Source organism: Bacteroides finegoldii DSM 17565 (assembly GCF_000156195.1).
Classification (GTDB): Bacteria; Bacteroidota; Bacteroidia; order Bacteroidales; family Bacteroidaceae; genus Bacteroides; species Bacteroides finegoldii.
This window is the reverse complement of sequence record NZ_GG688329.1, coordinates 1-44,306: the sequence shown is the minus strand read 5'-3', so window position 1 is coordinate 44,306 and position 44,306 is coordinate 1. Positions and strand designations below refer to the sequence as shown.

At 42.6% G+C, this 44,306-nt stretch carries 33 protein-coding genes and 1 pseudogene; 16 read left to right on the top strand and 18 right to left on the bottom strand.

Annotated features, from left to right (window positions below; translation table 11 throughout):
- The 10 genes from BACFIN_RS04955 to BACFIN_RS05000 form a co-directional block, all read right to left on the bottom strand.
- A partial coding sequence (locus tag BACFIN_RS04955) for an adenylyltransferase/cytidyltransferase family protein (RefSeq protein ID WP_007756373.1) occupies positions 1-387 on the bottom strand: 387 nt, incomplete at its 3' end.
- A gap of 12 nt (positions 388-399) precedes the next feature.
- Positions 400-1,437 (bottom strand): pyridoxal-phosphate-dependent aminotransferase family protein, encoded by a 1,038-nt coding sequence (locus tag BACFIN_RS04960; protein ID WP_007756372.1) that lies wholly within the window; start codon positions 1,435-1,437, stop codon positions 400-402.
- 33 nt (positions 1,438-1,470) lie between these two features.
- On the bottom strand, positions 1,471-2,523 hold the full coding sequence (locus BACFIN_RS04965) for a CDP-glycerol glycerophosphotransferase family protein (RefSeq protein WP_007756371.1): 1,053 nt from the start codon (positions 2,521-2,523) through the stop codon (positions 1,471-1,473).
- A gap of 4 nt (positions 2,524-2,527) precedes the next feature.
- Positions 2,528-3,271, bottom strand: a complete 744-nt coding sequence (locus BACFIN_RS04970; protein ID WP_007756370.1) for a lipopolysaccharide kinase InaA family protein — start codon at positions 3,269-3,271, stop codon at positions 2,528-2,530.
- 10 nt (positions 3,272-3,281) lie between these two features.
- Positions 3,282-5,066, bottom strand: coding sequence for an LTA synthase family protein (locus BACFIN_RS04975; RefSeq protein ID WP_007756369.1), 1,785 nt, complete (start codon positions 5,064-5,066; stop codon positions 3,282-3,284).
- A gap of 27 nt (positions 5,067-5,093) precedes the next feature.
- Positions 5,094-6,152: a glycosyltransferase gene (locus tag BACFIN_RS04980; protein WP_007756366.1), complete on the bottom strand. Its 1,059-nt coding sequence runs from the start codon at positions 6,150-6,152 to the stop codon at positions 5,094-5,096.
- 106 nt (positions 6,153-6,258) lie between these two features.
- Complete coding sequence (locus BACFIN_RS04985; RefSeq protein WP_007756363.1) at positions 6,259-7,290, bottom strand: galactofuranosyltransferase; 1,032 nt, start codon at positions 7,288-7,290, stop codon at positions 6,259-6,261.
- Positions 7,287-8,402: a UDP-galactopyranose mutase gene (gene glf / locus BACFIN_RS04990; RefSeq protein WP_007756360.1), complete on the bottom strand. Its 1,116-nt coding sequence runs from the start codon at positions 8,400-8,402 to the stop codon at positions 7,287-7,289. Before glf ends, BACFIN_RS04985 begins: the two co-directional genes overlap by 4 nt.
- A gap of 20 nt (positions 8,403-8,422) precedes the next feature.
- A complete protein-coding gene (locus tag BACFIN_RS04995) occupies positions 8,423-9,454 on the bottom strand; it encodes a glycosyltransferase family 9 protein (RefSeq protein WP_007756358.1) in 1,032 nt (343 codons plus the stop codon).
- 3 nt (positions 9,455-9,457) lie between these two features.
- The gene (locus BACFIN_RS05000; protein WP_007756356.1) at positions 9,458-10,063 is read right to left on the bottom strand and encodes a DUF4254 domain-containing protein; all 606 of its coding nucleotides are present in this window, start codon (positions 10,061-10,063) and stop codon (positions 9,458-9,460) included.
- A gap of 118 nt (positions 10,064-10,181) precedes the next feature.
- On the opposite strand from BACFIN_RS05000, the gene pdxB reads away from it, so the two are divergent.
- Positions 10,182-11,228: a 4-phosphoerythronate dehydrogenase PdxB gene (gene pdxB / locus BACFIN_RS05005; protein WP_032839847.1), complete on the top strand. Its 1,047-nt coding sequence runs from the start codon at positions 10,182-10,184 to the stop codon at positions 11,226-11,228.
- 20 nt (positions 11,229-11,248) lie between these two features.
- Here pdxB and purN read toward each other — a convergent pair whose 3' ends face one another.
- Positions 11,249-11,872: a phosphoribosylglycinamide formyltransferase gene (gene purN / locus BACFIN_RS05010; protein ID WP_007756353.1), complete on the bottom strand. Its 624-nt coding sequence runs from the start codon at positions 11,870-11,872 to the stop codon at positions 11,249-11,251.
- Positions 11,873-11,970: 98 nt separating this feature from the next.
- Between purN and BACFIN_RS05015 the strand changes: the two genes are divergently transcribed.
- Genes BACFIN_RS05015 through rnc form a run of 3 tightly spaced genes read left to right on the top strand, consistent with a single transcriptional unit; the run spans position 11,971 to position 14,302 of the window.
- On the top strand, positions 11,971-12,207 hold the full coding sequence (locus BACFIN_RS05015; RefSeq protein WP_004291965.1) for an acyl carrier protein: 237 nt from the start codon (positions 11,971-11,973) through the stop codon (positions 12,205-12,207).
- Positions 12,208-12,222: 15 nt separating this feature from the next.
- Complete coding sequence (fabF, locus tag BACFIN_RS05020; protein WP_007756352.1) at positions 12,223-13,485, top strand: beta-ketoacyl-ACP synthase II; 1,263 nt, start codon at positions 12,223-12,225, stop codon at positions 13,483-13,485.
- Positions 13,451-14,302 carry a ribonuclease III gene (gene rnc / locus BACFIN_RS05025; RefSeq protein ID WP_032839843.1) on the top strand — a complete coding sequence of 284 codons (852 nt, stop codon included), beginning with the start codon at positions 13,451-13,453 and terminating at the stop codon, positions 14,300-14,302. The genes fabF and rnc overlap by 35 nt, the downstream gene beginning before the upstream one ends.
- On the opposite strand, the gene BACFIN_RS05030 is transcribed toward rnc, so the two are convergent.
- Positions 14,244-15,254 carry an ATP-dependent 6-phosphofructokinase gene (locus BACFIN_RS05030; protein ID WP_007756350.1) on the bottom strand — a complete coding sequence of 337 codons (1,011 nt, stop codon included), beginning with the start codon at positions 15,252-15,254 and terminating at the stop codon, positions 14,244-14,246. The two genes, rnc and BACFIN_RS05030, sit on opposite strands and share 59 nt — an antisense overlap.
- Positions 15,255-15,391: 137 nt before the next feature.
- Here BACFIN_RS05030 and BACFIN_RS05035 point away from each other — a divergent pair, with 137 nt between their 5' ends.
- Complete coding sequence (locus tag BACFIN_RS05035; protein WP_007756346.1) at positions 15,392-16,900, top strand: GH3 auxin-responsive promoter family protein; 1,509 nt, start codon at positions 15,392-15,394, stop codon at positions 16,898-16,900.
- Between the two features lie 99 nt (positions 16,901-16,999).
- On the opposite strand, the gene mnmA is transcribed toward BACFIN_RS05035, so the two are convergent.
- The gene (gene mnmA, locus BACFIN_RS05040) at positions 17,000-18,097 is read right to left on the bottom strand and encodes a tRNA 2-thiouridine(34) synthase MnmA (protein ID WP_007756343.1); all 1,098 of its coding nucleotides are present in this window, start codon (positions 18,095-18,097) and stop codon (positions 17,000-17,002) included.
- Positions 18,098-18,149: 52 nt separating this feature from the next.
- On the opposite strand from mnmA, the gene BACFIN_RS05045 reads away from it, so the two are divergent.
- Genes BACFIN_RS05045 through cysS form a run of 3 tightly spaced genes read left to right on the top strand, consistent with a single transcriptional unit; the run spans position 18,150 to position 23,572 of the window.
- The gene (locus tag BACFIN_RS05045) at positions 18,150-21,182 is read left to right on the top strand and encodes a DEAD/DEAH box helicase (protein ID WP_007756340.1); all 3,033 of its coding nucleotides are present in this window, start codon (positions 18,150-18,152) and stop codon (positions 21,180-21,182) included.
- A 36-nt stretch (positions 21,183-21,218) separates the two neighbouring features.
- Positions 21,219-22,031 carry a Cof-type HAD-IIB family hydrolase gene (locus BACFIN_RS05050; RefSeq protein ID WP_007756337.1) on the top strand — a complete coding sequence of 271 codons (813 nt, stop codon included), beginning with the start codon at positions 21,219-21,221 and terminating at the stop codon, positions 22,029-22,031.
- A 59-nt stretch (positions 22,032-22,090) separates the two neighbouring features.
- Complete coding sequence (gene cysS, locus BACFIN_RS05055; RefSeq protein ID WP_007756334.1) at positions 22,091-23,572, top strand: cysteine--tRNA ligase; 1,482 nt, start codon at positions 22,091-22,093, stop codon at positions 23,570-23,572.
- A gap of 89 nt (positions 23,573-23,661) precedes the next feature.
- On the opposite strand, the gene BACFIN_RS05060 is transcribed toward cysS, so the two are convergent.
- From BACFIN_RS05060 to BACFIN_RS05070, 3 genes are all read right to left on the bottom strand, one after another.
- Positions 23,662-26,523: a chondroitinase family polysaccharide lyase gene (locus tag BACFIN_RS05060; protein WP_007756332.1), complete on the bottom strand. Its 2,862-nt coding sequence runs from the start codon at positions 26,521-26,523 to the stop codon at positions 23,662-23,664.
- Positions 26,524-26,627: 104 nt separating this feature from the next.
- Complete coding sequence (locus BACFIN_RS05065; protein WP_032839846.1) at positions 26,628-28,178, bottom strand: sulfatase family protein; 1,551 nt, start codon at positions 28,176-28,178, stop codon at positions 26,628-26,630.
- A 2-nt stretch (positions 28,179-28,180) separates the two neighbouring features.
- On the bottom strand, positions 28,181-29,380 hold the full coding sequence (locus BACFIN_RS05070) for a glycoside hydrolase family 88 protein (protein WP_007756326.1): 1,200 nt from the start codon (positions 29,378-29,380) through the stop codon (positions 28,181-28,183).
- 153 nt (positions 29,381-29,533) lie between these two features.
- Here BACFIN_RS05070 and BACFIN_RS05075 point away from each other — a divergent pair, with 153 nt between their 5' ends.
- Positions 29,534-29,950, top strand: coding sequence for a PaaI family thioesterase (locus tag BACFIN_RS05075; RefSeq protein WP_007756322.1), 417 nt, complete (start codon positions 29,534-29,536; stop codon positions 29,948-29,950).
- Between the two features lie 34 nt (positions 29,951-29,984).
- Here the strand turns inward: BACFIN_RS05075 and BACFIN_RS05080 are convergent, their stop codons facing one another.
- Together BACFIN_RS05080 and BACFIN_RS05085 are read right to left on the bottom strand one after the other, a co-directional pair.
- The gene (locus BACFIN_RS05080) at positions 29,985-30,854 is read right to left on the bottom strand and encodes a DUF3108 domain-containing protein (RefSeq protein ID WP_007756319.1); all 870 of its coding nucleotides are present in this window, start codon (positions 30,852-30,854) and stop codon (positions 29,985-29,987) included.
- Complete coding sequence (locus BACFIN_RS05085; RefSeq protein ID WP_007756317.1) at positions 30,805-32,715, bottom strand: Ig-like domain-containing protein; 1,911 nt, start codon at positions 32,713-32,715, stop codon at positions 30,805-30,807. The genes BACFIN_RS05080 and BACFIN_RS05085 overlap by 50 nt, the downstream gene beginning before the upstream one ends.
- Before the next feature lie 315 nt (positions 32,716-33,030).
- Here BACFIN_RS05085 and BACFIN_RS05090 point away from each other — a divergent pair, with 315 nt between their 5' ends.
- The 7 genes and pseudogenes from BACFIN_RS05090 to BACFIN_RS23740 all read left to right on the top strand — a co-directional run.
- Positions 33,031-33,648 carry an HU family DNA-binding protein gene (locus tag BACFIN_RS05090; RefSeq protein WP_007756315.1) on the top strand — a complete coding sequence of 206 codons (618 nt, stop codon included), beginning with the start codon at positions 33,031-33,033 and terminating at the stop codon, positions 33,646-33,648.
- Between the two features lie 152 nt (positions 33,649-33,800).
- Complete coding sequence (locus tag BACFIN_RS05095; RefSeq protein WP_007756313.1) at positions 33,801-36,908, top strand: glycoside hydrolase family 2 TIM barrel-domain containing protein; 3,108 nt, start codon at positions 33,801-33,803, stop codon at positions 36,906-36,908.
- A 182-nt stretch (positions 36,909-37,090) separates the two neighbouring features.
- A complete protein-coding gene (locus BACFIN_RS05100) occupies positions 37,091-38,266 on the top strand; it encodes an efflux RND transporter periplasmic adaptor subunit (RefSeq protein WP_007756311.1) in 1,176 nt (391 codons plus the stop codon).
- A 16-nt stretch (positions 38,267-38,282) separates the two neighbouring features.
- Positions 38,283-41,711, top strand: a complete 3,429-nt coding sequence (locus BACFIN_RS05105; RefSeq protein ID WP_007756309.1) for an efflux RND transporter permease subunit — start codon at positions 38,283-38,285, stop codon at positions 41,709-41,711.
- Positions 41,712-41,722: 11 nt separating this feature from the next.
- Positions 41,723-43,108 carry a TolC family protein gene (locus BACFIN_RS05110; RefSeq protein WP_032839845.1) on the top strand — a complete coding sequence of 462 codons (1,386 nt, stop codon included), beginning with the start codon at positions 41,723-41,725 and terminating at the stop codon, positions 43,106-43,108.
- Between the two features lie 27 nt (positions 43,109-43,135).
- Positions 43,136-43,906 carry an acyl-ACP--UDP-N-acetylglucosamine O-acyltransferase gene (lpxA, locus tag BACFIN_RS05115; RefSeq protein WP_007756305.1) on the top strand — a complete coding sequence of 257 codons (771 nt, stop codon included), beginning with the start codon at positions 43,136-43,138 and terminating at the stop codon, positions 43,904-43,906.
- A gap of 261 nt (positions 43,907-44,167) precedes the next feature.
- Positions 44,168-44,306 (top strand): annotated as a pseudogene (locus BACFIN_RS23740) (DDE transposase); the annotation flags it as partial.

The following is a 44,306-nucleotide window of genomic DNA, read 5'->3' as shown; positions in this document are numbered from 1 at the left end:
TGTACTAACACCGGGAGTATACGGAAAATATACTACTCTCTTTCCGGGTTGCTGCTTTATCCATTCCAATCCTTCCAAATATTTGTCTTTCCAATCATCTCCTATAGTTACAATATCAATATTTTCTCTCTCTAATTGAGCAATCTCTGTCAATTTCACCTGCTTCACCACTTTTGTCACGCATTTGATAGAGGAAACAATCCGCATACGTTGCTCAAAAGGAATAATCGGCGGCATTCCTTTATAGTGTTGTATCAGTTCATCCGTACTTACCCCTACTATCAATTCATCACCCAATAAGGCTGACTTCTCCAAGATATTCAAATGACCAATATGGAACAAGTCAAAACTGCCGGATGTAAATACTCTAACTTTCTTTTCTTTCATAACTATATAGATTTATCGGTTTTCTATTTCTTTAATTCTCCTTGCCAAATCATCCAGATCTTCATTAGTCTGAACACCCAGATGGGACACACGGAAATAGTTCGGAGTTCCGCCGGGCATAATAAAAATCTCCTGTTTCAGCAATTCCTTAAAAAGAATATCACCATTTCTCCGAACAAAGAATCCTGTTATGCAATTTGAAGGAACTTCGGCCGGTACTTCCCAATTATTCTGTTTACATAGTTCACGAAAATAAAGAGCTTTCGCCCGTACGGATGCAATGATATTGTCCACACCTATCTTCATATCGCTCTGCAAACGTGCATGTAACTGAAGGAATAAGGTAGTAGCAGGACTATAAGGAGTTTGACCACGTTCTAAATTCTTCAGATTCTCTTCAAAATCAAAATAATAAGATTTATGCGAGAAAACTGTCTGAAGCACTCGGGGAGAAAGAAACAAGAATGACAATCCCGGAGCTATGTTCAAACCTTTCTGACTGCTTGTGATACAGATATCAATCCCCCAACCGGACATATCCAAGGTATCAGATAAGAAAGAACTGATGGCATCTACCACCAAAGATACCTCATACTTCTTACAGATAGCAGAAATCTTCTCCATATCATAAAGTTGTCCGGTAGAGGTCTCGTGATGTTGACATAAAAAGACATCGGGACGAGATGTACGTACCCGCTCTTCCAATTGCACATAGTCTATATCACGGGCAAAAGGAACCTCAAATATTTCGTTCGGACAGTGATAATAATCACAAAGATTCTTCCAACGGTGTCCGAACGATCCGCCTACCAGAATAAAAGCTTTCTCACATTGAGAGACATAATTAGCCACCACAGCATCCATCGCTCCCGTTCCTGAGGCCGTATAAAATATCACACGTCCCTCCGGACAGTTTATCAAATGCAACAACATTCTCTCCGAGTCTTTCACAAGCTCAGAGAATTGCGCTGTGCGCATATAAGGAAAAGGCTTCCCTCCTATTTGGAGGATCGAGTCTTCTATATTTCCAGGAAAAACATATGACTTCATATTTCGCTCAATTAAAATTCAACATTTATTCTCTCACCTCTTCTTTATTCTCCCAAATTTCTTAATGCTTGTATACTTCCGCCACAAGTTAAGCTTACGCTTTTCGGGTACTCCATGACGATGAATATAATCGGCTACTGCATCCAGCATTCGCCTGCAAACTTTCCCATCCAAATAAGGATCGTAATTATCTACAATCCAACGACGTTTGGCGATGTCTTCTTCATTATATTGTGCTCTTTCAAACGCTTCCATCAACTGAGTGACATCGGTTATATCAGTCCAATAAATATCTTTTGCAATAGTACGATAGGTAATGACCGGTCGTCCTAGAAGAAGAAATTCATAAACGGTGGAAGAGGTGTCACTTATCATCACATCTGACATCAACTGATACTTCGTGACGTTAAAACCATCCACCCATACAATATGTTCTTCTTGTTCAGCCAGTTGCTTGTATTCATCAATCCATTCCTTCCGTGTCAACGGATGAAATTTCAGAAGCAATACAATATCCCTCATCTTTACTAAATGCAACAAAGCTTCTTTTAATGCAGGAAGAGATGTTAAAGATGGTGAAAACGTTGGTGCATACAACACTATCTGCTTTTTACCATGCTCTCTCAATAGCTTTTCCCGTTCCTGATCAAAATCATGCCAATGGGTTTTAATCCAATCCTGTTTGGGCCATCCTGTCTCCACCACTTCAAAATCACCATACTTTACCGCCAGTTCTTTAAACTTCTTAGTAAAGAAAGGACCTTGCGTAAAATAGGTATCAAAATACCGGCGGATCACCCAATGATCTTTCTTCTCTGCAGCATATCCGTGAAACACCTGCACCTTCACTCCAGGCAAATAATATGGAACAATATTGCCCGGAACAAATATTGCTTCCGGAGAGAAATCATAAACTTCCTGTATAGAATGCGTATAGGTAACTTCTTTCTGCAAAGGGAATACCGGAATCTTCGGAAGATGAATATACCACAACAGTTGGTTATCTTCTGATTTCAATGCTTCCTGATAAATGGGATACAATATATCAATAGCATATTTGTTTTCACAAAACAGAACAATACGCATAATTCTATAGTTCCAATTTATATTTTACCATGTGTTTCTTCGCAAAATAAGTCCAAAATTTCTTCCGACATGCCAAAACACGTTCCACACAATGAGCTTCGTCAGCATGACGGGCTTTCGCATATTCTTTGGCAAGCATTTCGAAAAAAGCTTTCTGTCCCCACAACCGAGCAAAATTAGCGCAACCCATATCGACACTGATCTCTCCAAAAGTCATTCTATTAATATCGACCAACATAAAATGGTATTCTCCATCGATCCGATCAAACAGGATGTTACCCGGTGAGTAATCGCGATGCATAATACCCGCCTGATGTAAATTGGCCGTGTATTGTGCAAATGCTATAATGAGATCTTTACAACGTTCGACATCTGCATTTCCAAATTCATAGAAATTCCTTTGATAGGGTGACTGCATACTAACAAAGTAAGAGTAATTTATCAACCCGCATTTCCGTTCTTCAATATAAGCAATTGGAGCCGGTGTTTCAACACCTTTCTGAAGCAGCATTTGAGGATATTCAAAAGCACGTTTCCCCTTTGGAGTACGAAAAAAAGAATAGACGATACGGTTAGCCAAAGCCGGAATTCCATAGCGTTTCACATTTATCTCTATCCCGTCGACTTCCATCACTTTTATCAGATTCCTTCCGGAGTAGATGATCCGTCCTTCCCGTTCAAAAGTATCAGGAACACTCTCTATAAACTTGCGCAAATGCTCGTATGTAGGATTCACTACTATTTTCATACCTCATCTTTTATTTTTTATCTCCTGTTCTACCATGAGCAAAGTAATCACAACTTATAATTAAATCTGAAACTCTCCATGCATCCTTTGCATGTTGAATCTCTGCCGTAGAAACACCGACTGTATCACCTATGATTTCCATTTGGGGAGAAATAGCAAAAGCTTTCTTCCCCGAAGACAGTATACTCTCTCCCAACCCTCTCCATGGATAATCATCTGCCCCAAGCAAATCCAACAAAGTAGGATACAAATCGACTTGTCCCATGACTTTCTCGTAACGTAAATGTACTGGGGAATTTAATACAATCAGTGGTGTGAAACGCTCAGGGGATATAATATCTTTTCCTAAAGCATGTTCATAAAGTGGTTTTCTGGTCAAACCAAATCCTTCATGATCACCGGTTATTACAATCATCGTGTTCTCAAATTTCTTCTGAGAACGCAAAAAAGTTATAAATTGACCTATTGCATAATCTGTATAGTTGGCCACAACCATATAATTCCTTAATCGTTCCGGCAGCTTATCCGAAAAACTTATCCGTTTGCTTTCTTCCGGAATAATAAACGGGGAATGGCCTGAGTAGGTAACACACTGCACCAACGTGTGACCACCGGTCGGGAACAATTCTTCCGTAGCTAGCTTTTCTCCGCACTGTCTAAGAAAAGAGACATCTCCCAAACGATGACGTGGTCCCGTCTTTTCATCCAGTACAAAATAGGGCTTGTCCAAAAGTTTATCGTAACCAAAGTCTTGTGCAACAATGGCAACATTCCATACAACTTTCTTATCTACCGTCATGCAGCAGGTTCCGCCTCCTTCATATTTTTCTTTAAAAGCTTTATCTATACTATAATAAGTATGATGAGGAAAGCGAGCACTATAAGCACCATAGTTTATGGGTAGAAGACCGGTATGCAACAGTAATTGCCCATCAATGGAACGACTTCCTTTGACCTGTGTCTGGACGTAAGGAGCATATAATACATTCTCTTCTTTCAGCATGCGATTCAGATTAGGAGTGATTTCTTTTCCTTCCACACTTTTCTCAAGCACCCAACTCTCAAAAGATTCCGCCAAAATAATAATACAATTATCGCGTGCTTCTATCTGAAAGGGAAGTGGCTGCCGTCGGGGATGTTTACTCAACCAATCTTCAATTTCTTTCTTTATCTGTGGGGTGTACTCTATTTTATCTTGTACATGTTCATAATAAAGAGAACCAAAAATAGTGTATATGGGAGTCCCGCATGTCTGATAATCAGTCAAAAGTGCTTCATAAGTTTTTTTGTACCCGCCATAATAAGCTATAATTCCGCCAAGAGCCAGCAATGGAACGCAGATACATCCCGCCAACAGTCTCAAGCTTTTTCTTCTCTGTTCCTTAAGAGTAACCTTTAGGTTTTGTTTGCGGGTTAAGACAAGGAACAGCACCGTCAATAGCGGAAAACCCAGATCTGACCAACGCAGAGAATCAAAAACACTTGCAGTAAAGTCGGAAAGATTGCCGGCAAGGAAATAGCTGTCCCAAGGAATAGAAGTATAATATGTACGGAAATACATCAGATTAACAATTAACAGAAGGTCAATCAATGTACCGACTGTAATCAGATACCATCTGGAGCGTATATAAAGAAATGGAACTGCCAACAGGGAAGCCAGCAGAAACTTCGTCAAGTAGGTTTGCGGAAAAGAAAATGATGAGAATGTGGTATTCAGGCTCCAGTCCAAGTCAAACAATATGAACTTAAAGAAAAGACAACCAATGAACAACCATAAGATTTTACGCGATTGCATATGTTTTTATCATTTATAGTGCAACATTTATGACAGACTGGCAAAAAGCTTATCGAAATAAGATACATAAGCTTCTACGCTAAATTCATTAATAATACGCTCACGGGATGCCTTAGCCAGTTTCTGCAATTTTGTACGATCATCCATCAATGAGCGCATGGCTTCAGCTATTTTCTCTGCAGAACCCGAAGGAACCAAGATACCTGATTCATTGTCTACTATTAAATCGCGAGCACCGGGTATATCAGTGACAATGCACGGTACTCCGCATGCCATTGCTTCTCGGACAACACGAGGAGAGGCGTCACGCAGAGCCGGTAGGATAAATAAATCCTGTTTAGGCAGAAAAGAAATCGCATCTTCGCGATTCCATAAGAAATGAATACGTTCTGCTCCCACCCCTTGCTGCGCCAGCTCGTAATCACTATTATCATAGTCACCGATAACAACAAGATGGGCCTCCGGAGCATTCAATATCTGAAAAGCTTTTATCAGATAAGTGAGCCCTTTAAACGGACGACCTTTGGTTGTACCGATATAAATGCATTTAAAAGCATTATCGGGCACTCCTTCCGCCTGCTTAGGATTCGCACAGGCATCAGCCACCCAGTCTATATCAAACGGCTTCACGCTGACAGACAGTTTATCCTTATCAATGTACCTCGTAAGATATTCTTGTATATCCGCAGTCTCACATACGATATGGTCAACACGAGGATTTAATATTCCCATATAATAGGTAGGATCAAGTTTTTTCACCTTAGCCTGAGTACCCCGATAACCTACATTCTTGACGGAAGTGCCTATTGTCGCAATCAAAGCATTGGATAGTCCGGATGTGCTCGGTGAGAAAATCAAATCTATATCATATTGCTTTACATATCTGCGAAGCGTCTTAATGACTTTCCAGGAAAATTTAGATGTAATAGGAGAAATTGGCAAAGGGATACATTTTCCCTCTACTTTTGCAGCTTCAGAAGCGGAAGGAACCGTTAAATAAATTGTATAAGACTCATTCTTTGACAATTCACCCAACATCTTATAAGTTGCCACATCCACCGCCTTGTGAGTTACCAATATATTCATACATTATCAATTAATATAAATAATCGTGTCTAGCCTCGTGCAAGCATTACAAAAGAAACACACCGCAAAGATAACTAAATCTTATTACATTCCGGCTGAAATAATCTCATTTTATTTCCGGAGATAATTTGGCATAAGCTTTCTGAATGGCTTCTTTGCAATAATATCCTTGAGAAATACGCTCATTCACTTTAGCAACATTCATTCTCAAAGCATTATAAGACTCTTTTGTCATCTGAGTGATGATAGCGTCCAGATCTAATAAAGAAGAGACACAAATACCGATACCATTTTCCTCTACAAATGAAGCCAAAGCTGCTTTTTTCCAAATGATAACGGGAAGTCCGCACCGAATATAGAGAGATAATTTATGTGGAGCATTATACTGAAGATATTCTCCTTCCGGACCGACACCCCCCTCTAGGGAGGAACCATACCACACCAATCCGTATTCCCCTTCGGCTGTGGCAATAAGATCATCCGACCGAGTATATCCCTTATGATCTACTTGCCCCTCAAACTTATCAGGTTCAAAGCCATTGCCATAAAGTACCATATCGAACGAACGTGGAGAACGTCCCAATTTATATAAAAAATCACTATGAAAAGTAGATAACGCTCCAACAAACAAAACACGAGGATGAGAAGCTGCTAAATTCTTCCCTGAAGACTGCCTATCTGACAAATAATCAAAGACCCCAAGAACTTCCAGATTTGCCTTTATACCATTCTCATGCAACCAATTCTTCATCCGTTCACTGTGCACAATAATGCTGTCTGAATGGTTCAATCTTGATATTTCGTGAGGTATAGTCAAGCGACGGCGACGAAAACTGTCCAAATCATGAATTAAAGTAATTATCTTACAACCACGCAGATGCGCCATACAGCAAACAAATGTATAGTATTTCTTTAACGGATATTGCAGTATCAACACATCACCTTTATGTAAACAGAATACGCTCTTCAACACACCCGACAGCGTCAAAATAAAAGCTATGACAGCATTTGTATAACGGGTCTGCTTAAGCCCGACATTACGATAGCCGCACTGCTCCATGATATATTCAATATCGGTTTTAGCCTTGTTGGCAGCATTATTAACACCCTTATAGTTCCTTGATAAATAGCAAATCATAATTCTTTTTTTAGTTCATTTTTAGCCAGGTTCAATGCAGCCTCCACCGTATCATCCATATCAAAATAAGCATATTGGGCCAAACGCCCACCAAACAAAACATTCGCCGTAGTATTCGCCAAATCTTTATACTTCTTTAAAAGCATCATATTAGTATCATCATTCACTGGATAATAGGGTTCGTTTTCAGCAGTAAAAGCCGCAGGATATTCACGGGTAATCACTGTACAAGGTTGTGTACCAAACTCAAAATGTTTGTGCTCAATAATACGAGTATAAGGAATCTCCCTTTCACAATAATTTACAACAGCATTACCCTGATAATTATCTATTTCAAGACGTTCATGTTCAAAACAAAGACTACGATACTCCAAACGCCCAAAACGATAATCGTAAAATTCATCTATACAACCGGTAAATAAGACTTTATCTGCCAATGCATCCAGCTCTTCACGCGCGGAAAAATAATTCGTATTCAAACGTACTTCGGCCTTCTCAAGCAACTTGTGTATCAGCTCATTATATCCTCCTTTGGGAATTCCCTGATACTCATCATTGAAGTAATTATTATCATAAGTAAAACGAAAAGGAAGCCTCTTGATGATAAAAGCAGGAAGTTCCGTTGCTGAACGTCCCCATTGTTTTTCTGTATAACCTTTTATCAATTTCTGATAAATATCTTTTCCACAAAGCGTCAAAGCTTGCTCTTCCAGATTGGCCGGAGACTTTATATATGCGTACTCTTTACGTTGCTCTTCAATCTTAGCTTTTGCCTCTTGAGGAGTATTAACGCCCCATAACTTATTAAAGGTATTCATATTAAAAGGCAGATTATATAATTTACCTTTATAATTTGCTAATGGAGAGTTTGTATAGCGATTAAAGGAAACAAAACGGTTTACATAATCCCAGACCTGCTTATTGTCTGTATGAAATATATGAGCTCCATATTGATGCACATGAATATCATCCACATTCTCGCAATAGATATTCCCACCTATATGACTACGTTTATCAATTACAAGACAACGCTTTCCTGCCTCAATCGCCTGCCGGACAAACACAGCAGCGAATAATCCTGCGCCAACCACCAAATAATCATATTCCTTCATACATACAAAGTTTTTTATAATCAACCTACAATCGCCTCTATTTTTTCTATCACCTGTTCAGGAGTAATATTTTTCAGACAAGCATAATCTCTCCTCCAACAAGGCTTCTGCCCGTAAACCGAACAAGGCCGACAAGGCAAATCCAGCTGTACCGTATTGATGGGTAACTGTTTCCACCCCATAAACCCGGCATATGGATGAGTAGCCCCCCAAATAGAGACGACAGGTATATTGACCAACGACGCCAGATGCATATTGGCAGAGTCCATTGAGAGCATTACATCCAAATGGCTCATCAGATTTAACTCGGTGCACATATTCAACTTACCTATCATAGATACGATGGAGGGATATTTGGCTATCCAGGTATCAAACACTTCCTGCTCTTTCTTGCCTCCTCCGAACAGAAAAACCTTCACCGTAGGATCTGCCGCAAAATGGGCAACGACCTGCTCCTGCAGTTCCAACGGATAAATCTTGCCGGTATGTTTGGCAAAAGGAGCAATGCCAATCCATTTTTGGCTCCCTTTTGGACCAGTTACAGGCTCTATCTCTGCAAAGTTCCCTTTTCCTTCACCATAAATAAAAGAAAAGTTTAGCAGAACCGGAAGTCCCAGCTTTTCCAACACATCCGCATAACGGCGAAAGGAACTTTTCTGGTTCTCCATCACCTTATGGTGGCGGCGAACCAGTTTCTGTTTACCAGCCCGCCCTTTACAGATAGAAGCCACCGGTACATTAGCAAGCCAAAAACGCAAACATAAATATCTGGAACGGAGCACATGATGAAAGTCCGCCACATAGTCAAACTGCATTGCTTTCAACTCCGAGTAAAGGCTGTTCAATCCCCAAAAGCCTTTATGCTTGCCTGTCAGATCTGCTCCTACAAAACTTACATTCTCCGGCAATTCCTGAAAAAGCGGTTGCCACACGGAACGGCTCAGTACAGTTATCTCATGCTGGGGATATTGTACTGCCAGAGAATGTATTACGGGCACTGTCATTGCGACATCACCAAGAGCTGAAAAACGGATAATGAGAATACGCGCCATTCGTTATTTCTTTGCATAAAGCACCGGATTCAATGCCGGGTCGTTATACATCTTCATCTGTTTATATACTTTCATATATTTCTTTCCGGCTTCGATGTCAGCCAATAACTGATCAATAGCCGACGAAAGATCCTTGCGTTGCTCTAACAAAACATTCAGTTTGGTCTGGCATTGTGTACGATGTTCTTCGCTGGTATCCGTACGTTCCACCTCTTGCTGCATATGGTAGATTTTCAAAGCAAGGATAGACAAGCGGTCTATAGCCCATGCCGGGCTTTCCGTATTGATTGTCGCATCGCCAAGGGGGATTACCTCTTTGTATTTGTCAAGGAAGTAACTATCAATCAGCTCTACCAGATCCGTACGATCCTGATTGGACTTATCGATTCTTCTCTTCAAAGTTAAAGCAGCCACCGGATCAATCTGGGGATCACGGATGATATCTTCGAAATGCCACTGAACGGCATCTATCCAATTTTTCAAATATAAATAATACTCAATCGACTTCAATTCGTAAGGATTGTTCATCTGAGCGTCTACACTATCCGTTACATGGTAATCATTAGTCGATTTCCAAAAAATCTCGTTGCAAAGGTTACTAAATGTCATAATCTTAACTAGCTATTAGATATTATAATAGGGCAAATCTATGTAATATTTCTCAGACAAGCAACCCTTTCTTACTTTTTTATTTAGTACCTTTGTGGATACCAAAGATAAATTGTATATGAAAATCATTATAGACAACAAGATACCTTATATAAAAGAGGCCGTCCAGAGTATAGCAGATGAAGCAATTTACGCTCCCGGAAAGGATTTTACACCAGAACTGGTACGGGATGCGGATGCGCTTATTATCCGCACCCGTACACACTGCAACCGTGAATTATTGGAAGGAAGCCGGGTAAAGTTCATAGCGACAGCTACGATTGGCTTCGACCATATCGACACGGAATATTGCAAACAAGCAGGCATAGAATGGACTAATGCGCCGGGATGCAACTCAGCTTCCGTCGCGCAATACGTACAAGCTTCGCTGCTGGTATGGAAAGCGATGAAGAACAAAAAACTGGAGGGACTGACTATAGGTATCATAGGTGTCGGGAATGTAGGAAGTAAGGTAGCAAAAGTAGCAAAAGGCTTTGGGATGCGGGTCCTATTGAACGACCTGCCTCGGGAAGAGAAAGAAGGGAATCGTTTCTTTACCTCTTTAAATGAAATAGCTGAAGAGTGCGACATCATCACCTTTCACGTACCTTTATATAAAGAAGGAAAATACAGAACCTTTCATCTGGCAGATACAAATTTCTTCCGCTCACTAAAACGCAAGCCCGTCATCATCAACACCTCTCGGGGAGAAGTCATTGAAACGGGAGCTCTTCTGGAAGCATTGGACAATAAATCGATTTCGGATGCCATCATTGATGTATGGGAACACGAACCGGAAATCAATCTCGAACTGCTCAGAAAGGTCATCATAGGCACTCCACACATTGCCGGATATTCTGCCGACGGGAAAGCAAATGCAACACGTATGTCTTTAGATGCTATCTGCAGATTCTTCCGGATAGAGAGGAATTATGAGATTCATGCACCGGTACCGAATTCTCCTGTCATTCATGCAGAAAACTACGAAAATGCACTTCTCCAAATATATAATCCGGCTGAAGACAGCGACCGGTTAAAAAATCAACCAGAGCTATTCGAAACCTTACGTGGAGACTATCCATTAAGAAGAGAAGAGCAAGCTTATATAATTAAATATAAAGAATAAGGCGTACCATCTCCTACGTCTTATTCTCCACACAATACTCTCTCTATAACACGGGGGAAATGTTCATACTCCAAAGCATGTACTTTTTTGGCTACATCCTCAGGTGAGTCGGTCGGAAGTACCGGACAAGCGGCTTGAAAAACAATGTTTCCTTCATCATAACGTTCATTTATATAATGTATAGTAATGCCGCTTTTTTTCTCGCCGGCAGCCACCACCGCTTCATGAACACGATCGCCATACATCCCCTTTCCTCCAAACTTAGGCAGAAGAGCCGGATGTATATTTATAATTTTATTGGGATAAGCATGCAAAAGTAAATCCGGAACCCGGACCAAGAAACCCGCCAACACCACAAAATCAATGTGATATTCCTGCAAAACAGCCAGAATCTCATCTCCAGCCATCCAATCTTCCTTTGGAAACACGTTACAAGGTACTCCCAGACGGTGTGCACGTTCCAAAACGTATGCATCACTTCTATTCGAAAGCACCAACGAAACCTGAATGGCTTCGTTTTCTCGGAAATACCGGATAATGTTCTCTGTATTAGAGCCGGAGCCGGAGGCAAAAATTGCGATGTTTTTCTTCATAACTCTCAAATTCAATGCACAAAACAGTGAAAAATGTGCAAAACTTTGCATTTATTTAGTCAAATATTTGCGCAAAACGATAAATATTCATTCCTTTGCACCGCAAATTTAAAGAAATAAAACTAATTATTAATTAAAAACTTAAAGTTATGTCTGAAATTGCATCAAGAGTAAAAGCGATTATCGTTGATAAATTAGGCGTAGAAGAATCAGAAGTTACTAACGAAGCAAGCTTCACTAACGACCTGGGAGCAGATTCTCTTGACACTGTAGAACTTATCATGGAATTCGAAAAAGAATTCGGTATCTCTATTCCTGATGACCAAGCAGAAAAAATTGGTACTGTAGGTGATGCTGTATCTTATATCGAAGAACACGCTAAGTAATCCGATTTCATCAATATGGAATTAAAAAGAGTGGTAGTAACAGGTCTTGGCGCCATTACTCCCGTTGGCAACAGCGTTCCTGAATTTTGGGAAAACATTGTGAACGGGGTTAGTGGAGCAGGACCTATTACTCATTTTGATGCGTCGCTATTCAAGACCCAATTCGCATGTGAAGTGAAAAACTTCGATGCAACAAAATACATCGACCGCAAGGAAGCAAGAAAGATGGATTTGTATACTCAATATGCCATCGTTGTAGCCAAAGAAGCGGTAGAAGATTCTGGTCTTGACATAGAAAAAGAAGACTTAAACAAAATCGGCGTTATCTTTGGTGCCGGTATTGGTGGTATACATACATTTGAAGAGGAAGTGGGCAACTACTATACCCGTCAGGAAATGGGTCCGAAATTCAATCCGTTCTTCATCCCCAAGATGATCTCGGATATTGCTGCCGGACAGATTTCCATCATGTATGGTTTCCATGGTCCTAACTATGCGACTTGTTCAGCATGCGCTACTTCTACCAATGCCATTGCAGATGCTTTCAATCTGATTCGTCTGGGCAAAGCAAATGTAATTGTATCCGGTGGTTCGGAAGCAGCTATCTTCCCGGCAGGCGTAGGCGGTTTTAACGCTATGCATGCATTGTCAACCCGCAACGACGAAGCTTCTAAAGCTTCACGTCCGTTTAGCGCAAGCCGTGACGGCTTCATCATGGGCGAAGGTGGGGGTTGCCTGATTCTGGAAGAACTGGAACACGCAAAGGCTCGCGGTGCAAAAATCTATGCAGAAGTTGCCGGTGTAGGTATGTCTGCAGATGCACATCACTTGACTGCTTCTCATCCGGAAGGTCTGGGAGCTAAACTGGTGATGAAGAATGCATTGGAAGATGCAGGAATGGATCCGAAAGAAGTAGACTATATTAATGTACATGGTACATCTACTCCGGTAGGTGATATTTCAGAAGCAAAAGCAATCAAGGAAGTATTCGGTGATCATGCCTTTGAATTGAACATCAGTTCAACGAAGTCAATGACAGGTCACTTGTTGGGTGCTGCCGGTGCGGTAGAATCTATTGCAAGTATTCTTGCCATCAAGAACGGCATTGTTCCTCCGACTATCAACCACGAAGAAGGTGACAACGACGAGAATATTGACTATAACCTTAATTTCACGTTCAATAAAGCACAAAAACGCGAAGTTAATGTTGCCTTGTCCAATACATTCGGATTTGGCGGTCATAATGCGTGCGTTATCTTCAAGAAATACGCTGAGTAATATCGTGTTACGTAACAAAATAGATAAGATAAGGCTCCTATTCCGCAAGGATAGAGAGTCTTATCTTTGTTTTTACCGGATACTCGGATTCTATCCACGCAATATTCAGCTTTATGAGCAGGCTCTCCTGCATAAATCAACCTCCCTCCGTTCGGAAAAAGGGCGTCCGTTGAATAATGAACGACTGGAGTTTCTGGGGGATGCCATCCTTGACGCTATCGTAGGCGACATCGTCTACAAACATTTTGAAGGAAAGCGGGAAGGATTCCTTACAAACACACGTTCCAAGATCGTGCAACGGGAAACCTTAAACAAGTTAGCCGTAGAAATCGGATTGGATAAACTCATAAAGTATTCCACCCGTTCGTCTTCTCACAACAGTTATATGTACGGAAATGCTTTCGAAGCATTTATCGGGGCTATCTATCTGGATCAAGGATATGAACGCTGCAAGCAGTTTATGGAGGAACGAATCATCAACCGTTACATTGACCTGGACATTTTATCCCGTAAAGAAGTAAACTTCAAATCCAAATTGATTGAGTGGAGCCAAAAGAACAAGATGGAAGTCTCTTTTGAACTAATCGAACAATTCCTTGACCGGGACAGTAATCCTGTATTTCAGACTGAGGTACGGATCGAAGGATTTCCTGCCGGAACCGGAACCGGATATTCCAAAAAAGAGTCTCAACAAAACGCCGCCCAAATGGCAATCAAAAAGGTAAAAGATCCTGTATTCATGGCAACAGTCGATGAAGCTATCCAAAGCAAATCCCCATGCGACGACCTTGAATCACCAAATCATGATCTTCTGTAACTAATTTTAATTTTCCGGCTACTTCAGCGAGAGGAACAGACGATATACCATTTCCTTTCAAAGCTACCATACGTCCGAATTCTCCATTGGCAATCAATTCTGTTGCATGACCACCCATCCGCGTAGAGAGATTACGGTCGAAAGGAGTAGGTGAACCACCACGCTGAATATACCCCAGTACCGTTTCACGGGTTTCGATACCTGTCTCATACTCAATTTCTTGAGCGATATATTCTGCGGCACGCTTACGGCCGTCTGTCTGAATCCCTTCGGCCACCACCACGATAGAATAAGGTTTTCCTTTTTTCAGCCTCTCTAAAATCGTATTGCCGATATTCTTAATACTATAAGGAATTTCGGGAACAAGAATCACATCTCCTCCACCTGCCATACCGGAATATAAAGCAATCCAACCTGCCTTATGCCCCATTACTTCAATAACCATCACTCTTTTGTGGGAGCTGGCAGTAGAATGCAGGCGGTCGATAGCGTCGGTAGCAATGCTTACGGCCGAATCGAACCCGAAGGAAATATCCGTTCCCCAAATGTCATTGTCAATCGTTTTAGGAACAGAAACAATATTTACCCCCATCGCAGCAAATTTGGCAGCAGTCTTTTGCGTTCCGTTTCCTCCGATGCAGACAACACAATCCAGCCCCATTTCACGAATATTCCGGAGAATCAGGGCAGGCTTGTCCACATCGGATACAACACCCCCTTTTTTGAATGGCTTTTCGCGGGAAGTACCCAGCATGGTTCCTCCAAGATTCAGTAACCCGGAGAGAGATTTATCCGTAAAAGATTCCACATCTTTAGTCAACAACCCTTGAAAACCACTATGAATACCTATCACTTCCATCCCATAATAATTGATGGCAGTCTTACATACGCCACGAATGGTGGCATTAATACCGGGACAGTCCCCACCGGAGGTTAAGATTCCAATTCTCATTGTCTTATTTATTAGTCAAAAACTCGGAGATTTAGTGAAACTCGAAGATTTTAACGATTATTTCCGTCGTAAAGATAGAAAAAAAAGATAAATAAGGTTACTTTTGCACGAATAAACATTATCATGTTAAAGCAGAAATGAATATTACAAAAATTATCAGCAAGACTTTCGACTCCCGTTTAAAACAAATAGATTTATATGCCAGTGAAGCCAGCGAGATACAACACCGCGTATTAAACCGCCTAGTGCAACAGGCTTCCCAGACTGAATGGGGGAAAAAGTACGACTACTCCTCCATCCGCAGCTATGAAGATTTCAGAAAACGTCTCCCCATTCAGACATACGAAGAAATAAAACCATATGTGGAGCGTTTACGAGCGGGAGAGCAGAACCTGCTTTGGCCATCGGAGATACGCTGGTTTGCCAAATCATCCGGAACGACGAATGACAAAAGTAAATTTCTTCCTGTCAGCCAAGAAGCATTGGAGGATATTCATTACAGGGGAGGAAAAGACGCGGTAGCTCTTTATTTCCGTATCAATCCGGACAGTCACTTTTTCTCCGGAAAAGGACTGATACTGGGAGGCAGCCACAGCCCGAATCTGAACTCCAACCACAGTCTGGTCGGAGATTTGTCGGCCATCTTGATTCAAAATGTAAATCCACTTGTTAATTTCATTCGTGTTCCAAGCAAAAAGATTGCATTGATGAGCGAATGGGAAACAAAAATAGAAGCAATTGCCAACAGTACCATTCCGGCAAATGTAACCAGCCTTTCCGGTGTTCCATCGTGGATGCTAGTGCTTATCAAACGGATTCTCGAAAAGACCGGAAAACAGACTTTAGAAGAGGTATGGCCGAATTTGGAAGTATTTTTCCATGGCGGAGTGGCCTTCACACCTTACCGTGAGCAATACAAGCAGGTGATACATTCACCGAATATGCATTATGTAGAGACGTATAACGCTTCCGAAGGATACTTCGGCACGCAAAACGATCTTTCTGATCCTGCCATGCTGCTGATGATTGATTACGGAATCTTTTATGAGTTTGTTCCATTGGAGGAAGTGGGAAAAGAAAATCCGCAGGCGTATTGTCTTGAGGAAGTAGAATTAGGCAAGAATTATGCTATGGTGATTTCTACTTCTTGCGGTTTATGGAGATATATGATTGGCGACACGGTGAAATTCACCAGCAAAAATCCTTATAAATTCGTTATCACAGGAAGAACGAAGCATTTCATTAATGCATTCGGTGAAGAACTTATTGTCGATAATGCCGAGAAAGGACTGGCTAAGGCTTGTGCGGAAACCGGAGCACAGGTCAGCGAATATTCTGCCGCACCGGTATTTATGGACGAAAACGCCAAATGCCGTCACCAGTGGCTGATTGAGTTTGCCAAAATGCCTGATTCGGTTGAGAAATTCGCAGCAATATTAGATGCGACTCTGAAGGAGGTTAATTCCGATTATGAAGCAAAACGCTGGAAAGATATTGCATTGCAACCGTTGGAGGTGATCGTTGCCCGTCAGGGATTGTTCCATGACTGGTTAGCCCAAAAAGGAAAATTGGGAGGACAGCATAAAATTCCCAGATTAAGTAATACACGGGAATACATAGAGACAATGCTATTGCTAAACCAATAATAAATCACTCTAGCTTGATACCCCGGTGTCGGTATGTCCAACACCGGGTATCAGGTATATCGGCACCTGGGTATCAGCCGCATCCTCTTTCCTACGAAATTAGCGGGCATTCACTATTATCCCCCCTCCCAGCAGTAAACCATCTCTATAAAACGCAGCAGCTTGTCCTGCCGCAATTGCAGTTAAGGGCTCATGAAGTTGTATATGAAGTAAATTATCTGGTGTAACAGTGACCGTGCAATGGTTCTCTTGCTTACGATATCGTATTTTCACGATGACATCATTGTAGCCCAGAATCTTTTGGGGATTTACAAGATTCCAATCTTTCAGCTGCATTTCTGTTTTTTCCAAAGCAGAAAGAGAAGACAACACAACTTCGTTCTTTTCGGGATATATCTCTTTTACAAAAACAGGACGGTTCAGATGAATGCCTAAGCCACGCCTCTGACCGATGGTGTAAAAAGGGTATCCTTCATGCCAACCTATAAAATTTCCCTTTTCATCGACGAATCTCCCCCGTCTGACCATTTCGGACCAACAGCTGACATTTTCGGACCGCAACTGACCATTTCGGGCCAACCACTCTTTCAGGAAGCTCCGATAGTCCATCGGACAGAAACAGACTCCTATACTATCTTTTTTTGTCGCTACTTTTTGGAAACCGCGTTCGGCAGCCCAAACACGAGCCTCAACTTTTGTAATATTCCCCATCGGCAACAGTATCCGCCGAAGTATATCTTGCTTCAACCCCCATAGAAAAAAAGACTGGTCCTTATCCGGATCAGCGGCATGGGTTATATAATAGGTACCTTCCAACTCTACTTTCTGAACATAATGTCCGGTCGCTATATAAAAAATGCCCATTTCATCGGCAACTTTAGCGAGCAAAGGCCACTTCAGACAGTTATTGCAGAGTGTACAAGGGACCGGTGTACGACCTTCCATATATTCCTGTACAAAGTATTCTATGATTTGCTTACGAAAAACATCACGGGCATCATATGTGATATGGCGAATACCCAAACGCTCCGCCAAACTACGTGCATCTTCCAGATATTCTGTCGAGTCGTTCAACTCATAGAAACGGAAAGTAATTCCGGTTACTTCATAACCGCCCTCCAGTAGCCGCATGGCAGCAACGGAACTATCCGTACCACCGCTCATACCCAACAGTACTCGTCTATTTTCTTCTATCATACTGCAAAATTAAGGATTTTCCCGTATCTTTGTCAGTTAAAGCCTAAAGAGAATGAAAGAGAAAACATCTGACGGACAAATTATCATCGTATTGACAGAGCATCCTGTACTCGGTATATTACTCATACCCTATATAGCTGAAAGATTAAGTGACAACACATTACAATTAGTAGAACAGGCATTTCACGCCTCTGCCGAAGCTATGAACCGGATGAGTGAAGCGGAAAGGCAGGCTATTGACATCGCGTCACACTATACGGAAAAGTATTTGATGGGAGTATACTCCCGAGAGAAAACAGTCTCCCGCTTCCTACATAAATTATCCGAAGACCCCGAACGGATAAAAAACAACGTCCGTCCATTTATTGAAAAGAAGTTGCAGGAAATGCTGGCTCTGATACGTGAAAAGAAGTTAGCGCTTTATCAGAAACAAGGGGGAAGTAAACTGCTGTATGCCCATCATGCCTACCACGTACATCCACATGACGCTGAGATTCGTTTCATATTTCAGATAGATGAAAATATTTTCCGCTACCAACTGCAATGTTATTATAAAGGCGAGCCATTCTCTCTCAGTGAGCAAAAACCCGTCAATGTGTTAACATCCATGCCGACCACCTTATCATTGGGAATGGAGCTGTATTTCTTTCCAAACATCGAAAGTAGCCGACTTTTGCCTTTTACCAAAAAAGAAGTTATCAGCGTAACAACTTCCGAGACCGAAAAGTATATTGACAACATTCTCATTCCCATAGCCCGTTATCATGACATCAAGACTGAGGGTCTGAACCTGATCGAGAAGAGGCGAAATTGCGAGGCTATGTTAATCATCGAAAATACGATTTACGATAAACAGTTGCTACAGCTTAGTTTTCGTTATGGCGACCAAACCTTCACTCCGGAAGACAACAATACCGGCATGAAGAGGATTATTTACCGAAACGAATCCGGAGAAATATACTGTTTTCGGCGAAATGCCAATGCAGAGAAAAGAGCGATACAGTTCTTGACAAATGCCGGATTGCAACGTATCAGCGATGTTCACTTTCAGTTATCACCCGATATTCCCGAAAGAACACTCTCCGAATGGATAAGCAGCCACCGGGAAATATTACAACAATCTTTTATATTATCCGGTAATATGAGTAATACGCCTTATTGCTTGGACGAGATACATACTGAACAAAGTTGCGATGATAATCCCGATTGGTTTGAACTGCATATTACTGTCGTTATCGGTGACTTACGTATTCCCTTCACACGTTTCCGAAAACATATCCTTGAAGAGAAGAGGGAATTCCTGCTACCGGACGGACGAATGATTTTATTACCGGAAGAGTGGTTCAGCAAATACACGAATATGCTGGAAATGGGAGTCCAGACAGAAAAAGGATTCCGCTTAAAGCATACATTCATAGGCGTAGTAGAGACTATCTTGAATACACCTGCATCCAAGACTCCCACATTCAAGAAAGAAATACGTAGCATTCATCCGCCCAAAGGACTAAAAGCACAGCTGCGTCCCTATCAGCAAAAAGGATTCTCGTGGATGGTACATCTCAACAAAGAAGGATTCGGCGGATGCCTGGCAGACGACATGGGATTGGGAAAGACACTTCAGACACTTACCCTGCTACAATATATCTATAAGCCAATATCCCCAACCGCCCGTCAGACTGCGGATATCACCGTCTCTTCTCCCGCCATCCGGGAAGCAAAAGCGGATATCGACGGACAGTTCTCTTTATTCTCTTTCGACTCCGAAGATGAGTTACTGCCCCAACCAAACGAGATTCGTGGAAAAGAAATGAATCCGGAAAATGTATCACAACCACAAGCACGAAAGCCACGAAAGCCCGCTACACTTATTGTGGTCCCCACGTCGTTACTTCATAATTGGCGTCGGGAAGCAAAACGTTTTACCACGCTTTCAATGGTAGAATACACGAGTACCAGTATTCTCAGCAAGACACATCCGGAGAAGTTTTTCAGACGTTTTCATTTAGTGTTCACAACTTACGGGACAATGAGAAAGAATATTAACATACTCCGCTCCTACTGTTTTGAATACATCGTACTCGATGAGAGCCAGAATATCAAGAATAGCGAATCGCTCACCTTCCATTCGGCTATCCAACTGCAAAGCAAGTACAAACTAGTACTTACCGGTACTCCGATTGAGAATTCCCTTAAAGACCTGTGGGCGCAATTCCACTTCATACAACCGGACTTGCTAGGTTCGGAAAGCAGTTTTCAAAAGCGATTTATGTTACCAATCCGTCAAGGGAATACCCGCATAGAAGCACAACTGCAACAGTTGATCGCTCCATTCATTCTCCGCAGAAGTAAAGGAGAGGTTGCTCCGGAACTTCCTCCGCTTACGGAAGAGACAATCTATTGTGATATGACGGAAGAACAAAACACCTGGTATGAGCAAGAGAAAAACAGCTTGCGTAATATTCTGCTTCAACATCCTCAAAGTACGGACAAACTGCACTCATTCAGTGTATTGAACGGAATTCTACGCTTACGCCAATTGGCGTGTCATCCTCAACTAATCTTTCCTGATTTCACGGGATCTTCCGGGAAAACTGCACAAATCATTGAGACTTTCGACACCCTACGGAGTGAAGGACACAAAGTATTAATATTTTCTTCATTCGTCAAACATCTGGAAGTACTGGCAGAGGCCTTTCAGGAGCGTGGCTGGAAGTACGCCTTACTGACAGGAGCTACCAACGACCGACCTTCCGAAATAGCCCATTTCACCGAACAAAAAGATGTGCAGGCTTTCCTTATTTCTTTGAAAGCGGGAGGAGTAGGACTTAATCTGACACAGGCCGACTACGTATTTATCATCGACCCCTGGTGGAATCCTGCCGCTGAATCACAAGCTATAGCCCGTGCCCATCGCATCGGGCAGGATAAACAAGTGATTGCCTATCGTTTCATTACTCAAGGCAGTATAGAGGAAAAAATCCTTCAACTTCAAGACGAAAAACGAAAACTGGCAGAGACATTCGTTACTGATAGCGAAACATTGCCAGCATTGAGTAGTGAACAATGGGTGGACTTGCTAAAATGATTTTTTATTATATCTTTGTATCCAAAACCATACAGCATGAAATACAAACTTATCGTGCTCGATCTTGACGGCACACTGACCAACTCCAAGAAAGAAATCACCCTCCGCAACAAAGAGGCATTGATACGTGTACAAGAACAAGGTGTACGACTTGTCTTAGCCTCCGGACGACCAACCTATGGTATCGTACCTCTAGCCAATGAATTGCGGATGAACGAGTTCGGCGGATTCATCTTGTCCTATAACGGAGGAGAAATCATCAACTGGGAAACGCATGAAATGATATACGAGAACGTGTTGCCTAATGATATCATTCCCCGACTTTATGAAGCTGCCCGCACATACCATCTGACTATATTGACTTACGACGGAGCAGAGATTGTGACTGAGAATTCCCATGACCCATACGTAGAAAAAGAAGCGTTTCTGAATAAAATGGCGATTCGTGAAACCAACGATTTTCTTACTGATATCACCCTGCCGGTAGCCAAATGTCTGATTGTGGGAGATCCGGACCGACTCATTCCTTTGGAATCAGAACTATGTCTTCAGCTACAAGGACGTATCAATGTCTTCCGTTCAGAACCTTATTTTCTTGAATTAGTTCCACAAGGTATTGATAAAGCACTGTCTCTTGGTGTTCTATTAGAAGAGACAGGTGTAAAACGTGAAGAAATAATAGCAATGGGGGATGGCTACAATGACCTTTCCATGATAAAATTCGCAGGACTGGGTATTGCTATGGGGAACGCTCAGGAACCGGTGAAAAAAGCGGCTGACTACATTACCTTAAGCAATGAGGAAGATGGCGTTGCCGAAGCCATTGAGAAGTTTATCTATCAACAATAGCCTACATATCCGGATTTTATACTAACTTTGCGATTCCAATAAAACAAATATAAAAGGTTATGGAACATCAACTTACAATTTACAACACTTTAAATAGAAAGAAAGAGTTGTTCGTACCGCTTCACGCTCCTCATGTAGGAATGTACGTATGCGGGCCGACGGTCTACGGTGATGCCCATCTCGGACACGCGCGACCCTCTATTACATTCGACGTTCTTTTCCGATATCTCACTCATCTAGGATACAAAGTGCGTTATGTACGCAATATTACCGACGTAGGTCATTTGGAGCATGATGCCGACGACGGTGAGGACAAGATCGAAAAGAAAGCGCGTTTGGAAGAGCTGGAGCCAATGGAAGTTGTACAGTATTATCTGAACCGCTACCACAAAGCAATGGAAGCGCTCAACGTACTTTCGCCAAGTATCGAGCCGCACGCTTCAGGGCATATCATCGAACAAATCGAACTGGTACAGAAGATTCTCGATGCCGGTTACGCTTATGAAAGCGAAGGTTCCGTATATTTCGATGTAGCCAAGTACAACAAAGACCACCATTACGGAAGGCTTTCCGGCCGCAATCTGGACGATGTACTGAATACGACCCGTGAACTGGACGGACAAAGCGAAAAGCGCAATCCCGCCGACTTTGCCCTTTGGAAGAAAGCGCAACCCGAGCATATCATGCGCTGGCCGTCTCCGTGGAGTGACGGTTTTCCCGGATGGCATGCCGAATGTACCGCTATGGGACGCAAATATTTGGGCGAACACTTCGATATTCACGGAGGAGGAATGGATTTGGTTTTCCCTCACCACGAATGTGAAATTGCACAGTCGGTCGCTTCTCAGGGGGACGATATGGTTCACTATTGGATGCACAATAACATGATTACCATCAACGGAACAAAGATGGGCAAATCACTCGGCAACTTTATCACGTTGGATGAGTTTTTCAACGGTACCCATAAGTTGTTGGCGCAAGCCTATACGCCCATGACTATCCGTTTCTTTATTCTGCAAGCGCACTACCGCAGTACGGTGGACTTCAGCAACGAAGCATTGCAAGCATCTGAAAAAGGATTACAACGCCTGATGGAAGCCATCGACGCATTAGAGAAAATAACTCCAGCCGCCACTACTTCAGAAGGAATCAACGTTAAAGAACTACGTGCCAAATGCTACGAAGCAATGAATGACGATTTGAACACTCCTATCGTCATCGCACAACTTTTCGAAGGTGCCCGTATCATAAATAATATCATTGCCGGCAATGCCACAATCTCTGCCGAAGACTTGAAAGATCTGAAAGAGACTTTCCATCTGTTCAGTTTTGACATTATGGGATTGAAAGAGGAGAAAGGTTCTTCCGATGGCCGTGAAGCGGCATACGGGAAAGTAGTAGATATGCTGCTGGAACAACGTATGAAAGCAAAAGCCAATAAAGACTGGGCGACATCCGACGAGATTCGCAACACGCTGACAGCACTCGGGTTCGAAATCAAAGATACCAAAGATGGTTTCGAATGGAGATTGAATAAATAAAAAATACAGAAGACCGGTCCACCACGAACCGGTCTTCTCTTCTTTCATAGAAACTAAAGCAACTAATACCTTTTCTTAATATTCACTAATCACTTATTTTCCATGAGCATCTCAACAGGTTGCCCATGTTGGCAAATCACTGTCAATACGGTATTTTCTCCCTGTTGCCGCAATGTTACATTTTCCATCGGACTCTTTAGCGTCCAACGCCCCTTAAGGCATATCTCTTTACGAATGGGGCGGCTAGGCTCTTTCGTTGTATATGTTTTCTCTTCTATGTTTAAGTTAGGATCACATACGCTCAGGCGAATACTCTTGTCCGACTCTTGTGCAACCATCACCATCGTTTCGGCCGGAATGGAAGCAACCACTTTGTCATTTGCAGATTGATAGGTTTCAAAAGCAGCATAACCCGTAATACCCGTTTCTTTATCATAAACAACGTGAGCTGTTTGATCACGTTGCAAGACTTTATATGGCAGGGTCTTACGAAGTTCCTCCAAATCGGAAGAAGAAGGTTGTATAAGAATCATATATTCGTATGTTCCATCTTTCGGAGCCTTGCCATGTGCTATCCAAGCAGAAGAGAATTTACCTTTCGTCACCGCTCGGGTCTTCTCATGGCGCGACTCCTGTTCCGCCACTTGCGAACGGACTGCTCCGTCTACTACATGATAATAATTATCATAACCATCATGCAGCCAATAGCCATCATCTCCCACCTTACTGTCTTTACCATTATATTTCGTCTGAAAAAGGGTAGTTTCCGTTGGGTACTCAGTATTACTGTTCGTGATACCTGTTCCCAGGCAAACCATTCTGTTATCGAAACAGAAAACAGACTTACGGGCTACAAAGTCGGGCGTAAAGTTCTCATAATCACGTTCCATCAACTTCATAGCGAACATTCCGTTTTTACCGTCCAAAGAAGTACTTCCGGAGAAGTTCTCTTTGGAACGCGCCATAGTAGTTCCCTTCAACGGACTATCAAGCAACTCAAAGGGTAAATGAATGGTAGTCGTACCCGGTAAACGATTCCAGTCCCATCCTTCCTGCACAAAACCACTTCCGGCACGGGAAACAGGATTCCCTTTACCCATAATCTGCACAGAGCCATAACTCTGATAACGCCCGTAACGATTATCTTTCGCATAAATCTCGGCTCCCCAGACATCAGTTGTATATCCTTTCAATGTCACCATCCAATCCGCACGACGGAATATTCCCGCTGAACCATAGTTGTAAACAAAGAATCCTTGTGGAGCTTGAGCTGCCTTGACACCCTCTTTCTTAAAGAAACGTGCATTCGGAGTATCTTTGCCATGTACCAAGCGCAAATAATCAGCAGCCAAATTACGGTCGAACGCATTCCCTTGACCGGACAAGTCACCAGACAGAGCAATATTAGCAAACGCTTCAATATCATCACTACCCATCTTTCCACCGAAAGGATGACGTCCACTGATACCGATTCCCCATTCATAAAGATTACAATAATTACGCATGGCGATAAAAGCAGACTTTATATGCTGGCGGGCTTCTTCCGTCAACTCGAAACTCGTTCCATTCGTGAAAGCGATGAATTCTCCTACTGTTGCCAATACTCCGGTGGTATAGCCGGGATAAAAACCTCCGTGATGGAAAGTAGTCCCATCCACTTTTATACCGCCAATTGTTCCGGAGGTATAGCGTAACGAAGAAGACAGCCAACGGGACAAGCCGCTCAACGCCTGTTCCTGTTCTCTTGCATCCGGGAACATCATGGCCGAAACGAATTTCGCCATCAGCAGTGTATGCCAGGAGTCTAATAGTTCGTCCCGAGTGGGCGAACATGGCTGGCGGGTTTCCTGTAAAGCAGCCCAGAAACGCAATGTAGAGAGATAAGCATCCCGATGAGGATGTTTATAAATCGCATCACGCATCAGCCAGGCAGTCGTATATATCTTACGAATCTGATAACCATAATGATGATTGGTTCCCATACCGCTACCAAAGGCAAATCCCTGGTCAATAGCATAATCGAATACCGTAAAGTAATTCTTCTTTGAAGCCTCGTTCTGATTACAGAGATAATCGTATGCAAAACCTGCAAGCATGGTCTCAATATCATTCCATGACATTTCCCCTTTCTTCTTATTCTGCTCGTCGGGAGCGACAATAGGAGTTCCCACAAATCCCGTTCCGGCAGCAGAAGGTGTGATAGCTGCTTTTTCAAATGTCTTATAAGCTGCATTAATCTGCCCTTGCGGAGCTTTTTTCACTTCCAGAAAATCCGTTAAACGCTGTTCTATCGTTTTCAATTCTTTCTTTCGCTTATCGGTCAACTTAGTTGCCAACGGGATATCATACGACTGCTGTTCCCATTTCCACACAAGGCACCAATGCCAAAGGTCACGATTGGACAAACCGTTATTAGCCGGTAACTGTTGATCGGGAGTCGTCCTCAGGTTCATTTTCTTCTCCGGGAAAATCAAACGGTCAAGAAAGACACGTCCTTTCCGTCCGGGAGCAACAAGCCGATACCCAACAATATTCTTATCCTTCTTATTACCTTGCATATATGCGAAAGAAATCCAGCAAGCACGCCAACCGGCTGCTTTCAAGTGATACGGAAACCAATAGGAGACCTCACCCGCTTTATTCAGGAACTCAAAACGAATAGAATCCTGCTGCGGTTTCTCATTATAAATCCACAACGTAATACCAAACTGCTGTTCTTTTTTCGCATTCAGAGACAACGGATTGATTTGGACATCCAATGTAGAACCGGGGTGAAAATCCCATTCCAGGCTATTCTCCCCTTCTTTGTAGAAAAGAGAAGAAACCTTGGCATCTCCCTTCCCTGAAACTTTAAACGTTTCGGGAACTCCGTCTTCGAAGCCGATAAGTTGAGCAAAAGCAGAAGAAATTCCTCCGAAAAGGAAGAATAATATCAGAGTTATATTTTTCATTGCTATTCTTAACTTAAACGCAGATTAACGCAAATTATCGTAAACTTAAGGGTTCAATCTCTGCGATAATCTGTGTTAATCTGCGTTTTATAATTACTAGTCATTTAATAAGGAATCCGATCCGACAAAATTTTCTCTGTGTACCAAGGATCATTTATTTCTTTCAGCATGGCTCCCATTTCACGATAGAGTTGCTCCACCACTTCCTTATTTTCTTCCAAAGACAAATTGTGCAATTGATAAGGGTCTTTTACATCATCAAACAAAAGGCTCTTTTTCAACTGTTTCGTATTACGGTCGATATATAAAGCTAGTGTATACTGCGCAGTTTTAATACCTCTTGAAGAAGGGAAGTAGGTTTGTACCAATCCGTTCTCATCTTTTTCGCCATCCAAATTCTGAATATAGAGTGCACCGGTGGGACGTACGATCTCCGCTTTCTCATCAAAGAAAAGAGGAGCGAAATTACGGCCTTGTACTTCGGCAGGGATTGAATCCCCCAATCCGCACAGTCCAAGAACAGTAGGCATAATATCCGGTGACGATAACAGCAGATCATCCACTCTCGGCTGAATTTTACCGGGGAAACGTACCAAGAAAGGTATATTCATAGATTCCGAGTAAGGAGAATTCTTCGGATCTTCCGTACGTTGGCTACACATGGTCTCGCCATGATCGGAAGCAAAGATAACAACCGTATTCTTATCCAATCCCAAGTCTTTCAAAGTCTCCAAGATCTGGCCGAAAGCACGGTCTACTCCCGTCACAGACGCAAAATAATAACGGACAGACTCTGCCTTCTTCATTTTCAGATCCACGTTCGGACGAACCAGCAGGCTATCCAACGGTTGGCTACGGTAAAGGTTGAAATCCTCTTCCTCGCAATCATCCAAAGAACGATACGGACTGTGAGGCGGATTCATTCCTACCATAATGAAGAACGGTTTCTTTGTATCGCGTACATTCCCTTCATTTCTCAGATAAGAAACGACCTTGCCTGATTCATGCAAAGGCGACCACTCCTTCGGATCATGTCTTTTACCGTCCGTATCCCAATAATGCGGATTCTTATGTTCATCGAAAGTTCCATAAGAATACCAGTAATTAAAACCATGACGACGGTCTTTCGGTGTATAGGCGTCCCATACCGGACGCTTAGTCTCTACATATTGTCCCGGATGTTCGGGATCGTTCGGAGTCGGGAAGTCAGCATGGAGCTTGCCGAAATACGCACAATCATAACCAGCTTTGCTGAATACGTCACCAATACATTCCGCATCTTCACGCAATGAACTGATAGGCCGTGTAGAATTACAATTCAAAGGTATACCGCTACGGTTCGGATACATACCTGTCAGCAGCATTCCACGATGCGGACTACTTAACGGACAGTTACTTTGTGCCGAAGTCAATACTATTGATTCACGTGCAAAGGCATCCAGATTGGGAGTATGCACGGGATCACCCTTAAAGTTTACCTTATCCTGAAACCCGTTCTGACTCCAAATTCCCAATGCCTGGTTACGGTATTGATCAGGGAATACATAGATAATATTCGGATGTTCGACTTGCTCTGCTACCTGTTTCGGAGCTTTGCATCCCTGTGCGGCAAACAGCGTCAAGCTGCCGACCAGAAGGTTGATAGGTTTATTCATATTCATTTCTCCAAATCTCTTTTACGCATCAATGCTTCCAAGAAATAATAGTCGGCATAGTTCAGGGGAACATCTATTTCCTGACCGTGAGGAATACTACCTACCGAGTGCATCAGGATGAAGTTCCCGTTTGTACCCACTTCGGCACGATAAGCAGGAGAGCCCAAACTTTCCATGATCTTATCAGCAATTTCTTTATAATGATTGCCCGGTCGATAACCATCCAATTCGTAGAGTGCAGAAGCTGTACATGCAGCAGCGGAGGCATCACGAGGTTCGTTCGGAATATTCGGAGCATCGTAATCCCAATAAGGAACGAGATCTTCCGGCATATTCTTATTGTTAAAGATGAAATTATATACTTTTTGTGCTTGGTCGAGGTACTTTTCGTCTTTCGTATAACGGTAGCAAGTAGTATATCCATAGAGAGCCCAAGCTTGTCCGCGAGCCCACGATGATTCGTCCGCATATCCCTGTGCTGTCTGTCTCTTGCGTACTTCACCGGTCTCCGGGTCATAGTCTACTACATGATAGCAACTGTTATCCGGACGGAAATGGTGTGCCATCGTCGTATCGGCGTGTTTCACAGCGATATCATAGAAAGTAGAATCTCCGGAAAAGGCTGTTGCCTCAAACAGCAGTTCAAGATTCATCATATTGTCTATAATCACCGGACACTTCCATCCACGCGTTCCTTGCCAACCTCTATCAGCATCCCATGACTGGATCACACCTGCTCCGGGACGGAAACGGGTAGATAAGGATTTGGCGGCCTCCACCACTACATCTTTATATTCTTTCTTATCTGCCAGGCGATATCCGTTCAGATAACTACAACCAATCATGAAACCTACATCATGATGCCATTTCAAATGTTTCACAGAGTCTAATGCTTCTGTATATTTTTCAGCCAATGGTAACCATTTTTTGTCTCCGGTCAAATTATAAGTCAACCACATACTACCGGGGAAGAAACCGGAACACCAGTCATCAATAGGGATATAAGAAATACTACCATCTTTGTTAATTGTTCTCGGATTCAGAATCTTACCGGATTTCTCGATAATATCTGTTTGAATAGTGTTTTGTGCTACCGCGTTGTCAATGTTGTCCTGAATAAAGTCTACTTCAGCTTTTTTTTGTCCACCGCAACTCGTAAAAACCAAAAGGGAAAGTCCTAATGCGCTAAGAATTGTTTTCATAATACACGGGTTATTTGTTAAGTGATTAATTTTCTTGATGGCAAAAGTAGTGCATTTAAATAGAATTGACCGACCTAAATAATCCAAATGAAGGACAAATTTGGTACATTTGCAAAAGAAATATACATATCAAATTAAAAAAAAACAAATATTATGACACCACAAGAGTTTTTCAAGAATGACATATTCGCCACAAAGGCAGGTATAGTACTACTGGAAGTGCGAAAAGGATACAGCAAAGCCAAATTAGATATCAAACCGGAACATCTGAATGCGGGAGCACGCACACAAGGAGGAGCTATCTTTACTTTGGCAGATCTGGCACTTGCCGCAGCCGCCAATTCACACGGCACACTCGCTTTCTCTCTTTCATCTACCATTACTTTCGTTCGTGCAAGCGGTCCGGGAGATACTCTTTATGCTGAAGCACACGAACGTTACATCGGTCGGAGTACAGGTTGCTATCAAGTAGATATCACCAATCAAAATGGAGACTTAATTGCGACCTTCGAATCCAGCGTGTTCCGAAAAGAGCAAAAAGTTCCTTTTGAGATAGAAAAAGAAAAATAAAATCCCTTTGAGAGTTATTATTTCCCCACCTATCTCATTTTACAATAGAAGTCAGCGGATGACGGTTACCTCTAACGTCGTTTAGGAATGCTTTGGCAGAACCGAAGTTCAAATACAAATCCAGACGTACGGGAAGATGATTCAGGTCATCTGTTATAAAAAAGGTAATCACCTCTTTCTCCTTACCTTTCTTATCATATTCCACTAATGAGAAGATCAGACAGCGATAGGTTGTTCCATTCTCCGCCTTTACATTCTCCTTTCCACGATAAATAAGCGTCTGTTCTTCTACCTTTCTTCCGGTAGCCATCGGAAACTTGATTTTATCCCCTATCTTATAATCCGCAGGATCGTAAGAACGCGCCTGTGCCAGAATACTCAACATATCATATATACAACGGCTATCACTTGCAACTGCCTCATCAAAATTTCCATCTCGATATGTGCGCTTCTGATTGACAAAACAAAGACCATCCTTATAAGAGAACCAAGCCTCATCTACCGTATACCGTTTCCCTTCTTCAGCACCTTTGCGAAAATAACGAGGTTCCAACTTCTCCCCGATCACACAAGTCAGCGTGTCACGCATCTTGAAAAAGAAGTCCGCCCGTTTACTGCCTAGAGCAAGCAGATTGATCCGGAACGCAGGTTCCGAATGATAAGTTGTCGCATTTGTTGTCAAACTGGCAAGCCCGGCTTTCACCCAAACAAATTTCCAGTTAAAATACAAATCATACATTACATGTTCACCGGTCTGAAACGCATCATTTTTCGCCTCACATTGGGCACTTGCAGGAAGGGCAAAAGCACCCGTCATTAATGCCACTAATCCAATAATGAGTTTGCATCGGACGTTAACGACGCCGGTTCTGATTATTTCGTTCTTTTTTCTTCTTATCTTCATCTGGTTTTTGTTTTTTAAGTTCATCCGGTTTCTGCTTATCAACAGGAGTCGCATGAATATCCCATGGTTGTGTTACATCCCACAATGCTTTATATTCCAAGATAGTAGGGTAATAGAAAACTTCTTCCGGTTGTATGCCCTTTTCAAAGTCTCCCGTATCCCACTCGCCATTTCCATTCCTATCATTAATCAACCGGGCAGCATACTTTCCAGGATTCAAGAAATAGAAATCAACCATTCCATCCTCCTCTACTCTCCGTTTACGAACGACTTTATCTTGGGCATCAAGTAATTCTACAAAAGCCAACGAATCCGCTCCACTAACATTAAAATGAAGTGTGAAATACTCATCTTCGCTGCGAACCTTGAACTCTTGTTTTATTTTATCAGTAAACAATCCGTATATACCATGAAAAGCAGTCGAATCTACCGAAAACTCGTACTCCAGAGTCGGTTCCCAATCATAATAAAAATTGAACTTTTTCAGATTTATCGAATCCTGCTCAAACTCGAACGGTATATCCTTCCAAAGCGTATCGACTTTCTGCCGTAAATGAATTGCCGCACTATCAAAGCTGGCTATCGGCTCTTCAAAATCCAAAGAAATGTACCCATACACATCCATTGATGAAGGGACATTGACTTTTACAGGTAAGAACTTTGTAGGTTCCGGTTCTTCTTCCTCATCTTTCTTTTTCTTCTTTTTCTTTTTGGGCTTTTCCGATTCTTCTTTCTTATATTTCTGCTTCGACACCAAATTCAAAGTATCCGTACGAGACACCAATTGATTCAACGTATCTGTATAAAGATAAGTAAGACTCATAGCAAGAGTATCCTGCTTGAAGAGCAGAGAATCTTTCACCCAATAATGAATCGTATCGTTCCGTTGATTCTTCTCGATAACAAAAGCATCCTTTTCATCGAAGTTCAACCCTTTCATCACAGGCAAGGTGTCCGCCTTACCGGCAAAATAGAGCGTAAACTTGTGTGGGATAAGCCGTTCGGACTTAATCAGATACTGTGAATAATTAAATTCCTTAAAAGCACGGAGAATTACATCATCCGGCAAATAATGCATATATTTCTTTTCAACAATCGTATCATACGTCAGAGAATCCACCCAAGCTGTGTCCATACGGGTACGTTCTTCCATACGGGGAATAATCAGAGAATCATGAAAAGCGATCATTTCACTCTTCTGATTAAAAGTAAAGTTCTGGTCTGCATCCATCAATCCGTAAATACGGTATTTGCCGGGAGCCACACCACGAATAGAAAAACGCCCACGACTGTCTGTACGTGCCACACGTTCGAAAGGTAATTTGTTAAAAGCCGAATCGTTCAAGTTGGAATGTAACCCGACAAGCATACCTTTAATCGGTTCCAAATTAGAAGCATCAAGCAGAGTTCCTGCAACTTCCATCGTATCGATTTCCGTACCCGTAGAAAAGGTAAAAGCGAAATTACCCAACGGATTACCTTCATTATTGTCGACGATAGCATCCGAAAAGTCGATTGTATAAGTAGTATTAGGCTTCAAAGAGTCAAGCAGATTCACTTGTATCCTCTTGCCGGAAGCCTTTATTTCAGGCTGCTGTATCTGAGGAGGGGAAACAACCACCTTTTCAGTCGCCTTTTCCAGTTTTATAAATTCGTCAAACACCAGAGAGACTTTAGTCCTCTTATTATTTAAAGCACCTGCAGCAGGAGTGCTACCTACAAAACGGGGTGGCGTCTCGTCAATAGGACCACCGTCCGGTCGTCCGATACTGGCACAGGAATATAGCATCACTACCAGTGTTACTACCGGAAGTACCTTGCGTACTATTTGTTTTATCTTTTGATTCTCAAACTGTAACATGGTGCAAAAATAAGTGTTCTTTACCAATAAATACCATACTTCTAGCTAATTTATTAAAAAACGAAGCGATGGATTCCTGTAGAAATCATTATCTATGCTGTTTTTATTTCTTTTTCTCACTAATCTTACTACCTTTGTTAGCTGATATTATTTCATATAACTATAGTTATGCGTAAAGTAGACTATAGTTATCCTTACGCATAACTATAGTCATACGCAAAGTACACTATAGTCAAACGAAATAAAAACAGCAAACGAAACACATCCGAACAGGCAAACGGATATTAAATATGCCTACATAATATAATTACGCAAATGAGCATACGTTACGACCTTTACGAAACTCCTGATATTCAACAGACAGGCGAACAACAACCACTTCACCCCCGTGTAGTTATCAATGGAACCGTCGACCAGAACGAATTTCTGGATCGCGTACACAAATTCACCGGAATAAGCCGCAGTTTATTGTCAGGTGCCATGCAGTCTTTCCAAAACGAGTTAAGAGATTTACTCGCTAACGGATGGAATGTGGAGCTGGGAGATATCGGTTACTTTTCCGTTTCTCTGCAAGGCCCTCCCATCATGAAGAAAGAAGAGGTACGTGCACAATCTATCAAACTGAAGAATATCAATTTCCGCCCAAGCGCTCAATTCAAAAAGGAAGTGGGCTGGCAAATGAGATTGGAACGCGGGGAGTCTTTCACCCGTCCGCATGGAAAAGGACACAGTGAAGAGGAATGTCTGACTATAGTCAATGACCATCTTGGGAAATATCCCTGTCTTACGCGTGCCGATTATTGTCGGTTGACAGGACATGACAAGCAGCGGGCGCTCAATGAACTGAATGCTTTTATCGAACAAGGGGTGTTGATGCGCTACGGGGCGGGGAAACAGGTGGTTTATACGAAGAAGTATCCATGTTCGGTATGATTCCCGGGAATGATGGCGTTTCGTCAGGTAAAAAGTTTATAATACAGTCAATTTATTAAAAACCATCCCTAATTGAATGTTTTTTTGCCCTTCATTGAATAAAATAATCCTTATCTTTGGCTCCCGAAATTCAAACCTAATACAAAAAACCCATGAAGAAACAACTACTATCTTGCTGTCTGGCGGCATTGGGACTGACGGCAATTCAAGCACAAAGCTTCAACGAGTGGAAAGACCCGGAAGTGAATTCCGTAAACCGCTCTGCCATGCACACTAATTATTTTGCTTACGCATCGGCTGATGAAGCTAAAGCCGGCATCAAAGAAAACTCAGCGAATTTTATGACTTTAAACGGTCTTTGGAAATTCAACTGGGTGAGACACGCGGAAGCACGTCCGACAGACTTTTATCAGACTAATTTCAACGACAAGGGTTGGGATAACCTTCAGGTTCCCGGTGTATGGGAATTGAACGGCTACGGCGACCCTATCTACGTAAATGTAGGATATGCATGGAGAAACCAGTTCAAGAACAACCCACCGTACGTTCCGACAGAAAACAATCACGTAGGTTCTTACCGGAAAGAAATCATCGTTCCTGCCAACTGGAAAGGAAAAGAGATTTTCGCCCATTTCGGTTCGGTAACTTCCAATATGTATCTTTGGGTGAACGGACGCTACGTAGGATATAGCGAGGACAGCAAACTGGAAGCTGAATTCAATCTGACCAACTATCTGAAACCGGGTAAGAATGTGATTGCTTTCCAAGTATTCCGCTGGTGTGACGGCAGTTACCTGGAAGATCAGGACTTCTTCCGCTACTCCGGTGTAGGACGCGACTGCTATCTCTACGCACGCGACAAGAAATACATTCAGGATATTCGTGTTACTCCTGATCTGGACAGCCAGTACAAAGACGGTACGCTGAATATCGCTGTTGACCTGAAAGGAAGCGGTACAGTTGCCTTAGACCTGGCAGATGCTCTAGGCAACAGTGTGGCTACTGCTGATTTAAAAGGTTCAGGTAAGTTAAACACCACTTTGAACATTTCCAATCCTGCTAAATGGACGGCTGAAACACCTAATCTTTATACACTGACCGCTACATTGAAAAACGGTAACAATACAATAGAAGTAATCCCCGTTAAAGTAGGTTTCCGCAAAATTGAACTGAAAGGCGGACAGATACTCGTCAACGGACAACCGGTACTCTTCAAGGGAGCCAACCGTCACGAAATGGATCCGGACGGCGGATATGTAGTTTCTATCGAGCGCATGTTGCAGGACATCAAAGTAATGAAAGAGCTTAATATCAATGCCGTACGTACCTGTCACTATCCGGACGACAACCGTTGGTATGACCTCTGCGACCAATATGGCATCTACGTGGTAGCTGAAGCGAATGTAGAGTCTCACGGAATGGGATATGGTGACAAGACATTGGCCAAGAACCCGATCTATGCCAAAGCACATTTGGAACGCAACCAACGCAATGTACAACGTAGCTACAACCATCCGTCCATCATTTTCTGGTCATTAGGCAATGAGGCCGGTATGGGACCTAATTTCGAAAAATGTTATACATGGATTAAAAATGAGGACAAGACCCGTGCCGTACAATATGAGCAGGCACGTACCAGTGAATTTACAGATATTTTCTGCCCGATGTACTATGGTTATCAGGACTGTATCAAATATTGTGAAGGAGATATCCAAAAACCTCTGATCCAGTGTGAATACGCACATGCGATGGGAAATTCGCAAGGAGGATTCAAGGAATATTGGGACATCATCCGCAAATATCCGAAATATCAAGGCGGCTTCATCTGGGACTTCGTAGACCAGTCTTGCCATTGGAAAAATAAAGACGGAGTGGCCATCTACGGTTATGGAGGTGACTTCAACAAATATGACGCTTCGGACAATAACTTTAACAATAACGGTTTAATCAGCCCGGATCGCATACCGAATCCACATGCTTACGAAGTGGCTTATTTCTATCAGGATATATGGACAACTCCTGCCGATCTCGCCAAAGGTGAAATCAATATTTTCAATGAGAATTTCTTCCGTGACCTGTCTTCATATTATCTAGAATGGCAATTGCTGGCAGACGGGGAAGTTGTGCAAACAGGCATTGTGCCGGATCTGAAAGTGGCGCCCCAACAAACCGTCAAAGTGCAGATTCCGTTTGACACAAAAAACATCTGTCCGTGTAAAGAGTTACTGCTCAATGTCAACTATAAACTGAAAACAGCCGAAACATTGTTACCCGCAGGAACAACCATCGCATACGAGCAACTGAGCATTCGTGACTATAAAGCTCCGGAGCTCAAGCTGGAAAACCGACAGGCTTCCAATCAGGCAATCACCGTACCCGGTATTCTGGATAACGACCAAAATTACCTGACCGTCAAAGGCGAAAACTTCTCTATGGATTTCAACAGACACAACGGCTATCTCTGCCGCTACGATGTGAACGGAATGCAAATGATGGAAGACGGTAGCGAATTGACTCCCAACTTCTGGCGTGCACCGACCGATAATGATTTCGGAGCAGGCTTGCAACGCAAATATGCAGTCTGGAAGAATCCGACATTGAAGCTTACTTCCCTGAAACATGCTATTGAGAATGATCAGGCCGTGATTCGTGCAGAATATGACATGAAGTCGATAGGAGGAAAATTATTCCTGACTTATATCGTCAACAACAAAGGAGCAATGAAAGTTACCCAGAAGATGGTAGCAGACAAGAGCAAGAAAGTGTCTGAAATGTTCCGTTTCGGCATGCAGATGCGTATGCCTGCCAACTTTAACGAAATAGAGTATTACGGACGCGGACCGATAGAGAATTATGCCGACCGCAACAATGCAGCCAAACTTGGCAAATACCGTCAAACGGTAGAGGAACAATTCTATCCGTATATCCGCCCACAGGAAACCGGAACGAAGACGGACATCCGTTGGTGGAGACTCTTGAATATCAGCGGAAACGGTTTGCAGTTTGTTTCCGAAGCTCCGTTCTCTGCTTCCGCACTGAACTATACCATTGAATCATTGGATGACGGTGAAGGCAAAGACCAGCGCCATTCCTCCGAAGTGGAAAAAGCAAACTTTACAAACTTCTGTATTGACAAGGCACAAACGGGACTGGCATGCGTCAATAGTTGGGGAGCTATACCATTAGAAAAATATCGTCTTCCATATCAAGATTATGAGTTCAGTTTCATAATGTCTCCCGTATCTCATAAACTAAAGTAAAAAACATAGTTAAAAAACACGGTATCAAAGAACAAGAATAGCGAAATTACTGTACTTTTGCAGCCGGAAACTGATTATTAATAATTAGTTTCCGGCTTTTTTGGCCTTTAAATCACTTATCGACATGAATGATGACACACCGGTAACAAACGCATTACATTAAAAACAGATAATTATTAAGTATGAAAAGTAGAATTGTTTTATTTGCATTTTGCGTAGCCCTTTTGTCTAGTTGTGGCAATAAGGGCAACGGAACGGGACAAGTCCCAGAATATGCAGTACAAGAGTTACAAAAGACCACTGCTAATTTAACGACTGCCTATCCGGCGACAATCAAAGGTAAACAAGACGTAGAAATCCGTCCACAGGTATCAGGCTTCATCACGAAATTATGTGTAGACGAAGGAGCAACTGTACGCAAAGGTCAAGTTCTATTCATCGTTGATCCGACACAATATGAAGCAGCAGTACGTACGGCTGAAGCAGCAGTCGCAACAGCAGAAGCGGCAGTGCGTACCCAACAGATAACAGTGGATAACAAACGTGAACTGAACAAAAAACAAATTATCAGTGACTACGATCTGTCAATGGCAGAAAACACATTGGCACAGTCTCAGGCACAATTGGCACAAGCGAAAGCACAGCTTATCACAGCCAGACAAAACCTCTCTTTCACACAAGTGAAGAGTCCTTCCGATGGTGTAATCAATGATATCCCCTATCGTTTAGGAGCACTGGTGAGCCCTTCTATCGCTACTCCGATGACTACAGTTTCTGAGATAGAAGAAGTATATGTATATTTCTCCATGACAGAAAAAGAATTGTTGGCGATGACTAAAACAGGCGGTACCATCAAAGAAGAAATCGAAAAAATACCGTCTATCAGGCTTCAGTTGATTGATGGTACAGAGTACAGCATCGAAGGTAAAGTGGACGCAATCACAGGAGTAATCGACCAATCAACCGGTTCTGTAAGTATGCGTGCCCTCTTCCCGAACAAAGAACACATCCTACGTAGTGGTGGAACAGCAAACGTACTGATTCCTTACACAATGGAGAATGTAATTACTATACCGCAATCAGCAACAGTAGAAATCCAGGATAAGAAATTCGTTTATGTCCTGCAGCCGGATAACACGGTGAAATATACAGAAATCACCATCTTCAATCTGGACAACGGAAAAGAATATCTCGTTACTTCCGGTTTGAACTCCGGAGATAAAATCGTCATCGAAGGCGTGCAGAATCTGAAAGATGGTGAAACCATACAACCAATCACACCTGCTCAAAAAGAAGCAAACTATCAACAGCATTTGAAAGACCAGCACGATGGTAATTTAGCTACTGCTTTCAATTAATAACTTAGATAATCGTATGAAGTTAGATAATTTTATTAACCGTCCGGTACTATCAACAGTTATTTCTATTTTGATAGTCATTCTGGGTGCTATCGGATTGGCAACATTGCCTATCACCCAGTATCCGGACATTGCTCCCCCTACCGTGTCGGTAAAGGCCACTTATACGGGTGCCAGTGCATCAACTGTATTGAACTCCGTCATCGCTCCGTTGGAGGAACAGATCAATGGTGTAGAAAACATGATGTATATGACATCAACTGCATCCAATACGGGTTCCGGTGAGATATCCATATATTTCAAACAAGGAACAGACCCGGACATGGCCGCCGTCAATGTACAAAACCGTGTTTCTATGGCACAAGGTCTGTTGCCGGCCGAAGTAACCAAAGTCGGTGTAACCACTCAAAAACGCCAGACTTCCATGCTGGTAGTATTCTCTCTCTATGACGAGACAGATACATATAGCGAATCGTTTATTGAAAACTATGCTAAGATCAACTTGATTCCTCAAGTACAACGTGTACCGGGTGTGGGTGACGCCAACGTTTTGGGTCAGGACTATTCTATGCGTATCTGGTTACGACCGGACGTCATGGCACAGTACAAACTTGTTCCCGGTGATGTATCTGCAGCCTTGGCAGAACAGAATGTCGAAGCTGCTCCAGGACAGTTCGGTGAACGCAGTAATCAGACATTCCAATATACCATCCGCTACAAAGGACGTCTGCAACAACCGGAAGAATTTGAAAACATCGTTATCAAATCTCTGCCTGACGGTGAGGTACTCCGCTTGAAAGATATAGCAGAAATTCAATTGGATCGTTTGGGTTATAACTTTACAAACCGTGTAGACGGCCACAAGTCAGTAACCTGTATCGTATACCAGATGGCAGGAACCAATGCAACACAGACCATCAGTGATATTGAGCAACTGCTGGATGAAGCATCAAAAACCTTGCCTACCGGATTGAAGCTTAACATTTCCATGAATGCCAATGACTTCTTGTTCGCTTCTATTCACGAGGTGTTGAAGACATTGATCGAGGCATTTATCCTGGTGTTTATTGTGGTATATATCTTCTTGCAGGATTTACGTTCTACGTTGATTCCAACCATTGCCATTCCGGTAGCTCTTATCGGTACTTTCTTCATTCTGTCTTTGGTAGGATTCAGTTTGAACTTGCTGACATTATGTGCGCTCGTCCTAGCCATTGCGATTGTGGTCGACGATGCCATTGTGGTCGTCGAGGGTGTGCATGCCAAGCTCGACCAGGGTTATACTTCTGCCCGTCTGGCTTCTATCGACGCTATGAATGAACTGGGTGGTGCTATCGTATCTATTACGTTAGTCATGATGGCCGTGTTCGTCCCGGTAAGTTTCATGGGAGGTACGGCAGGAACATTCTATCGCCAGTTCGGTATGACTATGGCTATCGCTATCGGTTTGTCTGCATTGAACGCTTTGACATTGAGTCCGGCTTTGTGTGCCATTCTTCTAAAACCGCATAAGAAGGAAGATGGAACGGAAGATTCGACATTGAAGGAACGTATGAAAGTAGCTTATACGGCAGCTCATACAACCATGATCAACAGATACACCGAAGCTATCGGAAAAATGCTACATCCGGGAATCACACTTACCTTCACGATTATTGCTATTCTCGGTATGATTTTCGGTTTCTTCAGTCTCAATCCAGTGGTTACCGCAATCTTTGTACTTCTTAGTATCCTGGCACTGATCGGAATGAGTACAAAGAAGTTCAAGAACAGATTCAACGATACATACGAGTCTATCCTGAAACGTTACAAAAAACGTGTATTGTTCTTTATTCAGAAGAAATGGCTGTCTATGGGATTAGTTACCGCCTCTATCGTACTGCTTATATTCTTCATGAACACCACTCCGACAGGTATGGTACCGAACGAAGATACCGGAACCTTGATGGGAGCAGTAACATTGCCGCCGGGTACATCACAAGACCATTCTGAGAAAATCTTAGCACGCGTAGACAGTCTGATCGCTTCTGACCCTGCTGTATTATCACGAACCATGATTTCCGGATTTAGCTTCATCGGTGGTCAGGGACCTTCTTACGGTTCTTTCATTATCAAGCTAAAGGACTGGGATGAACGTTCTATGATACAGAACTCGGACGTTGTAGTCGGCTCCTTATATATGCGCGCACAGAAGATTATCAAAGAAGCACAGGTATTGTTCTTCGCTCCTCCTATGATCCCGGGATATTCGGCATCTACAGATATCGAGGTGAATATGCAGGATAAGACCGGTGGTGATTTGAACAAGTTCTTTGATGTAGTAAATGATTATATGGCAGCCTTGGAAGCACGTCCGGAAATCAACTCGGCAAAAACATCTTTCAACCCGAACTTCCCGCAATATATGATCGACATCGATGCGGCGGCTTGTAAGAAAGCTGGTATCAGTCCGAGCGATATCCTTACAACTATGCAAGGATATTATGGAGGTCTGTATGCATCTAACTTCAACCGTTTCGGTAAGATGTATCGTGTTATGATTCAGTCTGATCCATTGTCACGTAAGAATCTGGAATCTCTGAAGAATATCAAGGTACGCAACAGTGCAGGTGAAATGGCTCCGATTGCCCAGTTCATCTCTGTAGAGAAGGTATATGGTCCGGATATTATCAGCCGTTTCAACCTTTATACTTCCATGAAGGTGATGGTAGCTCCTGCCAGTGGTTATACCTCCGGTCAGGCACTGGCTGCTCTTGCAGAGGTTGCTCAAGAAAACCTGCCTACCGGTTATACCTATGAATTAGGAGGTATGGCACGTGAAGAGGCTCAGAGTAGCGGAAGTGCTACCGGGCTGATATTTGTGCTCTGTTTCGTATTCGTTTACTTATTATTGAGTGCGCAGTACGAAAGTTACATACTTCCATTAGCCGTATTGCTATCCGTTCCGTTCGGTCTGTTAGGTAGCTTCCTGTTTGTCAACGGTGTAAGTGCACTCGGTAATATCTCAGCGTTGAAGATGATTCTCGGTACGATGTCCAACAATATCTATATGCAGATTGCATTGATCATGTTGATGGGTCTGTTGGCAAAGAATGCCATCTTGATTGTAGAGTTTGCCCTCGACCGTCGTAAAATGGGTATGAGTATCACTTGGGCAGCCGTATTGGGTGCCGGTGCCCGTCTCCGCCCGATTTTGATGACATCCTTGGCTATGGTAGTCGGTTTGCTTCCGTTGATGTTTGCTTTCGGTGTAGGTGCTCACGGTAACCGTACACTGGGTACTGCTTCTATCGGAGGTATGTTAATCGGTATGATCTGCCAGATCTTTATCGTTCCTGTTTTATTCGTTATCTTCCAGTATCTGCAAGAGAAAGTTAAACCGATGGAATGGGAAGATATTGACAATACAGATGCTGTAACAGAGATTGAACAATACGCTAAATAATGAAATTCGATATGAAGAAACAGATTCTATATATGTTGTGTGCAACTGCTCTCCTGAGCAGCTGCCACATCTATAAGTCGTATGACAGACCCGAAGATATCACAACTTCCGGCCTGTATCGCGATCCGGTAGCGGATAACGATACACTGGTTTCGGATACGACCAACTTCGGTAATCTGCCGTGGAGAGAAGTCTTCACCGACCCGCAACTACAGTCTCTCATCGAAGCGGGACTGAACCAAAATACTGACCTCTTGTCTGCTGCGCAGAATGTGAAAGCCGCACAAGCCTCCCTGATGTCTGCACGTCTGGCTTATGCCCCATCTTTGGGATTGTCTCCGCAAGGAACAATCAGCAGCTTTGACAAGAATGCAGCTACAAAAACTTATTCATTACCGGTTACAGCCAGTTGGCAAGTCGATTTGTTCGGTCAGTTACTGAACTCAAAACGGAATGCACAAGTTACTTTGAAACAGGTTAAGGCATACCGTCAGGCTGTACAAACTCAAGTAATCTCAAATGTAGCCAATATGTACTACACGTTGTTAATGCTTGACCGCCAACTGGAAATAACTAAAGAGACGGCCGAAATTCTGAAGCGCAATGCCGAAACAATGGAAGCGATGAAAGATGCAGCAATGTACAACATCAATTCAGCCGGTGTTGAACAAAGTAAAGCTGCTTATGCACAAGTACTTGCTACCATTCCTGATATCGAACAAAGTATCCGTGAAACGGAGAACGCCCTGTCTACTTTTTTAGGAGAAGCTCCTCATGCCATCAAGCGTGGCGTATTGGAAGCACAAGTACTTCCGACCGAGCTTTCTGCAGGCATACCTATTCAATTGTTATCCAACCGTCCGGATGTAAAAGCAGCCGAAATGTCACTGGCAAGTTGCTACTATAACACCAACTCCGCACGTGCCGCTTTTTATCCGCAAATCACACTCAGCGGTTCGGCAGGATGGACAAACAATTCAGGAGCAGGGATCGTTAATCCCGGTAAATTATTGGCTTCCGTTGTTGGTTCACTGACACAGCCTTTGTTCTATCGGGGACAGAACATCGCTCGCTTGAAAGCTGCCAAAGCGCAGGAGGAACAGGCTAAATTATCTTTCCAACAGGCCTTATTGAATGCCGGTAGTGAGGTTAGCAATGCGTTAAGTCTATACCAAAAGACCAGCGAAAAGGTAGAATCCAGAAAAATGCAGGTAGAATCTGCCCAGAAAGCTTCGGAAGATACAAAAGAATTGTTTAACTTAGGAACCTCAACCTATCTGGAAGTACTGTCTGCACAACAATCCTATTTGAGTGCACAGCTCTCTCAGGTGTCCGACTGCTTTGATCAGATGCAAGCTGTAGTAAGCCTCTACCAGGCACTGGGTGGTGGAAGATAAGAATAACTTTAAATATATAATACTATTATGATTAGTCCGTTAGCTTACGTAGACCCCGAAGCAAAATTAGGCAAGAATGTAACAGTTCTGCCTTTTGCCTACATTGAAAAGAATGTAGAGATCGGAGATGATTGCATCATCATGTCTTACGCTAGTATCCTGAAAGGTACTAAAATGGGAAAAGGGAACAAGGTACATCAGAATGCCGTTCTCGGAGCGGAACCGCAAGATTTCCACTTTACGGGAGAAGAGAGCAGCCTGATTATCGGTGACAACAATGATATTCGCGAGAACGTAGTCATCAGCCGTGCTACATTTGCCGGCAATGCTACTAAAATAGGAAATGGCAATTATCTGATGGATAAAGTACATCTTTGCCATGACGTACAGATCAACAACAACTGTGTAGTTGGTATTGGTAGCACCATTGCCGGAGAGTGTACATTGGACGATTGCGTTATCCTAAGTGGTAATGTCACGTTACATCAATATTGTCATATCGGTAGCTGGACGCTCGTACAGAGTGGTTGCCGCATATCCAAGGATGTACCTCCATATGTTATCATGTCGGGAAATCCAGTGGCATATCACGGAGTAAATGCCGTGGTTTTGTCACAACACCGCAATACATCGGAAAGAATCCTCCGGCACATTGCCAATGCATATCGCTTGATTTACCAAGGTAACTTCAGTGTGCAGGATGCAGTGCAGAAAATTATCGATCAAGTGCCAATGAGTGAGGAGATCGAGAATATCGTAAACTTCGTGAAGAACTCGGAAAGAGGTATCGTGAAATAATACTCACCACAGAGGACGCAGAGGTTTAAAATAAAGATAGTAAAACCTAAGACACCAAAAAGCAGATTCATGTAGATTGCATAAGTATTAATCATTGCAATATTTACATGAATCTGTTTTTATTATATCGGGATATTCCTAAAATAATAAAATTTAAGGCAACTACTTCATTGCGAATTAGTTGCCTTTTTTGTATCTTTAAGCATTCCCCCCAAAAAACGGTTTGACGGCCAAAACGGGGGTAATCTAAAATAAAAACACATGGTAAAGATACAAAAAATCTCAGAAATCGAACCTTGTTTAGGTTTTACCGAGTTCGATATGCTTAAAAAATATCGTCAAAGTTTTGCAACGAGTGAATTAGGTCGACTCCATTCTCTATTCCCTTTCTCGGAACTGG

Excerpts from the sequence above, each read along its gene's own strand:
- BACFIN_RS05090 (WP_007756315.1), top strand. The coding sequence starts at position 33,031 with ATGAGCATACGTTACGACCTTTACGAAACTCCTGATATTCAACAGACA.
- BACFIN_RS05075 (WP_007756322.1), top strand. The coding sequence starts at position 29,534 with ATGACACCACAAGAGTTTTTCAAGAATGACATATTCGCCACAAAGGCA.
- fabF (WP_007756352.1), top strand. The coding sequence starts at position 12,223 with ATGGAATTAAAAAGAGTGGTAGTAACAGGTCTTGGCGCCATTACTCCC.
- BACFIN_RS04995 (WP_007756358.1), bottom strand. The coding sequence starts at position 9,454 with ATGGCGCGTATTCTCATTATCCGTTTTTCAGCTCTTGGTGATGTCGCA.
- BACFIN_RS05045 (WP_007756340.1), top strand. The coding sequence starts at position 18,150 with ATGAAAGAGAAAACATCTGACGGACAAATTATCATCGTATTGACAGAG.
- BACFIN_RS04960 (WP_007756372.1), bottom strand. The coding sequence starts at position 1,437 with ATGAAGTCATATGTTTTTCCTGGAAATATAGAAGACTCGATCCTCCAA.
- BACFIN_RS05080 (WP_007756319.1), bottom strand. The coding sequence starts at position 30,854 with ATGAAGATAAGAAGAAAAAAGAACGAAATAATCAGAACCGGCGTCGTT.
- BACFIN_RS05060 (WP_007756332.1), bottom strand. The coding sequence starts at position 26,523 with ATGAAAAATATAACTCTGATATTATTCTTCCTTTTCGGAGGAATTTCT.
- cysS (WP_007756334.1), top strand. The coding sequence starts at position 22,091 with ATGGAACATCAACTTACAATTTACAACACTTTAAATAGAAAGAAAGAG.
- BACFIN_RS04970 (WP_007756370.1), bottom strand. The coding sequence starts at position 3,271 with ATGAAAATAGTAGTGAATCCTACATACGAGCATTTGCGCAAGTTTATA.
- BACFIN_RS05095 (WP_007756313.1), top strand. The coding sequence starts at position 33,801 with ATGAAGAAACAACTACTATCTTGCTGTCTGGCGGCATTGGGACTGACG.
- BACFIN_RS05100 (WP_007756311.1), top strand. The coding sequence starts at position 37,091 with ATGAAAAGTAGAATTGTTTTATTTGCATTTTGCGTAGCCCTTTTGTCT.
- mnmA (WP_007756343.1), bottom strand. The coding sequence starts at position 18,097 with ATGATAGAAGAAAATAGACGAGTACTGTTGGGTATGAGCGGTGGTACG.
- BACFIN_RS04975 (WP_007756369.1), bottom strand. The coding sequence starts at position 5,066 with ATGCAATCGCGTAAAATCTTATGGTTGTTCATTGGTTGTCTTTTCTTT.
- purN (WP_007756353.1), bottom strand. The coding sequence starts at position 11,872 with ATGCAAAGTTTTGCACATTTTTCACTGTTTTGTGCATTGAATTTGAGA.
- BACFIN_RS05015 (WP_004291965.1), top strand. The coding sequence starts at position 11,971 with ATGTCTGAAATTGCATCAAGAGTAAAAGCGATTATCGTTGATAAATTA.
- BACFIN_RS05000 (WP_007756356.1), bottom strand. The coding sequence starts at position 10,063 with ATGACATTTAGTAACCTTTGCAACGAGATTTTTTGGAAATCGACTAAT.
- BACFIN_RS05105 (WP_007756309.1), top strand. The coding sequence starts at position 38,283 with ATGAAGTTAGATAATTTTATTAACCGTCCGGTACTATCAACAGTTATT.
- rnc (WP_032839843.1), top strand. The coding sequence starts at position 13,451 with ATGCGTGCGTTATCTTCAAGAAATACGCTGAGTAATATCGTGTTACGT.
- glf (WP_007756360.1), bottom strand. The coding sequence starts at position 8,402 with ATGAAGGAATATGATTATTTGGTGGTTGGCGCAGGATTATTCGCTGCT.
- lpxA (WP_007756305.1), top strand. The coding sequence starts at position 43,136 with ATGATTAGTCCGTTAGCTTACGTAGACCCCGAAGCAAAATTAGGCAAG.
- BACFIN_RS04985 (WP_007756363.1), bottom strand. The coding sequence starts at position 7,290 with ATGATTTGCTATTTATCAAGGAACTATAAGGGTGTTAATAATGCTGCC.
- BACFIN_RS05070 (WP_007756326.1), bottom strand. The coding sequence starts at position 29,380 with ATGAAAACAATTCTTAGCGCATTAGGACTTTCCCTTTTGGTTTTTACG.
- BACFIN_RS05085 (WP_007756317.1), bottom strand. The coding sequence starts at position 32,715 with ATGTTACAGTTTGAGAATCAAAAGATAAAACAAATAGTACGCAAGGTA.
- BACFIN_RS05110 (WP_032839845.1), top strand. The coding sequence starts at position 41,723 with ATGAAGAAACAGATTCTATATATGTTGTGTGCAACTGCTCTCCTGAGC.
- pdxB (WP_032839847.1), top strand. The coding sequence starts at position 10,182 with ATGAAAATCATTATAGACAACAAGATACCTTATATAAAAGAGGCCGTC.
- BACFIN_RS04965 (WP_007756371.1), bottom strand. The coding sequence starts at position 2,523 with ATGCGTATTGTTCTGTTTTGTGAAAACAAATATGCTATTGATATATTG.
- BACFIN_RS05030 (WP_007756350.1), bottom strand. The coding sequence starts at position 15,254 with ATGAGAATTGGAATCTTAACCTCCGGTGGGGACTGTCCCGGTATTAAT.
- BACFIN_RS05035 (WP_007756346.1), top strand. The coding sequence starts at position 15,392 with ATGAATATTACAAAAATTATCAGCAAGACTTTCGACTCCCGTTTAAAA.
- BACFIN_RS04980 (WP_007756366.1), bottom strand. The coding sequence starts at position 6,152 with ATGAATATATTGGTAACTCACAAGGCGGTGGATGTGGCAACTTATAAG.
- BACFIN_RS05050 (WP_007756337.1), top strand. The coding sequence starts at position 21,219 with ATGAAATACAAACTTATCGTGCTCGATCTTGACGGCACACTGACCAAC.
- BACFIN_RS05065 (WP_032839846.1), bottom strand. The coding sequence starts at position 28,178 with ATGAATAAACCTATCAACCTTCTGGTCGGCAGCTTGACGCTGTTTGCC.